This is a genomic window from Bradyrhizobium diazoefficiens (assembly GCF_016616885.1).
GTDB lineage: Bacteria > Pseudomonadota > Alphaproteobacteria > Rhizobiales > Xanthobacteraceae > Bradyrhizobium > Bradyrhizobium diazoefficiens_F.
Genome location: NZ_CP067102.1, coordinates 2,565,751 through 2,619,189, shown reverse-complemented (window position 1 = coordinate 2,619,189; position 53,439 = coordinate 2,565,751). Strand labels below are relative to the sequence as shown.

At 63.9% G+C, this 53,439-nt stretch carries 61 protein-coding genes, 1 pseudogene and 1 riboswitch (2 of these 63 cut by a window edge); of the genes and pseudogenes, 31 read left to right on the top strand and 31 right to left on the bottom strand.

The window, feature by feature from the left end:
• On the top strand, window positions 1-578 hold the final stretch of the coding sequence (locus JJC00_RS11950; RefSeq protein ID WP_200472754.1) for a class I SAM-dependent RNA methyltransferase. The gene continues 667 nt to the left of window position 1, outside the view; the window shows 578 of its 1,245 coding nt (coding positions 668-1,245); its start codon lies off the left edge, out of view; the stop codon is at window positions 576-578.
• A gap of 5 nt (window positions 579-583) precedes the next feature.
• Here JJC00_RS11950 and JJC00_RS11945 read toward each other — a convergent pair whose 3' ends face one another.
• Complete coding sequence (locus JJC00_RS11945) at window positions 584-1,162, bottom strand: hypothetical protein (protein WP_200472753.1); 579 nt, start codon at window positions 1,160-1,162, stop codon at window positions 584-586.
• Window positions 1,163-1,404: 242 nt separating this feature from the next.
• Between JJC00_RS11945 and JJC00_RS11940 the strand changes: the two genes are divergently transcribed.
• Both JJC00_RS11940 and JJC00_RS11935 read left to right on the top strand, forming a co-directional pair.
• Window positions 1,405-2,463, top strand: a complete 1,059-nt coding sequence (locus tag JJC00_RS11940) for a class I SAM-dependent methyltransferase (protein WP_200472752.1) — start codon at window positions 1,405-1,407, stop codon at window positions 2,461-2,463.
• A gap of 278 nt (window positions 2,464-2,741) precedes the next feature.
• On the top strand, window positions 2,742-3,587 hold the full coding sequence (locus tag JJC00_RS11935) for a nucleotidyltransferase domain-containing protein (RefSeq protein ID WP_200472751.1): 846 nt from the start codon (window positions 2,742-2,744) through the stop codon (window positions 3,585-3,587).
• A gap of 46 nt (window positions 3,588-3,633) precedes the next feature.
• Here JJC00_RS11935 and JJC00_RS11930 read toward each other — a convergent pair.
• Both JJC00_RS11930 and JJC00_RS11925 read right to left on the bottom strand, forming a co-directional pair.
• Window positions 3,634-4,226, bottom strand: a pseudogene (locus JJC00_RS11930) (hypothetical protein).
• A 126-nt stretch (window positions 4,227-4,352) separates the two neighbouring features.
• Window positions 4,353-5,210 carry a DUF1194 domain-containing protein gene (locus tag JJC00_RS11925; RefSeq protein ID WP_200472750.1) on the bottom strand — a complete coding sequence of 286 codons (858 nt, stop codon included), beginning with the start codon at window positions 5,208-5,210 and terminating at the stop codon, window positions 4,353-4,355.
• A 305-nt stretch (window positions 5,211-5,515) separates the two neighbouring features.
• A riboswitch (Fluoride riboswitch) is annotated at window positions 5,516-5,595 on the top strand.
• 86 nt (window positions 5,596-5,681) lie between these two features.
• On the opposite strand from JJC00_RS11925, the gene JJC00_RS11920 reads away from it, so the two are divergent.
• Genes JJC00_RS11920 through clpS form a run of 5 tightly spaced genes read left to right on the top strand, consistent with a single transcriptional unit; the run spans window position 5,682 to window position 8,431 of the window.
• A complete protein-coding gene (locus JJC00_RS11920; protein WP_200472749.1) occupies window positions 5,682-6,890 on the top strand; it encodes an MFS transporter in 1,209 nt (402 codons plus the stop codon).
• 19 nt (window positions 6,891-6,909) lie between these two features.
• Complete coding sequence (gene crcB / locus JJC00_RS11915; RefSeq protein WP_200472748.1) at window positions 6,910-7,299, top strand: fluoride efflux transporter CrcB; 390 nt, start codon at window positions 6,910-6,912, stop codon at window positions 7,297-7,299.
• Window positions 7,300-7,305: 6 nt separating this feature from the next.
• Entirely contained in the window at window positions 7,306-7,731 is a 426-nt protein-coding gene (locus JJC00_RS11910; protein WP_200472747.1) for a CrcB family protein, read from the top strand.
• Between the two features lie 2 nt (window positions 7,732-7,733).
• Window positions 7,734-8,075 (top strand): DUF190 domain-containing protein, encoded by a 342-nt coding sequence (locus JJC00_RS11905; RefSeq protein WP_200472746.1) that lies wholly within the window; start codon window positions 7,734-7,736, stop codon window positions 8,073-8,075.
• Between the two features lie 44 nt (window positions 8,076-8,119).
• Window positions 8,120-8,431 carry an ATP-dependent Clp protease adapter ClpS gene (gene clpS, locus JJC00_RS11900; protein WP_200472745.1) on the top strand — a complete coding sequence of 104 codons (312 nt, stop codon included), beginning with the start codon at window positions 8,120-8,122 and terminating at the stop codon, window positions 8,429-8,431.
• Window positions 8,432-8,581: 150 nt separating this feature from the next.
• Here the strand turns inward: clpS and JJC00_RS11895 are convergent, their stop codons facing one another.
• From JJC00_RS11895 to fabI, 4 genes are all read right to left on the bottom strand, one after another.
• Window positions 8,582-9,772: an adenylate/guanylate cyclase domain-containing protein gene (locus tag JJC00_RS11895; RefSeq protein ID WP_200472744.1), complete on the bottom strand. Its 1,191-nt coding sequence runs from the start codon at window positions 9,770-9,772 to the stop codon at window positions 8,582-8,584.
• Between the two features lie 84 nt (window positions 9,773-9,856).
• Window positions 9,857-10,945, bottom strand: a complete 1,089-nt coding sequence (gene aroC / locus JJC00_RS11890; RefSeq protein ID WP_200472743.1) for a chorismate synthase — start codon at window positions 10,943-10,945, stop codon at window positions 9,857-9,859.
• 124 nt (window positions 10,946-11,069) lie between these two features.
• Entirely contained in the window at window positions 11,070-11,669 is a 600-nt protein-coding gene (locus JJC00_RS11885; protein ID WP_200472742.1) for a histidine phosphatase family protein, read from the bottom strand.
• Between the two features lie 12 nt (window positions 11,670-11,681).
• A complete protein-coding gene (fabI, locus tag JJC00_RS11880) occupies window positions 11,682-12,503 on the bottom strand; it encodes an enoyl-ACP reductase FabI (protein WP_200472741.1) in 822 nt (273 codons plus the stop codon).
• A gap of 171 nt (window positions 12,504-12,674) precedes the next feature.
• On the opposite strand from fabI, the gene JJC00_RS11875 reads away from it, so the two are divergent.
• The gene (locus JJC00_RS11875) at window positions 12,675-13,163 is read left to right on the top strand and encodes an RNA polymerase sigma factor (RefSeq protein WP_200472740.1); all 489 of its coding nucleotides are present in this window, start codon (window positions 12,675-12,677) and stop codon (window positions 13,161-13,163) included.
• A gap of 106 nt (window positions 13,164-13,269) precedes the next feature.
• Window positions 13,270-14,040, top strand: coding sequence for an anti-sigma factor family protein (locus JJC00_RS11870; RefSeq protein WP_200472739.1), 771 nt, complete (start codon window positions 13,270-13,272; stop codon window positions 14,038-14,040).
• Window positions 14,041-14,396: 356 nt separating this feature from the next.
• On the opposite strand, the gene JJC00_RS11865 is transcribed toward JJC00_RS11870, so the two are convergent.
• On the bottom strand, window positions 14,397-15,368 hold the full coding sequence (locus JJC00_RS11865) for a DnaJ C-terminal domain-containing protein (protein WP_200472738.1): 972 nt from the start codon (window positions 15,366-15,368) through the stop codon (window positions 14,397-14,399).
• Window positions 15,369-15,494: 126 nt separating this feature from the next.
• On the bottom strand, window positions 15,495-15,902 hold the full coding sequence (locus tag JJC00_RS11860; protein ID WP_200472737.1) for an RT0821/Lpp0805 family surface protein: 408 nt from the start codon (window positions 15,900-15,902) through the stop codon (window positions 15,495-15,497).
• Between the two features lie 113 nt (window positions 15,903-16,015).
• On the opposite strand from JJC00_RS11860, the gene pdxH reads away from it, so the two are divergent.
• From pdxH to JJC00_RS11845, 3 genes are read left to right on the top strand one after another with little or no spacing between them, the layout of a single operon-like run.
• Window positions 16,016-16,657, top strand: a complete 642-nt coding sequence (gene pdxH, locus JJC00_RS11855) for a pyridoxamine 5'-phosphate oxidase (protein WP_200472736.1) — start codon at window positions 16,016-16,018, stop codon at window positions 16,655-16,657.
• Between the two features lie 38 nt (window positions 16,658-16,695).
• Window positions 16,696-17,448, top strand: a complete 753-nt coding sequence (locus JJC00_RS11850) for an SDR family NAD(P)-dependent oxidoreductase (RefSeq protein WP_200472735.1) — start codon at window positions 16,696-16,698, stop codon at window positions 17,446-17,448.
• 12 nt (window positions 17,449-17,460) lie between these two features.
• On the top strand, window positions 17,461-18,234 hold the full coding sequence (locus JJC00_RS11845) for a class I SAM-dependent methyltransferase (protein WP_200472734.1): 774 nt from the start codon (window positions 17,461-17,463) through the stop codon (window positions 18,232-18,234).
• Window positions 18,235-18,317: 83 nt separating this feature from the next.
• On the opposite strand, the gene JJC00_RS11840 is transcribed toward JJC00_RS11845, so the two are convergent.
• Window positions 18,318-18,548, bottom strand: coding sequence for a hypothetical protein (locus JJC00_RS11840; protein ID WP_200472733.1), 231 nt, complete (start codon window positions 18,546-18,548; stop codon window positions 18,318-18,320).
• 206 nt (window positions 18,549-18,754) lie between these two features.
• Window positions 18,755-19,732: a magnesium transporter CorA family protein gene (locus JJC00_RS11835; RefSeq protein ID WP_200472732.1), complete on the bottom strand. Its 978-nt coding sequence runs from the start codon at window positions 19,730-19,732 to the stop codon at window positions 18,755-18,757.
• A 337-nt stretch (window positions 19,733-20,069) separates the two neighbouring features.
• Here JJC00_RS11835 and JJC00_RS11830 point away from each other — a divergent pair, with 337 nt between their 5' ends.
• Window positions 20,070-20,753: a L,D-transpeptidase gene (locus JJC00_RS11830; RefSeq protein ID WP_200472731.1), complete on the top strand. Its 684-nt coding sequence runs from the start codon at window positions 20,070-20,072 to the stop codon at window positions 20,751-20,753.
• A gap of 55 nt (window positions 20,754-20,808) precedes the next feature.
• Here the strand turns inward: JJC00_RS11830 and JJC00_RS11825 are convergent, their stop codons facing one another.
• A complete protein-coding gene (locus tag JJC00_RS11825) occupies window positions 20,809-21,912 on the bottom strand; it encodes an extensin family protein (protein ID WP_200472730.1) in 1,104 nt (367 codons plus the stop codon).
• A gap of 65 nt (window positions 21,913-21,977) precedes the next feature.
• Here JJC00_RS11825 and JJC00_RS11820 point away from each other — a divergent pair, with 65 nt between their 5' ends.
• Together JJC00_RS11820 and JJC00_RS11815 are read left to right on the top strand one after the other, a co-directional pair.
• On the top strand, window positions 21,978-23,606 hold the full coding sequence (locus JJC00_RS11820; protein ID WP_200472729.1) for a fatty-acid--CoA ligase: 1,629 nt from the start codon (window positions 21,978-21,980) through the stop codon (window positions 23,604-23,606).
• 166 nt (window positions 23,607-23,772) lie between these two features.
• The gene (locus JJC00_RS11815) at window positions 23,773-24,627 is read left to right on the top strand and encodes a DUF1499 domain-containing protein (RefSeq protein WP_200472728.1); all 855 of its coding nucleotides are present in this window, start codon (window positions 23,773-23,775) and stop codon (window positions 24,625-24,627) included.
• 70 nt (window positions 24,628-24,697) lie between these two features.
• Here the strand turns inward: JJC00_RS11815 and JJC00_RS11810 are convergent, their stop codons facing one another.
• The 3 genes from JJC00_RS11810 to ribB all read right to left on the bottom strand — a co-directional run bounded on the left by JJC00_RS11810 (window position 24,698) and on the right by ribB (window position 28,208).
• A complete protein-coding gene (locus tag JJC00_RS11810; protein ID WP_200472727.1) occupies window positions 24,698-25,615 on the bottom strand; it encodes an MBL fold metallo-hydrolase in 918 nt (305 codons plus the stop codon).
• Window positions 25,616-25,779: 164 nt separating this feature from the next.
• The gene (locus tag JJC00_RS11805; protein WP_200472726.1) at window positions 25,780-26,994 is read right to left on the bottom strand and encodes an acyl-CoA dehydrogenase; all 1,215 of its coding nucleotides are present in this window, start codon (window positions 26,992-26,994) and stop codon (window positions 25,780-25,782) included.
• A 137-nt stretch (window positions 26,995-27,131) separates the two neighbouring features.
• Window positions 27,132-28,208, bottom strand: a complete 1,077-nt coding sequence (ribB, locus tag JJC00_RS11800) for a 3,4-dihydroxy-2-butanone-4-phosphate synthase (protein ID WP_200472725.1) — start codon at window positions 28,206-28,208, stop codon at window positions 27,132-27,134.
• A gap of 484 nt (window positions 28,209-28,692) precedes the next feature.
• Between ribB and JJC00_RS11795 the strand changes: the two genes are divergently transcribed.
• Together JJC00_RS11795 and JJC00_RS11790 are read left to right on the top strand one after the other, a co-directional pair.
• Window positions 28,693-29,199, top strand: a complete 507-nt coding sequence (locus JJC00_RS11795; protein WP_246774179.1) for a DUF3124 domain-containing protein — start codon at window positions 28,693-28,695, stop codon at window positions 29,197-29,199.
• A 274-nt stretch (window positions 29,200-29,473) separates the two neighbouring features.
• Window positions 29,474-30,706: a PLP-dependent aminotransferase family protein gene (locus tag JJC00_RS11790; protein ID WP_200472723.1), complete on the top strand. Its 1,233-nt coding sequence runs from the start codon at window positions 29,474-29,476 to the stop codon at window positions 30,704-30,706.
• A gap of 107 nt (window positions 30,707-30,813) precedes the next feature.
• On the opposite strand, the gene JJC00_RS11785 is transcribed toward JJC00_RS11790, so the two are convergent.
• Window positions 30,814-31,086, bottom strand: coding sequence for a helix-turn-helix domain-containing protein (locus tag JJC00_RS11785; RefSeq protein ID WP_200472722.1), 273 nt, complete (start codon window positions 31,084-31,086; stop codon window positions 30,814-30,816).
• A gap of 157 nt (window positions 31,087-31,243) precedes the next feature.
• Between JJC00_RS11785 and JJC00_RS11780 the strand changes: the two genes are divergently transcribed.
• Together JJC00_RS11780 and JJC00_RS11775 are read left to right on the top strand one after the other, a co-directional pair.
• Window positions 31,244-31,696, top strand: coding sequence for a hypothetical protein (locus tag JJC00_RS11780; RefSeq protein WP_200474084.1), 453 nt, complete (start codon window positions 31,244-31,246; stop codon window positions 31,694-31,696).
• 105 nt (window positions 31,697-31,801) lie between these two features.
• Window positions 31,802-32,023 (top strand): hypothetical protein, encoded by a 222-nt coding sequence (locus tag JJC00_RS11775; RefSeq protein WP_200472721.1) that lies wholly within the window; start codon window positions 31,802-31,804, stop codon window positions 32,021-32,023.
• A gap of 69 nt (window positions 32,024-32,092) precedes the next feature.
• On the opposite strand, the gene JJC00_RS11770 is transcribed toward JJC00_RS11775, so the two are convergent.
• From JJC00_RS11770 to JJC00_RS11750, 5 genes are all read right to left on the bottom strand, one after another.
• A complete protein-coding gene (locus JJC00_RS11770; RefSeq protein WP_200472720.1) occupies window positions 32,093-32,911 on the bottom strand; it encodes an aldo/keto reductase in 819 nt (272 codons plus the stop codon).
• A 500-nt stretch (window positions 32,912-33,411) separates the two neighbouring features.
• Window positions 33,412-34,977: an alkaline phosphatase D family protein gene (locus JJC00_RS11765; RefSeq protein ID WP_200472719.1), complete on the bottom strand. Its 1,566-nt coding sequence runs from the start codon at window positions 34,975-34,977 to the stop codon at window positions 33,412-33,414.
• Between the two features lie 118 nt (window positions 34,978-35,095).
• Complete coding sequence (locus JJC00_RS11760) at window positions 35,096-35,515, bottom strand: hypothetical protein (protein WP_200472718.1); 420 nt, start codon at window positions 35,513-35,515, stop codon at window positions 35,096-35,098.
• Between the two features lie 108 nt (window positions 35,516-35,623).
• On the bottom strand, window positions 35,624-36,625 hold the full coding sequence (locus tag JJC00_RS11755) for an NAD(P)H-dependent flavin oxidoreductase (protein WP_200472717.1): 1,002 nt from the start codon (window positions 36,623-36,625) through the stop codon (window positions 35,624-35,626).
• 58 nt (window positions 36,626-36,683) lie between these two features.
• A complete protein-coding gene (locus tag JJC00_RS11750) occupies window positions 36,684-37,421 on the bottom strand; it encodes an SDR family oxidoreductase (protein ID WP_200472716.1) in 738 nt (245 codons plus the stop codon).
• A 156-nt stretch (window positions 37,422-37,577) separates the two neighbouring features.
• Between JJC00_RS11750 and JJC00_RS11745 the strand changes: the two genes are divergently transcribed.
• Window positions 37,578-38,045, top strand: coding sequence for a winged helix-turn-helix transcriptional regulator (locus JJC00_RS11745; RefSeq protein WP_200472715.1), 468 nt, complete (start codon window positions 37,578-37,580; stop codon window positions 38,043-38,045).
• On the opposite strand, the gene JJC00_RS11740 is transcribed toward JJC00_RS11745, so the two are convergent.
• From JJC00_RS11740 to JJC00_RS11725, 4 genes are all read right to left on the bottom strand, one after another.
• On the bottom strand, window positions 38,042-39,661 hold the full coding sequence (locus tag JJC00_RS11740; protein WP_200472714.1) for a DHA2 family efflux MFS transporter permease subunit: 1,620 nt from the start codon (window positions 39,659-39,661) through the stop codon (window positions 38,042-38,044). The two genes, JJC00_RS11745 and JJC00_RS11740, sit on opposite strands and share 4 nt — an antisense overlap.
• Window positions 39,658-40,812, bottom strand: a complete 1,155-nt coding sequence (locus JJC00_RS11735) for an HlyD family secretion protein (protein WP_200472713.1) — start codon at window positions 40,810-40,812, stop codon at window positions 39,658-39,660. Before JJC00_RS11735 ends, JJC00_RS11740 begins: the two co-directional genes overlap by 4 nt.
• Window positions 40,813-40,997: 185 nt before the next feature.
• Window positions 40,998-41,156 carry a hypothetical protein gene (locus JJC00_RS11730; protein ID WP_200472712.1) on the bottom strand — a complete coding sequence of 53 codons (159 nt, stop codon included), beginning with the start codon at window positions 41,154-41,156 and terminating at the stop codon, window positions 40,998-41,000.
• 24 nt (window positions 41,157-41,180) lie between these two features.
• On the bottom strand, window positions 41,181-41,555 hold the full coding sequence (locus tag JJC00_RS11725) for a PRC-barrel domain-containing protein (protein ID WP_200472711.1): 375 nt from the start codon (window positions 41,553-41,555) through the stop codon (window positions 41,181-41,183).
• Between the two features lie 138 nt (window positions 41,556-41,693).
• On the opposite strand from JJC00_RS11725, the gene JJC00_RS11720 reads away from it, so the two are divergent.
• The 7 genes from JJC00_RS11720 (at window position 41,694) to JJC00_RS11690 (ending at window position 46,831) form a co-directional block, all read left to right on the top strand.
• Window positions 41,694-43,481 carry a thiamine pyrophosphate-requiring protein gene (locus JJC00_RS11720; protein ID WP_200472710.1) on the top strand — a complete coding sequence of 596 codons (1,788 nt, stop codon included), beginning with the start codon at window positions 41,694-41,696 and terminating at the stop codon, window positions 43,479-43,481.
• Between the two features lie 8 nt (window positions 43,482-43,489).
• Window positions 43,490-43,717: a hypothetical protein gene (locus tag JJC00_RS11715; protein ID WP_200472709.1), complete on the top strand. Its 228-nt coding sequence runs from the start codon at window positions 43,490-43,492 to the stop codon at window positions 43,715-43,717.
• A gap of 81 nt (window positions 43,718-43,798) precedes the next feature.
• Window positions 43,799-44,350 carry a DUF4142 domain-containing protein gene (locus tag JJC00_RS11710; protein WP_200472708.1) on the top strand — a complete coding sequence of 184 codons (552 nt, stop codon included), beginning with the start codon at window positions 43,799-43,801 and terminating at the stop codon, window positions 44,348-44,350.
• A gap of 137 nt (window positions 44,351-44,487) precedes the next feature.
• Entirely contained in the window at window positions 44,488-45,378 is an 891-nt protein-coding gene (locus JJC00_RS11705; protein WP_200472707.1) for an SDR family oxidoreductase, read from the top strand.
• 69 nt (window positions 45,379-45,447) lie between these two features.
• Window positions 45,448-46,032: a phosphatase PAP2 family protein gene (locus JJC00_RS11700; RefSeq protein ID WP_200472706.1), complete on the top strand. Its 585-nt coding sequence runs from the start codon at window positions 45,448-45,450 to the stop codon at window positions 46,030-46,032.
• Complete coding sequence (locus JJC00_RS11695; protein WP_200472705.1) at window positions 46,029-46,376, top strand: DUF3147 family protein; 348 nt, start codon at window positions 46,029-46,031, stop codon at window positions 46,374-46,376. The genes JJC00_RS11700 and JJC00_RS11695 overlap by 4 nt, the downstream gene beginning before the upstream one ends.
• A complete protein-coding gene (locus tag JJC00_RS11690; protein WP_200472704.1) occupies window positions 46,376-46,831 on the top strand; it encodes a hypothetical protein in 456 nt (151 codons plus the stop codon). The genes JJC00_RS11695 and JJC00_RS11690 overlap by 1 nt, the downstream gene beginning before the upstream one ends.
• A gap of 16 nt (window positions 46,832-46,847) precedes the next feature.
• On the opposite strand, the gene JJC00_RS11685 is transcribed toward JJC00_RS11690, so the two are convergent.
• Both JJC00_RS11685 and JJC00_RS11680 read right to left on the bottom strand, forming a co-directional pair.
• Window positions 46,848-47,042, bottom strand: a complete 195-nt coding sequence (locus tag JJC00_RS11685) for a hypothetical protein (protein ID WP_200472703.1) — start codon at window positions 47,040-47,042, stop codon at window positions 46,848-46,850.
• Complete coding sequence (locus JJC00_RS11680) at window positions 47,026-47,184, bottom strand: hypothetical protein (RefSeq protein ID WP_200472702.1); 159 nt, start codon at window positions 47,182-47,184, stop codon at window positions 47,026-47,028. Before JJC00_RS11680 ends, JJC00_RS11685 begins: the two co-directional genes overlap by 17 nt.
• 174 nt (window positions 47,185-47,358) lie before the next feature.
• On the opposite strand from JJC00_RS11680, the gene JJC00_RS11675 reads away from it, so the two are divergent.
• Complete coding sequence (locus JJC00_RS11675) at window positions 47,359-47,601, top strand: hypothetical protein (protein WP_200472701.1); 243 nt, start codon at window positions 47,359-47,361, stop codon at window positions 47,599-47,601.
• Window positions 47,602-47,740: 139 nt separating this feature from the next.
• Here JJC00_RS11675 and JJC00_RS11670 read toward each other — a convergent pair whose 3' ends face one another.
• From JJC00_RS11670 to JJC00_RS11665, 3 genes are all read right to left on the bottom strand, one after another.
• Complete coding sequence (locus tag JJC00_RS11670; protein ID WP_200472700.1) at window positions 47,741-47,947, bottom strand: hypothetical protein; 207 nt, start codon at window positions 47,945-47,947, stop codon at window positions 47,741-47,743.
• An 84-nt stretch (window positions 47,948-48,031) separates the two neighbouring features.
• Window positions 48,032-48,163 carry a hypothetical protein gene (locus JJC00_RS38590; protein WP_271606962.1) on the bottom strand — a complete coding sequence of 44 codons (132 nt, stop codon included), beginning with the start codon at window positions 48,161-48,163 and terminating at the stop codon, window positions 48,032-48,034.
• 122 nt (window positions 48,164-48,285) lie between these two features.
• Window positions 48,286-48,480 carry a hypothetical protein gene (locus JJC00_RS11665; RefSeq protein ID WP_200472699.1) on the bottom strand — a complete coding sequence of 65 codons (195 nt, stop codon included), beginning with the start codon at window positions 48,478-48,480 and terminating at the stop codon, window positions 48,286-48,288.
• Between the two features lie 96 nt (window positions 48,481-48,576).
• Here JJC00_RS11665 and JJC00_RS11660 point away from each other — a divergent pair, with 96 nt between their 5' ends.
• Window positions 48,577-49,089 carry a DUF4142 domain-containing protein gene (locus JJC00_RS11660; RefSeq protein ID WP_200474083.1) on the top strand — a complete coding sequence of 171 codons (513 nt, stop codon included), beginning with the start codon at window positions 48,577-48,579 and terminating at the stop codon, window positions 49,087-49,089.
• Window positions 49,090-49,094: 5 nt separating this feature from the next.
• Here the strand turns inward: JJC00_RS11660 and JJC00_RS11655 are convergent, their stop codons facing one another.
• Window positions 49,095-49,391, bottom strand: coding sequence for a hypothetical protein (locus JJC00_RS11655; protein WP_200472698.1), 297 nt, complete (start codon window positions 49,389-49,391; stop codon window positions 49,095-49,097).
• A 305-nt stretch (window positions 49,392-49,696) separates the two neighbouring features.
• On the opposite strand from JJC00_RS11655, the gene JJC00_RS11650 reads away from it, so the two are divergent.
• On the top strand, window positions 49,697-53,439 hold the 5' portion of the coding sequence (locus tag JJC00_RS11650; RefSeq protein WP_200472697.1) for a HAMP domain-containing protein. The gene runs 2,551 nt beyond the window's last position; only the first 3,743 of its 6,294 coding nucleotides appear in the window; it begins with the start codon at window positions 49,697-49,699; its stop codon lies off the right edge, out of view.

Genomic DNA, 53,439 nt, shown 5'->3' with positions numbered 1-53,439 from the left:
GGCATGGCGAGCTGGTGCTGCAACGTCTGCCGCCAACGATCAGGATGGGCCGTGCTGAAGTGGCGCTGCCGCCGGGCTCGTTCCTGCAGGCAACGGTAGCGGGGGAAGAGACCCTCGCTGCACTCGTTGCCGAGCGCGTCGGCAAGGCCAAGGAGGTTCTCGATCTCTTCTGCGGCGTCGGCCCGTTTGCCCTCAGGCTCGCCGAGAAGGCGCGCGTCACGGCTTACGACAACGACGCCGGCGCCATCGCCGCGCTGGCGAAAGCCGCGCGCACGTCGGGGCTGAAGCCGATCAAGGCCGAGCCGCGTGACCTGTTCCGCCGTCCGCTGGTGCCGCCGGAGCTGCGCGATTTCGACGCCGTGGTGTTCGATCCGCCGCGCCAGGGGGCACAGGCGCAGGCGCTGAAACTCGCGGCGAGCAAGGTGCCGGTCGTGGTTGCAGTCTCATGCAACGTTGCCACCTTCGCGCGCGACGCGCGGCTGTTGATCGACGGCGGCTACAAGATCGAGAGTGTCGTGCCGGTGGACCAGTTTCGCCACACGCCGCATGTCGAACTGGTGGCTAAGTTTACGCGATGAAGTCTTCAGCGCCGTAGCTGGCCGAGCGCCGGCGACTCGCCGGGCAGCATGTCCGATCTGATATCGCTGTCCATGCGGCCCGAATCTCGCTGGGTGAACCCGGCCCCGAAGGACAGGCTGAGGTTCGACGTCGGCTTGAACTCGACACCGGCAAATCCGCCATAGCCGGGCGCAGCGCCGGAGGTCAGCGGCGCAACCGAACTGCCGATGCCGTTGCCATATTTCAGCGTGTCGAAGCCGGCAAAGAACGTGACGGGCGTGCCGCCCGTGGTCTTCATGTTGTAGCCGAACTGCGTGCTATCGTAGGACAGCGCGCTGAAATTGCCGGTCACACCTGTCTGGCCCAGGCCGCTCCAATTGAGGTTGCCGCGTTGGCTTCCGACAAAGAAGCCGTTCGCAAAAGTGGTGCGCCCGCTCGCATCGACACTCGAAGAGTTGCCGTAGGTATCGCTGCCGCCAAAGCCGAAAGGCCCGCCCGGTATAAAATACTGTAGCGGCGCAACCTGCGCGTGAACCGGCGTTCCACCGAGGCCAAGCACGGCGAAGAGAACTGCGAATCCGCAAGAAGCTGTGAGGCGTGACATTCAGGCTACCGTCCAAAACGTCTCGAATTATACCCTCCGGGCAACGCGAATGCCAGCAAGGCGACGCCTCGCGAGTTCCCGATCACGCCTGCCTGACGCTTTGAACCTCCTCCGTGGCGGATTGACCCATTGAGAGGACGCGCAAGTTCAGGCCATGGCTTTGACCGCGAAGCCTGGCGCGGTCCCGCAGCGCGCAATTGCGCAGACCCTTGAAAATGCCCAACGCTCGTATGGAGGCTGTCATGGAGGTCAATTCCGACAGGTTGAATGCCTTTATGGGCAAGATGATCACCGAAGTTGGGGCCGCGATGAACGCATCACTGGTCCTGCTGGGCGACAAGCTCGGCCTCTACCGCGCCCTCGCCGCCAAAGGGCCGATGAACCCCGCCGAGCTCGCGAGCGCCACCGGAACGAAGGAGCGATACGTTCGCGAGTGGCTGGCGAGCCAGGCGGCGTCCGGCTACGTCGAATACGATTCCGCGTCGGGCAAATTCTCGATGCTGCCGGAACAGGCGATGGCACTGGCCGACGAGGACAGCCCGGTGTTCCTCGGTGCGGTCGGCAATGTCATTGCCGCGGCGTTTCTCGACGAGCCGAAGATTACGGACGCATTCAAGAGCGGCAAGGGGGTCGGCTGGAACCGGCGCAGCGAGTGCCTGTTCTGCGGCACCGCCCGCTTCTTCCGCACCGGTTACATGCATCATCTGGTGCAGGAGTGGCTGCCCGCGCTCGACGGTGTCGTGGACAAGCTGAAGCGCGGCGCCAAGGTTGCCGATATCGGCTGCGGGCACGGCGTCTCGACGCGACTGATGGCGGAGGCCTTTCCCAATTCGCGTTTCTACGGCTTCGACTATCACGAGGGCTCGATCGAGGCGGCGCGCAAGGCGGCCGCCGAGGCCAAGCTCGGCGATCGGGTGAATTTCGCGGTCCACTCGGCCAAGACCTATCCGGCCGAGGGCTACGATCTCGTCTGCTTCTTCGATTGCCTGCACGACATGGGCGATCCCGTCGGCGCCATCAGCCACGTGCGTCAAACCATGGCGAAGGACGGTACCTGCATGCTGGTCGAGCCGTTCGCGGGCGACCGCCTCGAAGATAATCTCAACCCGGTCGGGCGCGTCTATTACGCGGCGTCGACCATGATCTGCACGCCGGCCTCGCTCGATCAGGAGGTGGGCCTTGCACTCGGCGCGCAAGCCGGCGAGGCAAGGCTGCGCAAGGTCGCGAGCGAAGGCGGATTGTCACGCTTCCGCCGCGCCGCCGAGACACCCTTCAACCTGATCCTGGAGGCGCGGATCTGATTTTGATCGCGACGGGCGCGGCCGACCACGTCAAGCGCCGCGTCCATCCCCATCCCGAAAGTGACGAAGACGGTTGCGGCGCCAACCATCATCGGGGGCCCGCCGGTCATGCGGTTCTCCCATCTGGCAAGCGAGATCGTTCGGCGGCATCATAGATATCATCGGCCTGATCGGCTATTAAGACCTGGTCTTGATGACATTGGTCGCGAAGCAGGCGGAAGCACCGGACGAGGGCGTGGCGCCGCTGCCGCCGCTTGTAAAGACAGCAGACACCGTTCATGCCGCACGATCCTTTGCTCACGCGCTTGACGTCCGCTCTTGCCGCGGTGCCGGGCATCGCAGCCATCGTGCTCGGCGGCTCGCGTGCGCGGAGCAGCGCGCATCAGGCGTCCGACTACGATATCGGTCTCTATTTCACGGCGGCGATCCCGCTGGATACGGAACGATTGCTGGCAGCCGTGAAAGCGATCGCCGACAGCCCCGCAGCCACTTCGGTGACGCCAATCGGCGAATGGGGGCCGTGGATCGTCGGCGGTGCGTGGCTCGCGGTCGACGGACACAAGGTCGATCTGCTTTACCGCAATGCCGACGCCGTCGAAGCGGTGATGGACTCCTGCCGCGCCGGCATCGTCACCATGGACTACCAGCCCGGCCATCCGCACGGCTTCTGCTCTGCGATCTGGATGGGCGAGATTGCCTACTGCCAGCCGCTGCACGATCCGCAGGCCCTGATCGCCCAGCTGAAATCGATCGCACAGCCCTATCCGCGGCCACTGCGCGATGCCTTGATCCGGCGCTTTCGGTGGGAGGTGTCATTCGGCATCGACAACGCCGAGCTTGCCGTCGCGCGCGGCGAGCAGACCCACGTCGGCGGGTGCATCTACCGATCGCTTGCCTGCGTCGCACAGGTCCTGTTCGCGCTGAACGAGCGCTATCTCATCAATGAAAAGGGGGCGCTGCTGGAAGCGGCGCACCTGCCGCTGACGATTCCGCATCTGGCCGAACAGGCAAAGGAGGTCTGGCGGCTGATTGGCGAAGACGCCCTTGCGCCCGCCTGCGACGTGTCGCGAGAAATCGATCGGCAATTGCAGACGCTGACGCAGTCGAGCGGGAAGCAGCCGTGAGCGGCTACGCCGTTCTGTCCACCGAGGACGACGAGTCGGCCGGCGGTTATTTCGTCACCGGCACCATGAAGGACTTGTTGCCGACCTGGTAGATGATCTTGCCGTTCTGGCCGTCGTCGGTCGCGATCTGCGACTGCCCGAACATGATGACGTTCTTGTAGACAATGCCGGTGCCCTGGCGGGTGATGCCGTCGGTGGTGACGCTGACCTGCGCTTCATTGCCGTTGACGGCGAGCACGCGAAAGCTTGCGCTCTTGCCGTTGTCGCTGGACTAGCCGCCCCAGCTTCCCATCAGACGGCTGTCGGAGGCCGGCGGCGCCTGCTTCTCGAGGGTTGCGGTCTGCTTGCCGGCGCCGCCCGCGGAGAACAACGGCACTAGGTTCTTGCCGTCCTTCGTGCCGACCGTCACCGAGCCGAAGGTGATGAGCGAGCCGCTGATCTGGGCAAAACCACGCTCGGTGTGCCCGTTGTGGGTGTACTCGACCTGGGCACGGCTGCCGCGAATGTTCACGACCTTGAAGCCGACGGGCTGGTTGTTGCCCGCCCAATTGCCCTTCCATTCACCGAGCAGAGCGCATGGTGATACATCCGCTCATTGGCGGGCGAAATCTGGCTGGTGCTCTGCGTGACGATGGCCATGAATCTGCTCGGAAGCAGTGTCTGAAATATTCAGAAACAATTGGATTAGGACCACGCCACACTTAACGAGCGGTTAATTTCAACCACCCGACACGATGAGGCAAACGGCCTCATCGCGATCGACCTTCAGCGGCCCCAGCGATCCGACCAGATCTTCTCGCCGATCATGCAGTTCACGCGCGGCTCTTTCTCCTTGTCCGCAGCGTGCACCACCGGACGGTCGGGCGTGCGGCCGGCGACTTCCATCAGCAGCTTGGTCCGGATCGCTTCCTTGAACTTGTCGCGATCCTTGATCGCGATGACGAAGGAGCCGGGACCGCCGACGACGCAGTCTTCGTAGTAGTAATCGAGATTGTCGATATCCATGGTCGAATAGGACGGCTCCTTGACCATGATCGGCAGGCCGTTGATGACGACGCCTTTCTCGAGTGCGGCGTCGCGCGCCACGGTGACCGGGCCGCCATTGTTGTTGGGGCCGTCGCCGGAGATGTCGATGACGCGGCGAATCCCGCGATAGGGATCCTCATCGAACAGCGGCATCGCAAATCCGATCGCGCCGGAGATCGAGGTGCGTGAGGCGCGCCGGATCGGCGTCTTCAAGATCTCGGCGGCGACCGCGTCCGCCGTCTCCGGTCCGTCGATGAGGCGCCACGGGATGATGATCTTCTGATCGGAGGATGCAGCCCATTCGAAATAGGTCACCGCGATCCTGCCATTGGGGCCGACCTTCAGCGCCTGCAAAAACTCCTTGGACTGGATCGCCAGCGCATAACCCTCGCGCTGGACCGCGAGCTCATCCATGTCCATGGAATAGGAGACGTCAACCGCGAGGATCAGCTCGACATCGACCGATTGCGCATCACCGTCGGCCGCCTGTCGCTGCGGTTGATGTAATTTTGGCCCTGGTGCCGCGACGCCCGCGACATCCCCTCCAGCAAGCACGCCGGCCACCAGCACAGCCCCGATCGAGAACAGCAATCGCATCGCAGTCTCCCGTCGTATGACGCGATGGTGACATGCAAACGCCTTGCCGCAAAGCGCGAAGATCGCTTGTGCTTCACATTCAGGTTAGAGATTTGCGAGCTTGCGCAAGAATGCCGCTGCGTCGCCATGGTCGTGCCGCAGGAAGACGCGTGACAACATACAAGTCATTCCGGGGCTCGCGAAGCGAGAACCCGGAATCTCGAGATTCTCAGGAGCGCAATTGCGCACCGGAGCTCGATGCTGCGCATCGCCCCGGAATGACGGGGGACATCTCTTGTTCCACGCCATTTCCATGCTAGGCTGACTGCACAGACGGGGATGGAGTCCCCCGAACAACCGCCCGGCGGTCGCATGACCGTAGTGGGCTGATGACTGCTGCTCGAGGCGAGGCAATCAGTCTCTGCCTTTGGCGGGAGCATGGACAAGCCCGCCGGTGGCGGGTTTTTTGTTGCCTGAAACGAAGGTCAGGACGTGACGACGACCACACCGACTGTTTCGCGCACCAGGCTACCCAGGGGAATCTGGGTGCTCGGCTTCGTCTCGATGCTGATGGACATCTCCTCCGAGATGATCCACGCGCTGCTGCCCGTCTATCTCGTCACCGTGCTCGGCGCCTCCACGCTCACCGTCGGCTTTATCGAAGGCGTCGCGGAGGCGACCGCCTCGATCACGAAGATCTTCTCCGGCGCATTGTCGGACTGGCTCGGCCGGCGCAAGCTGCTCGCCGCCCTCGGCTATGGCCTGGCCGCCCTGACCAAGCCGCTGTTCCCACTCGCCCCCAGCGTCGGCTGGCTGGTCGCGGCGCGCTTCATCGACCGCGTCGGCAAGGGCATTCGCGGCGCGCCCCGCGATGCGCTGATCGCCGACATCTCGCCCATCGGCCTGCGCGGCGCGAGCTTCGGCCTGCGGCAGTCGCTCGACACGGTCGGCGCTTTCGTCGGCCCGCTCGCCGCAATCGGCCTGATGTGGTGGACGGCGGACCATTTTGCCACCGTGTTCTGGGTAGCCGTGGTGCCGGCGTTCTTGTCCTTCGGACTGATCGCATTTGCGGTCAAAGAGCCGGAGCCGGATGCTAGCCGCGAGCCCGCGAAGAACCCACTCAACACCGCCGCCATGCGGCAGCTTGGACCCGTGTACTGGCGCGTCGTCGCGGTCGGCATCATCTTCACGCTCGCCCGCTTCAGCGAGGCCTTCCTCATCCTGCGCGCGCAGAACATCGGCCTCAACGCGATGTGGGTGCCGGCGGTGCTGGTGCTGATGAACATCACTTATGCGCTCTCGGCCTATCCCGCAGGCGTGCTGTCGGACCGGATCAACCGGACCGCCCTGCTCGCGCTTGGCCTGGTCTTCCTCGCCGGCGCCGACCTCGTGCTCGCGCTGCTGCCTAGTCTGTCCGGCCTCGCGCTCGGCATCGTGCTGTGGGGCCTGCACATGGGATTGACTCAAGGCTTGCTCTCAGCGCTCGTCGCCGATACTGCACCACCAAACTTGCGCGGCACCGCCTTCGGCTATTTCAACCTGTTCACGGGCCTTGCGCTGCTGGCCGCAAGCGTGATCGCCGGCGCGCTATGGGATGCCTATGGGCCGGCGGTCACGTTCCTTGCCGGGCTCGGCTTCGCGCTGGTCGCGCTCGTGGGGCTGCTCGCTGTCAGGAATGGTCTGACAACGGAGAACAAGTGAGGACGGGAGGCTATTCATCGTGCTGAGCGGAGTGATCGCAATCGTGGTCGGCAGCGTGCTGGGCGGCTGCGCCCGCTATTTCGTCTCCGGCGTGATCGCGCGGCGGCTGGGCGAGACCTTTCCCTGGGGCACCATGACAATCAACGTCACCGGCGCCTTCCTGATCGGCATCTTCAGCGCGCTCGCGACCCATTCCGGCTCGGTGCTTGCCGCGCCCAATCCGTGGCTATTCGCGGTGACGGGCTTCCTCGGCTGCTACACCACAGTGTCCTCGTTCAGCCTGCAAACGCTGACACTCGCCCGTAACGGTGAGCCGGTGCACGCACTCGGCAATGTCGTGTTCTCGGTCGGACTGTGCCTCGCGGCTGTGAGCTGCGGCTTCCTCCTTGCGGACAGCCTGGGAGGCTAGAGGCAGATGAATTCCTCCTCTGCCGACCGCTGGCGTACGGCGATGCTCTATGCCTGGGTTTCTGCCGGCAGCGTTGTCGGCGGGCTGACCCGCTATCTGGCCGGACTCACCCTCGACACCGGCCCCGGCTTTCCCTTCGCGACGCTGTTCATCAACGCGACGGGCTCGCTCATCATCGGCTTCTACGCGACGCTGACCGGCCCCGACGGCCGCATGCTGGCGCGGCCTGAGCACCGGCAGTTCGTCATGACCGGCTTCTGCGGCGGCTACACCACCTTCTCGACATTCAGCCTGGAGACTTTCCGTCTGTTTCACGGCGGCATGAAATACACGGCACTCGCCTATGTCGCGGCGTCCGTCGGCTGCTGGTTGGTGTCGGTATGGGCTGGGCATATGATGGCGAGCCGCTACAACCGCTTGACCAGGAGTTGACCATGCAGATCCCCAATCAGGCTGTTTTACTCCGCATCTTCATTGGCGAGAGCGACCATTTCGACGGCAAGCCGCTCTATGAAGCGATCGTGATGACGGCGCGCGAGCGCCACCTTGCGGGTGCCACCGTGCTGCGCGGGCCGATGGGGTTCGGCAAGTCGAGCCGGCTGCACACCTCGAAAATCCTGCGGCTTTCGGAAGACCTGCCGCTGTTGATCGAGATCGTCGACAGCGAGGACAACATCAACGCATTCCTGCCCATCCTGGACGGCATGATGTCGAGCGGCCTGATCACCTTGGAGAAGGTGCAGGTCCTCCAATATGGTACGAAAGCCGCGAGCTGATCGCTCCGGCTGGGAACCCGAGCCCGCCGTGTCCAGGAGGCGGAATGAACGACACTGTCACCACGCCGAAAACCAGGACCAGGACCAGGACCAAGGTCGAGCGGCCAAAGCTGCACAAGGTCATCCTGATCAACGACGACTACACGCCGCGTGAGTTCGTCACGATGATCCTCAAGGCCGAATTCCGCATGACCGAGGATCAGGCCTACAAGGTCATGATCACCGCGCACAAGCTCGGCGCCTGCGTCGTCGCCGTCTTCACCAAGGACGTCGCGGAGACCAAGGCCACCCGCGCCACCGACGCCGGCCGCGCCAAGGGCTATCCGCTGCTGTTCACGACCGAGCCGGAGGAGTAGGACGCACCGCCTCAAGCTCATCCCTGAGCCGCGCCATGAGGATCTCGTCGTGATAGGTGCCGTCGACCGGGATCGACGGCGGCACGGAAGGCGTCGGTGTCAGCGATCTCGATCTGACGGAATTGGACGGTCGTGGGCGGCCCGCCTGCTTCACGCCATCACCACCGGCGTCTCCTCGGCGAGCCCGTACACACGCTGCGCCTTGGAAAATCCCGCGATCGGAAAATCACCGAGATCGCGCCAGTCGTGCTGGCAGACATCGGCAAAGCCTTCTGACGCCACGACGGTGCGTCCCAGCCGGCCCGCGATCTTTTCCATCCGCGCCGCGAGATTGACGGCCGGCCCGATGCAGGTGAAGTCGAGCCGGTTGCCGCCGCCGATATTGCCGTAGAGGATGTTGCCGACATGCAGCGCGACGCCGAAGCGGAAGCGCTCGACGACATCGCCGACCGGAAAGGCGAGCGCCTCGACGCTCGCGCGGGATTCGCGTGCGGCCTCCAGCACGCGCGTGCAGACATGGGCGGCATCGCCGACATATTCGTCGATCGGAAACACCGCCAGCAGTCCGTCGCCCATGAATTTTAGCACCTCGCCGCCGTGGCCGCGGATCGCCGTGACCTGGCAGTCGAAATAATGGTTGAGAATCTCGACCACCGTCTCGGCCGGCAACCGGTCCGACAACGCGGTGAAGCCCCGCAGATCCGACAGCCAGATCGCAGCCTGCATGGTGTCGTTATGACCACGACGGATCTGGCCGCCGAGAATGCGTGCGCCGGCGCGGTTGCCGACATAGGTGTCGAGCAGCATCTCGGCTGTACGGCGCAGGGTGACGATCTCGCTGACCCGCGCTAGCGGCGCCATGATCATTCGGATCGTCGCGATGTCGTCATCGCTGAAGCCGCCGGGATGCCGCGTGACCCAGCTCGTGGCATGGATCGAGCCATCGAGAAACGGCATCGGCACCGCGATGTAGTCGGTCACGCCTTCGGCACGCATATCGTCGAGAAACGGAAACCGCCTGCTGTCGGGATCGTCCATGCGGCCCCGTACCTCGATTCCCTGCTCGAACACGATGCGAAGCGGGCTCTTGGCGAACTCGGGCGTCTCGAGAATCTCGAAATCGACGGTGCCGATTTCAACTTCCTGCCCTTGCCGCCAAATGAAGTTGCGGCCGAAGATTTCCGGATGCAGCGTGCGGATGAAGATGCCGAACCGCGACAGCGGCAGGCCGGCATCGACCAAGCGCTCGCAGACGGCGGCGATCATGTCGGCTGAAGTCCCCGAAGACCTCGCGCCGTCAATCAACCAGTTCAGGACGCGCTGAAGCCCGGAGCTTTCCATGCCCGCATTTGCCGACGAAGTTGTGGAATCGTCAAGCTGCGCGGTGGGCTAGTGGCGCCACACAAAAGCTTCAAGCACGGCGCTCTACCGCCCCACCTGTCCGCGATCCCGGATGAAATGATCCGCCAGCACGCAAGCCATCATGGCCTCGCCGACCGGGACGGCGCGGATGCCAACACAGGGGTCGTGGCGGCCCTTGGTGAAGATCTCGGTATCGGCGCCCTGGCGATCGACCGTGAGACGTGGCTGCAGGATCGACGAAGTCGGCTTCACCGCGAAACGTACCACTACCGGCTGTCCCGTGGAGATGCCGCCCAGAACGCCGCCGGCATGGTTGGACAGGAAGCGCGTGCCGTCATTGCCGGTGCGCATCTCGTCAGCGTTTTCTTCGCCGGTGAGCTCGGCAGCGCCGAAGCCGGCACCGACCTCGACGCCCTTCACCGCGTTGATGGTCATCATCGCGCCCGCCAGATCGGAATCGAGTTTTGCGTAGATCGGCGCGCCCAAACCAGCCGGCACGCCTTCGGCGACGATTTCGAGCACCGCGCCGATCGAGGAGCCGCTCTTGCGGATGCCGTCGAGATAGGTCTCGAAGAACGCAGCCTTGTCCTTGTCCGGACAGAAGAACGGATTCTTGGCGATCTCGTCCCAGTCCCACTTCTCGCGGTCGATCTTGTGCGGGCCCATCTGCACCAGCGCGCCACGCACCTTCACATCGGGCAGCACCTTTCGCGCAATCGCACCGGCGGCGACGCGCATTGCGGTCTCGCGTGCGGAGGAGCGGCCACCGCCGCGATAGTCGCGCAGACCGTACTTCGCTTCATAGGTGAAGTCGGCGTGACCGGGGCGAAACTTGTCCTTGATTTCCGAATAGTCCTTCGAGCGCTGGTCGGTATTCTCGATCAGGAGCCCAATCGGGGTGCCCGTGGTGACCTGCACGCCGGTCTCCGGATGCGCCATCACGCCGGACAGGATCTTGACCTGGTCCGGCTCCTGGCGCTGGGTCGTGAAGCGCGACTGGCCCGGCTTGCGGCGATCGAGGTCCTGCTGGATGTCGGCCTCGGTCAGCGGGATCATCGGCGGGCAGCCGTCGACCACGCAGCCAATCGCCACTCCGTGGCTCTCGCCAAAGGTGGTGACGCGGAACATGTGGCCGAAGGTGTTGAAGGACATCAGTCTCTAGCTCGTAAGGTCAGGTGCTGACCTGTGGTAGCGCCCGGAAACACCGCATTCAACCCTGTTCCCGTCGTTCCGGGACGATGCGGGAGCATCGAACCCGGAATGACGGTGGGTTGTCCTAACTATACTTGTCCAGCCGGCCGTCGCGGAACACGTAGACGGCGCCCTGCTCGATATAGAGATCGGCGGCACTGGCCGGCGTCTCCAGGCCGAGCGAAACCATCAGGGCCCGGCAGGTGCCGCCGTGGGCGACCGCGACGGTGTCGGTCCGAAGCTCGTCATACCAGGCGCGCACGCGGACCTGCACATCGGCGTAGGTTTCCCCGCCCGCAGGCCCCACCGTCCATTTGTCGGCGAGGCGCCTGGCATAGATGTCGGGATCTGTCGCCTCGCTCTCGGCTAGCGTCAGCCCTTCCCAGCTGCCGTAGCCGATCTCGCGCAGGCGATCGTCCAGCGCATAATCCGTAACAGGCAATTCGAGCTTGCCGCGCGCCAGTTCCATGGTCTGGCGCGCACGGCCGAGCGGGCTCGACACATAAGGCAGCGCCGCCTTGTCCTTGCCATCCCGCTGGAGGAGGTCGCCCAGGATGAGGCCTGCCTGCACGGCCTGACTGCGGCCGCGCGCGTTCAGCGGAATGTCCTTGATGCCTTGGAGCCTGCCGAGCGCATTCCACTCGGTTTCGCCGTGGCGAAGATAATAGATCGTGGGCACGGGCATTCCGCGTAGCGATTAGTCCTTCGGCACCGTACCGGATGCCTCGGGCCGGCTCATGCCCAGCACGTTGTATCCGGAATCGACGTGATGGATTTCGCCGGTGACGCCGCGCGACATGTCCGACAAGAAATAGACCGCGCTGTCGCCGACCTCCTCGATCGTCACGTTGCGCCGCAGCGGTGCGTTGACCTCGTTGTATTTCAGCAGCAGGCGGGAATCCGAGATGCCGGCGAAGGCAAGCGTCTTGATCGGCCCTGCAGAAATCGCATTGACGCGGATCGCCTTCTCGCCGAGGTCGGCGGCGAGATATCGCACGCTCGCTTCGAGTGCGGCCTTCGCCACGCCCATCACGTTGTAACGTGGCATCCACTTCTCGGCGCCGTAATAGCTGAGCGTGAGGATCGAGCCGCCGGCGGTCATCAGCTTCTCGGCGCGCTGCGCGAGCGCGGTGAGCGAATAGCAGGAGATCAGCATCGATTTGGAGAAGTTTTCCGGCGTGGTGTCGACGTAGCGGCCGTCGAGCTGTTCGCCATAAGCGATCGCGTGCACGACAAAGTCGATCTTGCCCCACTTTTCCTTGAGGCCTTCGAAGGCCGCATCGATCGTCGCGGCGTCGGTGACGTCGCAATGGCCGAGCACAAGTGCACCGACTTCGGCAGCCAGTGGCTCGACGCGCTTCTTCAACGCATCGCCCTGATAGGTGAAGGCGAGTTCGGCGCCGGCCGCCCGGCATGCCTTGGCGATGCCCCAGGCGATCGAGCGGTTGTTGGCAACCCCGAGAATGACCCCGCGCTTGCCTTGCATCAGTCCCTGCATCAGACCTGAATTCTGCGCCATTTGCTAACGTCCTGTGGCTCTCGTTAAGGTCTGGAGGTACACCAGCCCTCCCCTGCGGTACAGCCCTATTACGTGGCGTTAACGCTGTTTCCAGCGCCGGAATAGCCGTTCCGTTCGGGTGTTATGATCGCTATAGGCGCTCGCGCCTGATGTGAAGGACGTCCAGACGGCATGAGCGCGTTTCGCCAGAGCGTGGAAGCCATGATCCCGGCGTTGCGCCGCTACGCCCGCGCGCTCACGCGCGATGCGGATGCGGCCGACGATCTGGTGCAGGACACGCTGGTGCGTGCGTTGCGTTCGGAGCGATTGTTTCTCGGAGGCGATGTCAAGAGCTGGCTCTACACGATCCTGACCAACCTCAACAAGAACCGGCGGCGGTCGCTCGCAAGGCGGCCGCAATTCATGCAGCTGACGGAGAACAACCCGGATGCCAGCGGGACGGAGGCCGAAGGACGCGACATCGAACGGGCGCTCTCGACGCTCGTCGAGGAGCAACGCTCGGTGCTGCTGCTGGTGATGCTGGAGGGCATGAGCTACCGCGAGGTCGCCGACATCCAGGGCGTGCCGATCGGCACCGTCATGTCCCGCCTGGCGCGCGCCCGCGCACACGTTAAGGCGTCGCTGGAGGGTGAGCGCCCGACGCTCAGGCGGGTGAAATGATGGCAGGATTGATGCATCGCGCAGGCCGCGTCCGCTGCACGGAGAGAGAAGCAGCGCAGTTGAACCGCGTAAGATTTTTTGGGCCGCAGAGCCAGAGACGACCGATATGAACGACCGCGATATTCCCGTGACCGAAGACGAGCTGCATGCCTTTGTCGACGGCGAGCTGCCGCCCGAGCGCCGCGCCGACGTCGAGGCCTGGCTTGCCGCACATCTTGATGATGCCGAGCGGGTGCAGTCCTGGCGTGCCATGGCCGAGATGCTACACGCCCGCTACGACAGCGTTGCCCAGGAGCCGGTGCCGGCCCGGCTGGAGCTCGAACGGCTGGAGCGCCGTCCGCGGCAATGGCTTTATGGTGCGGTTGCGGCTGCGCTGGTCGCCTTCGTTGCCGGCGGCGCGGCCGGCTGGGTGGCGCATGGCGCCGCCAACGCACCCACGACCTTCCAGAGCTTTACGACGGATGCGCTCGACGCCCACCGCCTCTATGTCGTCGAGGTCCGCCATCCGGTCGAGGTCGGCGGCAACGAGCGCGACCACCTCCAGGCCTGGCTGACCCGGCGCTGCGGCTGGACCGTGTTCGCCCCCAATCTGGAGGCGAGCGGGCTGAAGCTGGTCGGCGGCCGGCTGCTGCCGGGGCCGAACGGGCCGGCGTCCTTCCTGATGTATGAGGGCGCCTCGGGCGAGCGCTACACGATCTACACCGCCAAGACCGAGAGCGGCGCAACACAGATGCGCTACGCCAAAGAAGGCAAGGACGGGGCACTGTTCTGGGCCGACCGCGGCGTCGGCTACGTCGTCAGCGGCGGCAGCGACCGCGATCGGCTGACCAAGGTGGCGCAGGCGGTCTATGACCAGGCCGAGAAAAACGGCGGTTGAACAACCCGTCATGGCCCAAGCTTCCCATGGGCATCCTTCAAACCGCGCCGTGCCTCGATTCCGTCATTGAAAATTTGGAATCAGAACATGTATGCGTCTCATTATCGCACCGGGTGTTCACGCGAATATGAGCGGCGTTCGATCCGCCGATCGACGCGGGCGGCCTCGATTGGGGTTTTTGGTACCGCGCTGGTCCCCCTCTCGAGGCCGCACCTCTCTATCGGCTGCCCCGCCGGACATCCGACACGTCGAGCATTCGAGCCGAAAAGCGCTACCACGCCTCGGGCATATGACGAGCATCATCCGTTGGAAGATGCCCTAGACCTTTAGGAGAATCCCTTCAGTTCGAACTCGCCCTACCCAAGCCCGCTACGTGGATTGTAGGGGTGTTGGTCCCGCCACTTCTCCATCAATGCTTCAAGCTCGGCGTCGTTCCCGTCCGGTAGCATAATCCTGATGGTGACGAAGAGATCCCCGGTTCCTCCAGATCTCGGCAAGCCCTTACCTTTGAGGCGGAAGGTCCGGCCACTGGAGGTGTTTTTCGGAACCGACAATTCCACTGCGTTACCGAGCGTGGGCACACGGACCTTGCCGCCGAGCACAGCCTCGTAGAGGGTAATTGGCAGGTCGATCCTGAGATCAGCACCCTCGATCTTGAAGAAGGGATGCGGCGCGATGCTGATGGTGATCAGGAGATCTCCGGGCGGATGGCCCTGGGCGCTCTCGCCCTGGCCCCGCAGCCGGATCTGCTGGCCCTCGACGACGCCAGCCGGAATCTTGACGTTGAGTTCCTTGCCATTCGGCAGCCGGACGCGCTTCTCGCCACCCTGGACCGATTCTTCCAGCGCGACGGACATAGCGACGTTGACGTCGAGATCGAGCCCGATCCCGCCGGTGTCGAATTCGAACTGGGCCCCGCCGCCGGCCCCGGGGCGCGCACCGCGCATCCCGCCGCCGAACATGCTGTTGAGGATGTCCTCGAAAGCGCCGGCGCCCTGGCCGGGGCCTGCCCCGCCGCCTCGGAACGTATAGCTCTCGAAGCCGCCGGGACCTGCGCCTGGCCGCCCGCGCGGTCCGCCGCCGCCCGGAAAACCCTGGAAGCGCGGCTTGCCCTCGGCGTCGATCTCGCCGCGGTCGAACTGCTTGCGCTTGTCCTCGTCGCCGATGATCTCGTTGGCCGAATTGATCTCGGAGAAGCGCTCGGCGGCCTTGGGATCACCCTTGTTGCTGTCGGGATGATGCTTCTTGGCCAGCTTGCGATAGGCGCTCTTGATCGCGGCAGCGTTGGCGCTCCGCGGCACCCCCAAGACCTCATAGGGGTCGCGCATCCGTCACGTCTCCTGTTGGGAAATCCAATCCCGGGAAATCCAAATGTTCAAAAGGGCTCCCCGCCCCACCTGAGCCTCATGTGGGGGGCGAGTGGTATTTTTGCAACTAGTCGACCAGCCTGATTCCTAGCTCCGCCACGGCTTTAGCGTATGAATCTCCCAACGGCCACGGCTGCTTTGGCAGCCGGCGCCCTGGAGCCAGCTTTCGGTCGTCCCGTTGACATAGCTCGCCAGGAAATCGCGGCACTTGCGGCCATCCTCGGCGGCGTAGGATTGCGCGATCGGCGTCACCGAGCCGCGCGCGCCGGTTTCCGGATTCTCCCAGTGCTGGCTGGCATCCTTGTCGCCCTTGCTCAACACGTCGGAGGCGGCGTTGCGGGCGAAGGCGAGATCGGTCTCGGTTGGGGGCGCGTCCTTCGCCGGCCGCACGATCGAACCGGTGAGGTCGTTGTCGTCGGCCTTGGCATAGGCGTTGGTGTCAGTGCGGGACAGACTGCATCCGCCGGCGCCGAGCCCGATCAAAATCATCGTCATGGCAAGGCCCGACGGCCGCATCACCGATAGGCCAACCCGTCCCCATGCCCTATATAGGGCGGGAGCAGACAACAGCGCGCTTTGGGCCGCGGGACGCAATTCGGATTCCAGACATGACCGACACGACCTCGATGAAACACCAGACACCCTTAACATCCGGTGATTTCACCGCCGCCGACGAGCCTTTTGCGCTGTTCGAGGCCTGGCTGAACGAGGCGATCAAGAGCGAGCCGAACGATCCCAACGCCATGGCGCTCGCAACCGTCGATCCCGACGGCCTGCCCGACGTGCGCATGGTGCTGATGAAGGGCTTCGATACCGAAGGTTTTGTCTTCTACAGCCACATCGCCAGCCAAAAGGGCCGCGAACTCGCCGCAAATCCTAAGGCGGCTTTACTTTTTCACTGGAAGTCGCTGCGCCGTCAGGTCCGTATCCGCGGCAACGTGACGCCGGTGACCGACGCCGAGGCCGACGCCTATTTCGCGACGCGACCGAAGCAGGCGCAGATCGGCGCCTGGGCGAGCAAGCAATCGCAAGAACTCGAGAGCCGCTTCGCCTTCGAGCAGGCCATCGCAAAGGTCGCCGCCAAACATGTCATCGGCGAAGTGCCGCGGCCGCCGGGCTGGAGCGGCTGGCGCATCGCGCCTACGCGCATCGAGTTCTGGCACGACCGCCCATTCCGCCTGCACGACCGCATCGAATTTCGTCGTGACGCGGCCGGCCAGCCATGGTCCAAGACGCGGATGTATCCTTGAGCCTTGTCTCGAATCCTGGGCCGACCTGAAAGATGTCCATGCCGCATTCGTCAAATGCGCCGCGCCGCACGCTGCTCCTGACCGGAGCGAGCCGCGGTATCGGCCACGCCACCGTGATCCGCTTCTCGTCGGCGGGCTGGCGGGTCATCACCTGCTCGCGGCATCCCTTCCCGGAGGATTGCCCGTGGGATGCGGGTCCCGAGGATCACATCCAGGTCGACCTCGGCAATCCCCAGGACACCACGCGCGCGATCTCCGACATCCGCGACCGCCTCGAAGGCGGCATGCTGCACGCGCTGGTCAACAACGCCGCGATCTCGCCGAAAGGTCCCGGCGGCTCCAGGCTCGGCTCGGTCGACACCGACCTCGACACCTGGACGCATGTCTTCCACGTCAACTTCTTCGCGCCGATCATGATCGCGCGCGGCTTGATCGAGGAATTGAAGGCCGCCAAGGGTTCTGTCGTGAACGTCACCTCGATCGCGGGCTCGCGCGTGCATCCCTTCGCAGGCGCCGCCTATGCGACCTCCAAGGCCGCGCTCGCATCGCTGACGCGCGAGATGGCCTCCGACTTCGGCCGGGTCGGCGTGCGCGTCAACGCGATCGCACCGGGCGAGATCGACACCTCGATCCTGTCGCCGGGGACAGAGAAGATCGTCGAGCAGCAGATCCCGATGCATCGCCTCGGTACGCCGGACGAGGTCGCCAAGATCATCTACGTGCTGTGCACGGACACCAGCTCTTACGTCAACGGCGCCGAGATCCACATCAACGGCGGCCAGCACGTCTAGGCCAGGTGACGCATGGGCCGGTTTGCAAGCACGGCTTCGCTCTACGAACATTTGCGCCCGCCCTACCCGCGGGAATTTTTCCGCGCCGTCACACACAAGGTCGGCCTCACCAAAGAGAGCAGCCTGATCGATCTCGGCACCGGACCCGGCCTGCTGGCGCTCGGCTTCGGCCCTTATGTCGGCCGTGTCGTCGGTGTCGACCCGGAGCCTGCGATGCTTGACGCCGCCCGGCTCGCCGCTTCGGGCGCGGGGCGACATCTCACGCTGATCGAAGGCAAGGCAGAGACGCTCCCCTTCGACATTGGTACGTTCGACATCGTCACGATCGGCCGAGCGCTGCACTGGATGGATCGCGACGCGACGCTTGCGCGGCTCGAGGAACTGGTCGCCTGCGACGGCACCATTCTGATCTGCGCTTCGTTCTCCGTCACCGACGGCCGCAACCCATGGCTTGACGGCTACAACGAGATCCGCCGCCGCTGGTCACCCGCGAAGCTCTGGGAGGAGGCCGGCAAAGGCACGCGGACCCATCGCGACTTGCGAGCGTTCTTCCACGGTAGCGCCTTTGCACCCACCGAGCTCGTCACGGTCGAGACCAGCTACACGGTCAGCATGCAGGACCTGGCGCAACGCACCCTCACCTACTCGTCGTCCTCGCCGGAAGCGTTGGGCGGCGACAACGTCGAGGCGATGTTGCGGGACGTCGAGAGCCATCTGGCATCGTTCAGCCGCGACGGCTTGATCGCCGAGACCATCGTCTCGACGGCGCAGATCGTGAAGCGCTAGATGATTTGCCGCGAAAGGCGGAAAGCTAGGCGATCCAGACAACGCCGCCGCAAGGCTGGATCGCCCGCCCTTCCTTCCACTCCTCAATCGACTCGAACCCGACGCGACCGTCGCAATCTCAAAGCTGCAGCATTTGGAGCGGCAGCGTCGAATGCAGTCGAGCAGTCGTCATCGTTCTCGCCGTCGAGCAGCGGAGCACCACAGTGCCGGCACATGCGCGCCGACAACGACGGCGCCTTGCCGCTCGCCACGGCCTGACGATAGCTGGTCAGATCAATGACGTTGCGGGGCGTCGTTATGTGTTTTTCAACCATGGCTGTTCCTCGCGGCTAACCCATTGCTTATCGCAGACAAGTTTCGCGCAAACGTTCAGCCCACTGCTCAAATTTTACCGGAGGAATTGGGGCACAGCATACGCATCACCGCGTCGCCGCAATGACGCTCTATTCTGCGACACCATCAGCCCTGTCTCAGCGACCCGCGTAAGGTCTCGGTCACTATTTTCAGAGCGCAGGCCGGCTCAGAGCCACTTCTTCAATTTGAAGATCCAGTACGGGACGATCGCTGCGATCACCATCAACACCAGCGCAAAGGGATAACCGTGCGCCCATTCGAGTTCCGGCATCGATTTGAAGTTCATGCCGTAGATCGAGGCGATCAGGGTCGGCGGCATCAGGACAACAGCCATGACCGAAAACAGCTTGATGATGTTGTTCTGCTCGAGATTGACGACGCCGAGCATGGCATCCAGCACGAAGGTGATCTTGCTGGAGAGATAGGAGGCGTGGTCGGTCAGCGAGGCGACGTCGCGCTGCATGGTCTTGAGCTGCTCGCGCATGTCCTTTGACCATTTCACGCCCTCCACCACCGCGGACAGGAACGTGACGACGCGGCCGATCGAGACCAGGCTCTCGCGAACCTTGGAGGTCAAATCCCCCTTGCGGCCGATCGAGATCAGGATCTGGGAGTATTGCTTGGCGTGGCCGTGGCGCTCGCTCTCGGGCTCGAAGATGTCGTGGGAGACCTGGTCGATCTCGGCGCCGCAGCGCTCCAGGATGTCGGCGCAGCGGTCGATCACCGCGTCCAGCAGTTCCATCAGCACCATCTCGCCGGTGATAGCCGGGGTGCAGGTGCGGGCGAGCTTGGCTTCGACCAGGGCGAACGGCTTGGGCTGGTCGTAGCGCACCGTGACCAGACGGTGGTCGCCGAGGATGAAGGTCACCGCCGTGGTCCGGGGCATGTCGGTGTCGGAGTGGCACATCAGCGTCGCGGTCATGTAGCGCGCGCTGTTCTCGATATAGAGGCGGCTGGAGATCTCGATCTCCTGCATGTCCTCCCGGGTCGGGATCGCGATCCCCGACAGCCGCTCCACGGCCTTGTCCTCGGCCGCGGTCGGGTTGAACAGGTCAATCCACACTGCGTGCTCCGGCACCGCAGCGAGATCGTTGACAACGGCCTTCTTCAGGGAGGAGTCGGTTGGAACGAACACAGAAAACATGAACAACTCCAGGAAGGGGCCTGCGATAGAATGACAGCCCTTAGCGCGATTCTGACAAGTTCATGATGACAAGCACATTAACGGACCATTTGCATTTGTGGCGACTGCATGGCCCAACTGTGGCATGGAATCGACAGTTCGGCGTTCTCTGCCCCAAAACCAGCCCAAAGCCGCAAAATTTGCGGCAAAAAAGCCACAGGTTGGGTCTCGCAGTGCGGGAAAAGTCCCTAAACGCTGGAATTGTGGCAGATTTCAACGATAATGAAATCAACGGAGTCGAAGGCCTTGGGCGCTACGCTCAGGACCTGCGCGGTATTGTTTTGATTGGAACCAAACCATGTCGTCGCTGAAAGTTATGTTGGGAATTTTGGCTGCCGGCTTCATGCTGTCGGGCTGCATGCAGGCCACGCATTTCGAAGCCACCAACACCCAGAATTTCAAGCCGAAGGACAAGGAACTTCTGGCCAAGGTCCGGTACGAGAATACGCCGGTGGCAGAGCCGTTCCGTCGCGCCATCGTCGACTATCACCGCAAGGAGTCGCCCGGCTCGATCGTGGTCGATTCCGACAACCACTACCTCTACTACGTGATGGATGGCGGCAAGGCGATCCGCTACGGCATCACCGTCGGCGAAGAGGCGATGGCCTGGTCCGGCATCGCCAAGGTCGGCAGCATGACCGAATGGCCGGCCTGGCACCCGACCCCTGGCGAGATCTCGCGCCTTGGCGTTCCGACCTACGTCGCCCCCGGTCCGGACAATCCGATGGGCTCGCGCGCGATGTACTTGTATTCCGGCGGCAAGGACACGCTGTTCCGCATTCACGGCACCAACCAGCCGGAATATATCGGCGCTTCGATCTCGTCGGGCTGCATCCGCTTGACCAACGAGGACGCAATCGACCTCTACAGCCGCGTCAAGGTCGGCACCATCGTCGTGGTGCTTGAGCCGAAGCACGGCGACTCGCCCTACAATTCGCGCCTCGCGCTCCAGGGCGGCGGTTCCGGTACCGGTTCTTACTAAACGGGCCAGATCCTACGGAACAAGCCTTGCCTGAGGCTTTTGAAAAGCGCCGATCTCACCGGCGCTTTTTTGTTGCCGGCTTGCTCTTGCGGGAGTCGGCTGCCGGCTTGTCCGGCGGCGCGGCAGGTTTCGCGCTCTCCTGCTCGTCAGCCCCATCCTTCGTTCCATCCTTCGCTCCCTCCTTGGCGCCTTCCGACTTGGCCGCGACCTCGCGGGGCGGGGCCTCCTCGGGGCGCTCGGCCGGCAGCAGGGGCGCGACCTGGGGCAAGGGGTCCCAGACGTTCCACTGGCAGATCCGGTAGTCGTTGCGCCGCTGCGCCAGATCGAGGTGGATGTGGTCCTCGTGGTACCAGTCCGAGCCCGGACCGAGCACCGTGGAAAAGCGCGAACAGACCGAATGCAGCACGCGCTCGCGCACGTCGCGCGACAGCGTGCGGTCGGTCAGGCCGATCGACTGCCCGTTGGCAAGCTTGAGCGAGCGCACGTCGAGCGCGTTGGCCTTGCCGTGTTCGGACAGCATCGCGCCGACAATGCGATTGCGGCCGCGGCACTCAAAACTGTCGAAATTGTCGAGGTCGGTGATGGTCGAGCCGAGGCTCGCAGCCAGCGGCACCATGTCGGTGCGCACCCAATCGGCGATCGCTGACGCCATGGTGCAGCGAAGGATCGCCGCCGGCTTGACTGCGACCTTGCGCTTGTCCGGCAGCACGATGGCCTCCAGCCGCACCAGATCCTCGCCGCTGCAGGCGCCGGGACCGTGGATATCGGGAATGGATGGCGCGACCGCGATCTCCTCGGTCAGTGCGATACGGCAGGCCGATAGCTGCTTCTCGGGAGGCGGCGTAGCCTCGGCCGGCTTGTTCGCGGCAGGCTTATCCGGGGAAGGATTGCCGTCGGCCTCCGGCGCGGCCTCGTCCGTTGCTTTGGGGGCGTCCTCGGGGCGAGGCTTTGGTAGCGGTATTCTGGCGGCATGAACGCTCCGGCGCGGCCGTGGTGTACCAAGCCCAAAGATATCGAGCGGCGCAGCATAGCTTCGCGCCTCCGCCCGATCCGCGAGCACAAGCGTTAGCCCGAGCGCAGCGGTAACCAGTGCCGCGCGGGCGGACATATTGCCGCGACAAGACCATTTGCGGCGAAAGTCCGGCAGGCTAAAACTCATGACAATTCTTTGGCCCTGCGCTGAGAGCGATAACGCGCCCAGCGACTTCTCGGAGGAACGTCTGAATGCTCGGCTTGATGCAAGATTGGCCCCTGCTCTGCCACCGGATCATCGAACACGCCGCCAAGATTCATGGCAAGCAGGAGGTCGTGACGCGATCGGTCGAGGGACCGATCCATCGCACCACCTACGCCGAAATCCACAAGCGCGCGCTCAAGGTCTCGCAGATGCTGGAGCGCGATGGCATCAAGCTCGGCGACCGCGTCGCCACGATCGCCTGGAACACTTGGCGCCATCTCGAGGTCTGGTACGGCATCATGGGCATCGGCGCCATCTGCCATACCGTCAATCCCCGGCTTTTCCCCGAGCAGATCGCCTGGATCATCAACCATGCGCAAGACCGCATCGTGATGGTCGACCTCACCTTCGTTCCCGTGCTGGAAAAGCTCGCCGACAAGCTGCCGAGCGTCGAACGATACGTCATCCTCACCGACAAGGCGCATATGCCCGAGACCACGCTGAAGAACGTCATGGCCTATGAGGACTGGATCGCCGAGGCCGACGGCAAATTCAAATGGAAGGACTTTGACGAGAACACAGCGGCCGCGATGTGCTACACGTCAGGCACGACCGGCGACCCGAAGGGCGTGTTGTATTCGCATCGCTCCAACGTGCTGCACGCGCTGATGGCCAACAATGTCGACGCGCTCGGCACCAGTGCCTCCGAGACGATGCTGCCGGTGGTTCCGCTGTTCCATGCCAACAGCTGGGGTATCGCCTTCTCCGCGCCATCGCAGGGCACCAAGCTGGTGATGCCCGGGCCGAAGCTCGACGGCGCCTCGGTCTACGAACTGCTCTCGACCGAGAAGGTGACGCATACGGCCGGCGTACCGACGGTGTGGCTGATGCTGCTTCAGCACATGACCGCCAATAATCTGAAGCTGCCGGACCTGAAGATGGTGATCTGCGGCGGCTCGGCGATGCCGCGCTCAATGATCAAGGCCTTCCTCGACATGGGCTCGAACGTCCGCCACGCCTGGGGCATGACCGAGATGAGCCCGATCGGCAGCGTCTCGGCGCTGAAGCCGCCGTTCCAGAACGCGACCGGCGATGCGCGGCTCGACGTGCTGCAGATGCAGGGCTATGCGCCCTTTGCGGTCGAAATGAAGATCACAGACGATGCCGGCAAGGAGCTGCCCTGGGACGGCAAGACCTTTGGCCGCCTCAAAGTCTCCGGCCCCGCCGTCGCCAAGGCCTATTTCCATCTCGATGCCAACATCCTCGACGAGAACGGCTTCTTCGACACCGGCGACGTCGCGACTATCGACGAGGGCGGCTATATGCGGATCACCGACCGCTCCAAGGACGTGATCAAATCTGGCGGCGAGTGGATCTCTTCGATCGACCTCGAAAACCTCGCGGTCGGCCACCCGGCCGTGGCGGAGGCCGCCGTGATCGGCGTCTTCCACCCCAAATGGGACGAGCGGCCACTGCTGATCGTGCAGCTCAAGCAGGGCCAGCAGGCCACGCGCGACGACATCCTGAAATACATGGACGGCAAGATCGCCAAATGGTGGATGCCCGACGACGTCGCCTTCGTCGACGGCATCCCGCATACCGCGACCGGCAAGATCCTGAAGACCGCGCTGCGCGACCAGTTCAAGGAGTATCGCTTCCCGAACGCGGCGGCGTAACTGCCTCGCAAATCGCTCGGGGGCGATGCCAACCGCATCGCCCCCGGAATGATCGGCAGTAACAACCCGGACTCCCTTGAATTTGCCCCCGGGCCGTGGTCTCAACGGCTCATCGTCGCGCCAAATCGGCCGGCACCGCACCCGAGACCCCGGCAGAGCTCACCCGATGGCCCGCAGGTTTTCCGCTCCCTATCAGTCGGAGCCCGTGTCCAGCCTCGCGACCTGGGCGCGCAATCTGGCCGTGTTCGCCGTAGTGGCGGTGGTGGTGTCGATCATTATCGTCCGCTTCGACTTCCTGGAGATGAAGCCGGCGCTGGCCACCTTCTTCGGCGGGCTCGCGATATCAGCGCTTTCCATCCTGTTTGGCCTCGCCGGCTTTGCAGCGATCTGGCAGAACGGCTCACGCGGCATGGCGCGCATCCTGCTCGCCTTCCTGATCGACGGGGCGATCCTCGCCTATCCCGCTTATCAAGCCCTGTTGTACCGCAAGCTGCCGCCGATCCACGACATCACCACCGACCCGATCGACCCGCCGCGCTTCGATGCGCTGTCGCGCCTGCGCACCGGCGACGGCACCAACACTGCCGTCTATGCCGGTCTCTATTCGGCCGAGCAGCAGCGCCAGTTCTATCCCGACATCGAGCCGATCGAGCTCGAGATCCCCGTCGACCGCGCCTATGCGATCGCGCGCCAGCTCGTCATCAAGCGCAAATGGACCGTCATCGACGACCGCGAGCCGCAGCCACCGCGCCGCATGGGCCGCATCGAGGCGGTGGCGCGCACGCCGATCATGGGCTTTCGCGAGGACATCTCGATCAGGGTCGTGCCTGACGGCGACGATTCCCGCGTCGATATCCGCTCCGCCTCGCGCTACTTCGAGAGCGACCTCGGCAGCAACGCTGCACGCGTGACGAAATTCATCGACGACCTCAATACCGCAGCCGACGCGGACGCGTTGAAGCCGGTGAAGAAGACCCCGGTCGCGCCACCGAAGGCGCCGGCGAAGACAGTCAAGAAGTAGCGAATAGGGAGTAGCGAATAGCGAGTGGAAGCCACCTTCCCTATTCGCTACTCCCTATTCGCCATTCGCCTCACACCATCCGGTACGTCCCGCCGATCACGGGATCGCCGTCCGTCGCGACAACGCCGCGTGCGACCAGGTCCTCCAGATGCGCCAACACGGAATAGCCGGCGGCCGTCGTCAGACGCGGATCGATACCGATGTAGATCGCGCGCACCATGGTCGGGATATCCGTCTCGCCCTTGGCGAGGCGGTGCAGGATCGAGGCCTCGCGCGCCTTGCGGTGGCGGATCAGGAAACGCACGAAGCGCTGACCGTCGGGTATCTCCGGACCATGGCCGGAGAAATACAGATCCTCCTCGCGCGCGACGAGCCGGTCGAGCGACTCCATGTAGTCGATCATCGAGCCATCGGGCGGTGCCACGATCGACGTCGACCAGCCCATGACGTGATCGCCGACGAAGTTGAACTTTCGCTCGGGCCAGGCAAAGGCGAGATGGTTGGCGGTGTGACCGGGCGTGGCCACGGCCTCGAGCCGCCACCCGGCGCCTTCGACGACGTCACCATGGGCGATCCGCACATCGGGCGCAAAGTCGCGGTCGGCGCCTGATTCCGGATTGTGCTTCTCGCTCTCGAAGCGCGGGCGCGAGGCGCGGTGCGGCCCTTCGGCATAAACCGGCGCGCCGGTCGCCTGCTTGATCCGCGGCGTGTTTGGCGAATGGTCGCGATGGGTGTGGGTGACGAAGATATGGCTCACTGTCTCGCCGCGCACGGCGTCGAGAAGTGCTGCCGCATGAGCCTCATCGTCGGGACCGGGATCGATGATCGCGACGCTGCCGGTACCTACGATGTAGCTGACGGTGCCGGTGAAGGTGAACGGGCTCGGATTGTTACAGAGCACCCGCCGCACGCCGGGGCGGACTTCCTCGACGACACCAGCTTTCAGCTGAAAGTTGCGGTTGAACGGGACGTCGTCGTTGTCGGACATGGCACTTCCCTGCGCACTGCTACCCCAACCCTCGCCGTCATACCCCGCGAAAGCGGGGTATCCAGTACGCCGTGGCGGCGATGGCGAAGGCGAGGTCTCTGGAATACTGGATTGCCCGCCCCAGTGCGCAATTGCGCACAAGGCGGGCGATGACAGCTGAACCCTCAGAAAAACGCCTGAATGCCCGTGATCGCGCGGCCCAGGATCAGGGCGTGGACGTCGTGGGTGCCCTCGTAGGTGTTGACTGTCTCGAGGTTATGGACGTGGCGCATCACGTGGTACTCGGCCGAGATGCCGTTGCCGCCGTGCATGTCGCGGGCGACGCGGGCGATGTCGAGGGCCTTGCCGCAATTGTTGCGCTTCATGAGCGAGATCATCTCGGGGGCGAACTTGCCCTCGTCCATCAGGCGGCCGACCCGCAACGAGCCCTGGAGGCCAAGCGCGATCTCGGTCTCCATGTCGGCGAGCTTCTTCTGCACGAGCTGGGTCGCGGCCAGCGGCTTGCCGAACTGCTTGCGGTCGAGCGTGTACTGGCGGGCGCGGTGCATGCAGTCCTCGGCGGCGCCGAGCGCGCCCCAGGAGATGCCGTAACGAGCACGGTTGAGGCAACCGAACGGGCCTTTGAGGCCGGACACGTTGGGGAGTAGCGCGTCTTCCGGAACCACGACGCCGTCCATCACGACCTCGCCGGTGATCGAGGCGCGAAGCGAGAGCTTGCCACCGATCTTCGGCGCGGAGAGGCCCTTCATGCCCTTCTCCAGCACGAAGCCGCGGATCTGGTTGTCATGCTCGGCCGACTTGGCCCAGACCACGAATACGTCGGCGATCGGCGCGTTCGAGATCCACATCTTGCTGCCGGTCAGGCGATAGCCGTCCGAGACCTTCTCGGCGCGGGTCTTCATGCCGGCCGGGTCGGAGCCGGCATCGGGCTCGGTCAGGCCGAAGCAGCCGACCCACTCGCCGCTGGCGAGCTTCGGCAGATATTTCTTGCGCTGGTTCTCGTCGCCATAGGCGTAGATCGGGTACATCACCAGCGAGGACTGCACCGAGTTCATCGAACGATAGCCGGAATCGACCCGCTCGATCTCGCGCGCGACGAGGCCATAAGCCACGTAGCTCGCGTTGGCGCAGCCATATTCCTCCGGCAGCGTGATGCCGATCAGGCCGAGCTCGCCCATCTCGTTGAAGATCTCGCGGTCGGTTTTCTCTTCCAGATAGGCCTTGGTGACGCGCGGCATCAGCTTGTCCTGGGCGTAGGCGCGCGCCGTGTCGCGCACCATGCGCTCGTCTTCGGTCAGCTGCTCATCGAGCAGGAACGGATCGTCCCACTGGAAGGAAGCCGCAGCCGGCTTGTCCTTGGTCTGAGGGCGCACGCTCATGAAACGTCCTTTCGGTCTGGTTCCGTCTAAAAATTGCCCGACAAATTAATGCGCCGCGGCAACAAGTGCAATTGCGTTGCAGATGTACGGGTCTGCGTGAATCCCGGGCATGCATCGCGCGTCCTGGAATGACAGCGCTAGCTTTCGAGCTGCTCGTTGGCGACGATCTCGATGCCGAAGCCCGAGAGGCCCTTGTAGTCATGCACCGACGAGGTGAGATGGCGGATCGAGGTGACGCCGAGATCGCGCAAGATCTGCGCGCCGACACCGACTTCGCGCCACTGGCGGTTGCGGTCGGCTTCCGTCGCGCTCTCATCAGGCAGCGGGGCGACAGGGACACCGGCCGCGCCGTCGCGCAGATAGACCAGCACGCCGCGGCCGGACTTCTTGAAGTGCTCGAGCACGGCCGCCATGCGCTTGTGGCCGGTAAAGGTGTCCTTGACGATGTTCGGCTTGTGGAAGCGCGTCAGCACGTTCTTGCCGTCGCCGACGCCATTGTAGACGAAAGCGACGTGGGCGATCGAATCGAACGGCGAGCGGTAGGCATAGCCCTGGAGCGGCCCGATCGGACTTTCTGTGGTGAAGGTCGAGACCCGCTCGATCAGCTTTTCGCGCGCCTGGCGATAAGCGATCATGTCGGCGATGGTGACGTGCTTCAACTTGTGCTTGGCGGCGAATTGCGCGACCTGCTCGCCCTTCATCACGCTGCCGTCGTCGTTCATCAATTCGCTGATGACGCCGACCGGCGGCAGGCCCGAGAGCTTGCAGAGATCGACCGCGGCCTCGGTGTGGCCCGACCGCAGGAGCACGCCGCCGTCCTTGGCGATCAGCGGGAAGATGTGGCCCGGCCGGGCGAAGTCGTTGGCGCCGACATTGGGATTGGACAGCGCACGGCAGCAGGAGGCGCGTTCCTCGGCCGAGATGCCGGTGCCGCCGTCGGGCTTGTAGTCGATCGAGACCGTGAAGGCTGTGGTGTGGGCGGAATCGTTGTGGGCGACCATCGGATCGAGCCGCAGCCGCCGCGCGTCCTCGGTGGTAACAGGCGCGCAGACGATGCCGGAGGTGTGGCGGATGATGAAGGCCATCTTTTCCGCCGTGCAGAATGAGGCGGCGACGATCAGATCGCCCTCGCCTTCGCGATCTTCGTCGTCGGTCACGACGACGAGTTCACCCAGGGCAAAGGCCTGCAAGACTTCCTGAACGGTATCGGGCATTTCCCAATCTCTATTGGTTATGGGCCGGAGGCTTAACGGACGCCTTAGCCGGACGCCTTAGCCGGACTTGGGCCCAAGCGCTAGTGTCCTGGATGCAACCGCATTTGCCCGCAGGCCGCTCCCCGGACGGGCTTTCCGACTTGCGCCGAAGATACCAGCGATATAGGCGCCAATCTCTCAGGCGGAAGGCAGCTCGAGACCGATCATGCATCTGGCCCCGCTCGGAGAGGACGTTGGTTGATTCCTGCGACCTGACCGCAGTCCCGCGTCGAATGGACCTATGCAGACGCCGGCGATAAGGTAAGGCCAGGATCCGCGGTTGCGGGGTGGGCGAGCAGGTCCCAACATCCCGCCAAACAGAATACAGAGGGTGATCTCGCGAATGAGTCCATACGTGCCAGATTGGTCCGTTTTGCCGCCCCGTGGAGACCGGTTGCGATGCGGCAAGCGAGCAGCTCATCACGTACGGAGCTTGCTCTGGCTGATGGTCCTGCTAGGTCCGCTCGGGTCCGCTCTGCCGGCAGTCGCGCAGCCCAACGTGAACCTTGAACAGACCTTCGCCGATTCGCTCACGGCGCTGCCGAAGGAGGAAGTCGCCGTCTCCGGCGGCTTCTACGTGCCGGCTTATTCCAGCGTCGCAATGAGCCGGGGCAAGCTGCGGGTCGATTTTTCGGTGACGCTGAGCGTCCACAACGCTTCTGAAAGCCAGCCGCTGGTGGTGCGGCGCATCGCCTATTTCGACACTGCGGGAAAGCAAGTCGAGAGCTATCTGAAGGCACCGGTCGCCGTGAAGCCGCTCGCCACCATCTCGATCTTCATTCCGACCGACGATGTGCGCGGCGGGACCGGCGCCAATTTCATCGTCGACTGGGCCGCCACAGGCGAGATCGCCGAGCCGGTTGTCGAGGCCTTGATGGTTGGCGGCGTCGCCAATGCGCATTACGCTTTCATCAGCCAGGGACGTCCGACCAGGAGTGTCAGCAAGAAATAGCGCAGGTCGAAGCGGCCCGGATCGAGGACGTCGATCAGCCGCTGCTTTGAGCGAGCGCTGTCGCGACCGCAGATCGAAAAGGCGAAAACAACCCCATGCACAGTAGCCCGCACCAGCAAAATCAATGGCTTGTTGGTACGCGCGATAGGACTGCGGATTTTACGAATTTTGTTTGACGCGTCGGGCAAAACACTGGCATGATGACATCATCGAAATCGCGGTGCCCGGTCGGTACCAAGCCGGCCGCTCAACAAGAATAACGAGGAACCCTCCCATGACGTCCAGCTTCGATTTCGCGCCCCTGTTTCCCGCAGGGCTGCCGGCCCCTTCTGCGCGCTGGACGGGTCTCGCCAAATACAACTTTGTCGGCGGCAACAACGATTCCGAGCAGGTGCCGGTCGACGAGCTGATCGAGGCCGCCAATCAGGCCTTGCGACGCGAGGGCCGCTCGCTTGCCACCTACGGCCTGGCGCACGGCCCGCAGGGTTACCTCCCCCTGCGCGAATTCCTGGTGACAAAACTGAAGCGCGATGCCGGCATCAGCTGCACGGTCGACGATCTCATGATCGTCTCCGGCTCGCTCCAGGCACTCGACCTCGTCAACAACACGCTGCTGGCGCGCGGCGACACCGTGATCGTCGAGCAGGAGACGTATCAGGGATCCCTGCAGCGGCTGATGCGGCTGGGCGTCAACACCATCGGCATTCCGCTCGACGACGACGGCATGCGCATGGATGCGCTGGCCTCGACGCTTGCCGATCTGAAGGGCCGCGGCACCCGGCCGAAATACATCTACACCATTCCGACCGTGCAGAATCCGACCGGCAGCATCATGCCGGAGACACGCCGCGTCGAGTTGCTGCGGCTTTCGGCCGAATATGGCGTGCCCGTCTTCGAGGACGATTGCTATGCCGACCTGGTCTGGTCGGGGCAACGGCCGCCCGCGATCCACGCCTTGAGCAAAAATGGCGGCGTGATCCATATCGGCTCGTTCTCGAAATCGATCGCGCCGGCGCTACGCGTCGGCTTCATCGTGGCGCCCTGGGATGTGATGTCGCGGATGCTGGCGCTGAAGACGGATGCCGGCTCCGGCGCGCTGGAGCAGATGGTGCTCGGCACCTATTGCAAGCCGCATTTCGCGAGCCACGTGCCGGCGCTGACCAAGACGCTGCGCACCAAGCTCGACACGCTGATGGAGGCCCTCAACGAGCAGTTCGGGACCGCGGCCGAATTCGAGGAGCCCAAGGGCGGCATCTTCCTGTGGGTGAAGCTGCCCGACCAGGTCGATACGCTGAAGCTCTATCAGGCTGCGCTCGCCGCCGGCGTCTCGATCAATCCCGGACCGGAATGGTCGACCAACAAGGGCCACTCAGGCTCGCGCCTGCGCTTGTGTTTTGCGAGCCCCTCGCATCAGCAGATCCGCGAAGGCGTCGCCGTGCTGGCCGAGGTCTGCCGCAAGGAGTTCGGCGTGCCCTCTCGCAGCGCCAATGTGGAGAAGCGGGCGTGACGCTTATTGTTAAAGCATGATCTCCGCGCAAACGCGTTCCGCGTTTGTCGCGAGGGAAAACCGCTTCACACTTTGCGCTAACGCGGCCCTTCGGGTCCGGATCATGCTTAGGCCACCGGGGGCTGGCTGCGGTGGATCGCGGAGGCCAGCCGCAGCAACAGGACGATCGAGACGTTGCCCTTGCCGGCCTCGATCTGGGCGATGTAGCGCTCTGAAATCCCGGAGCGGCGGGCGAGTTCCCGGCGCGACAGCTCGCAACGCGTGCGCGAGGACCTCAGGCGCTCGCCCAGCTCGGCCAGGAACGCGGTCTCGGAATAAGGCGGCAGCGCACAGCTTCCCGGCAGCACCTCGCCCGCGAAATCCATCACTTGATTCAGCATCGCTCTCACCACGTTCGCCTTCGGGAGCGCCATCTTACCCCCGACGCGCGCGGCCTCATTGACGCGGATCAAATTCGCGCGCGATTGGGGACGAGCGTGGACGACCGCGCGCCGGATGGTACACTTTGGAATTGTTCGAGGCGGGGCTTTTCGGGACATGAGGCGTTGTTTGAGCCGCTGGATGACAGCAGCGGTGCTTTGGATTGTGTTCGCGTCGCTCGCGCGTGCTGAGACGCTTGCGGAGACGGTCGAACAATGGGGCTTGCTCGGCTCATGGGCGGTCGATTGCGCAGCCCGGCCCGACCGTAACAAGGGCGCACTGCTGACTTACGAAATCCGGAAGGACGGCCGGGTGGTGTACCGGCGCAATTTCGGCGACGCCAAGGACGAGAATGAGGTGGTGTCCGCCACGGTCAACGCCGAAGGTCTGCTCAATGTGATGGTGTACTTCCCGTCGCTGCAGCAGACGCGCGAGTTCGGATTGCTGCTCTCAGAGCAAGGCAGCCTGCGCGCAATCTACAATCGCAGCGAGCGCGGCGAATACACGATCAGGGACGGCAAATACGTCAAGACCGGCGCGCCGACACCTCCGCAGCAGCGCTGCGACTAGCGATCGTTCTGATCCTGAATATCCATTCAGAATTCTCTTCCCGTTCCTCCGGAACGTTCGCGCGTATGTGCCGTTCTCAGTTGCATTACGTTGGAGGAGGACATCATGAAGACGCTTGGTTATGTCGTTGCCGCTCTGGGTGCGCTCGCAGTTGCGGCGCCGACGCTGGCAAGTGCTGACACTGTGGTGATCAGGCACGGTCATCACGGCCCGTACGCCGCCCGCGCCGAATTCCGCGAGCATCGCGACTATGGCTGGCATCGTGGCTGGCACCATCACGACCGTGTCGTCGTGGTCAAGCGCAGTCATCGTCATATGGACTACTAATGCGCAACGCAAACTGGAAATGGCCCCTCACAGGGCCATTTCTTTGCATTCGAAAGTGGACTGCCGAGACTAATCCCAAGCCGGCGCGAAGCCCGGATTGACGCAACGCCTGTCCTTCGGCAGCGCTGCGATCTTCTCGCGGTCGGCATCATCCAACTTGATCTTCAGCGAGTCCAGATTGGCCTGCTGGCTCTCGCGGCGTGATGCCTTCGGGATCGCGGCGACACCATCCTGGTCGAGCAGCCATTTCAATGCCACTTGCGCGGCGCTCGCGTTGTGCCTGGCGCCGATTTCCGCCAACATCGGGTCCGAGGCAATACGCCCCTGCGCCAGCGGGCAATACGCGACGAGCGGAATCGACTTGGCGTTGAGATAGGCCAACACTTTCGATTGATCCAGCATCGCGTGATATTCGATCTGGTTGCAGGCGATCGGCGCCTTGACATCCTCGACCGCGATCTTGAGCAACGCCGTGGTGAAATTGGCAACGCCGATCGCCCGCGTGCGCCCCTCTTCCTTCAGCTTCATCAGGGTCTCGAACACCGCGCCCCAGTTCGCCGACTTCGACGGCCAGTGCACGAGATAGAGATCGACGTGGTCGAGCCTCAGTTTCTTCAGGCTGGCATCGAAGGCGCGGCGGATCGCGTCCGGCGCCAGATTTTCGTGCCAGACCTTTGTCGTGACGTGCAGCTCACCACGCGGCACGGAGCCCGCCGCCAGCGCGGCGCCGATAGCCTCCTCGTTGGCATACATTTCGGCGGTATCGATATGGCGATAGCCGATCGACAGCGCGCTCTCGACCGCGGCGCGGCAGGCATCGCCCTGCATGCGGAAGGTGCCGAGGCCAAGCTTGGGCATGCTGATGCCCTGTGTTTTCACATTGTCCATTGAACAGGCTCCTGAGGTATTTCAGCCCGCCGGATGCCAGCGGCGATGCCGCGCGAGCAGACTCTTCGGTGATGGAAAAGAGGTGGCGGGAGTGGCCAGCATAGCGCCGGAGGCGCGGAGCGGCCAATCAAGATTGGGTTAGGTGACCCCTCTCTCCCGCTTGCGGGAAGGCTATCGCATTTGAACGTTTTTGCTGCGGCCATCCTTCGAGACGCCCGCTTTGGGCGGGCTCCTCAGGATGAGGGCGGAGTATGCGGCGCCAGATTCAGCGGAGACCAATGCCGATTAGCCTCATCCTGAGGAGACCGCGGAGCGGTCGTCTCGAAGGACGAGGCGCGCGCTCAGGCGACCACCAAGAATCATATACGATGGCCCCTGGAGGGCGCTTGCGGGAGAGGGTGCAGCCGCAACGGGACAATCCCCCAGAGGAGAGAGCCCTCACCCGGTGCTTCGCGCCGACCTCTCCCGCAAGCGGGAGAGGTGAACCAGTTGCGCGTCCCTCACGAATGCTGCGCAACCATAGCCGGGCGCGCCTGCGGCTGGGGCACGATGTCGACGGACCAGAGGTCGCGGTTGTCGACGTCCTTCAAGGTCACGGTCATCACGCCACCGGCGCCATCGATGTCGACGCGGCCGAAGAACTGTAGGCCGAAGCACGGCGCGAGGTTCTCGCCCTGGGCTTCGCTACACCCGTTCCGGTACATCGCCACGGGGCCAAACGTGTTGTCGAGCTCGCCCGGGCCCCAGGTGCCGGCATGCAGGGGGCCGGAGACGAACTCCCAGAACGGCTCGAAATCGCTGAACTGCGCCTTGTTCGGGTCATAGTAGTGCGCGGCCGTGTAATGCATGTCGGCGGTGAGCCAGACGATGTTGCGGACGCCCGCGCGCTTGATCGATGCGAGCAGATCGGCGATCTCGTGCTCACGTCTGTCCGGCGGACCGTCGCCGAGCGCGACGGCATCGAGGCTGATCAGGCCGATCGGCAGGTCGGCCGCGATCACCTTCCAGGTCGCGCGCGAAGCGGCGAGCTCCCGCTTCAGCCAGGCGAGCTGCTCGGCGCCCAGAATCCAGCCGCGATGATCGTTGCCCTTGTTCCAGGTCTCGTCGCGGTAGCTGCGCATGTCGATCATGAAGACGTCGAGCAGCGGGCCGTAGGCGATCTTGCGATAGACCCGTCCCTGCCGCGCGCCGATGTCCCGGATCGGCATGAAGTCGAAGAAGGCGCGGCGGGCACGCGCGACCAGGCGCGGCGTGCCGTCGTCCTCATGGCCGGCATCGTCATAGCTGCCGGTCGGCGACCAGTCGTTGGTGACCTCATGATCGTCCCATTGCGCGAACATCGGCACTTGCGCGTGGAAGGCGCGAAAATTCTCGTCGAGATGGTTGTATTTGTAGTTGCCGCGAAACTGCGCCAGCGTGTGCGCGACTTGCGCTTTCTCCTCGGTCACGACGTTGCGCCAGGTCTCGCCGTTTGGCAGCTTCTGTTCGGACGGGATCGTGCAGTCGGCATAGATATGGTCGCCGGAGTGGATGAAGAAATCCGGTCGGTTGTCGAGCATGGTGCGATAGCTGCGATAGCCGCCGCGCGAGATGTCGATGCCCCACCCCTGCCCCGCGACATCGCCGGACCACAGGAACGAGATCGATTTCCCCTCGGCCGGCGCGGTGCGGAAATGTCCGACGCGGTTTTCGCCGGCGATGCCGGTCGCGATGTCGTCGAAGCGCACGCGATAGAAGATGTCCTGCCCGGGCGGCAAATCGTCGAGCTGCAGCTTTGCGGTGAAGTCTGCGTCGGGCAGTGCGTCACGCGACGCCGAGGCAATGATCGTTTTGAAGCTCTCGACGGTCGAGCATTCTACCTGCATCCGCGCAGGCCGGTCGGCGCGCGCCCAGATCACGGCCGAGCCATCGGACACGTCGCCCGACTGGATCCCGCCCGCGATCTGCGGGCGATCGGCCGCGCGGCTGATACAGGGTTTTGCGAGCGAGGCGATGGCGAGAGAGGACGTGGAGCGGACCAGAAACTGCCGCCGGGTCCATGCGCGCGAGGCGCGGAGCGTTGCCATTCAGGAGACCTTCGTCGAATCGCGACGGAAGGTGCCTGCGCTCCTTGACTCCCGGCTTACGGTTTCTTGACTTCACGCCTACGGTTTTGCGACGCGGAGGTGACGGTCTCGGACTGGGTCAGTGCTTCCAGTTACAGATGCCGCCGGAACGGCACGGCCAGGTCTGGATGCGGGTGTCCATCGCCTGGGCGTTCAGCGGATTGCCGTGACGATGTGCGAGCTTGGTGCGGGCTGCGCCACGCGGCTGCGCACTCTTCGTGTGAGCGACCTTCGGCTCCGGCGCGCGCACGCGTTCGACCGCGACCTTCTTCGGCACATCGATGAGCTCGGCGCGGGCATGCGCCTCATTGCCGCCCTTCGCCTCCAGAGCGACCGGCGCGAATTGCGTCTCGGGTCCGAGCCGCTTCGGTGACAGCACCGCCTTGGAGAGATCGAGACCGAGATATTCGTCAGGCTTGTAGTCGTCAGCGTATGCGATGCCGCCCCATGCGAGCACGAGGGCAACAACAACTGCAAAACGAACGCTTTTCAGGACCACGGACGCCTCCTGAAATTGATTAGTTAAGGAGTAATTTACTCCTATCTAGGAGGCGTCGCGCGCATTTCCAGCCGTCAAATGCGGCCGTGGTTAAGAAGTTCGACAGTGTCAGGCGACCTTTCGCGTCGCACCCGTCCCATCCAGGAACCCCATCAGCCGGCTGCGGATGATTTGTTCCGCCTCGGTCATGGTGCGGTCGACGAGTTCCTTGCAGGTGGGGATGTCGTGGATGAGCCCTGCGACCATGCCACAGCTCCAGGCGCCGGCATCCATCTGCCCGTCCAGCATGATCTTGGGATAGACACCCGCGACCTGGTCGTGAATGTCGTCGATCGTGAGCTTGGCGCCCTTCTCGCGCTCGATCTCGAGCAGGCGGTCGACATTTGCGTTCTTCAGGACGCGTTCGGTGTTGCGCAGGGCCCGCATGATCAGGCGGGTGTCGAGCTCGGTCGCCGCGACCAGCGCGTTCTTCACGTTCTGATGCACAGGAGCTTCCTTGGTCGCGATGAAGCGCGTGCCCATGTTCATGCCCGCCGCACCCAGCGACAGGGCCGCGACGAGGCTGCGCCCATCGGCCATGCCGCCGGAGGCCACGAACGGGATCTTCAATTCCTCCGCCGCGCGCGGCAGCAGGATCATGTTGGGAATGTCGTCCTCGCCGGGATGACCGCCGCACTCAAACCCGTCCACGCTGACGGCGTCGCAGCCGATGCGCTCGGCCTTCAGCGAATGGCGCACCGAGGTGCATTTGTGGATCACCTTGATGCCGGCCGCCTTCAGCGCCGGCATGTATGCTTCCGGGCTGCGACCCGCGGTCTCCACCGCTTTGATGCCGCCCTCGACGATGGCGGCAATGTATTCCGGATAAGGCGGCGCCGAGAAGGCCGGCAGGAAGGTGAGGTTCACGCCGAACGGCTTGTCGGTCATGTCACGGCAACGCGCGATCTCCTTGGCGAGCAGCTCCGGTGTTTTCTGCGTGAGACCGGTGATGATGCCGAGCCCGCCGGCATTGGAGACGGCGGCGGCAAGCTCCGCAAAGCCGACGAAATGCATGCCGCCCTGGACGATGGGGTGCTCGATGCCGAACAGTTCGGTGATCGCGGTCTTCACTTACATATCCTCCCGGATTTTTGCTTGGAATCAGTCTAGCCGGACTGTTGCGCCGCGGTCACCATTTCTCGCCGAACGGGCGGATCTCCATCTCGAAAGTCCAGGCGCTCTTCGGCTGCTGATAAAGCTGCCAATAGGAATCGGCGACAGCCGAAGGCGGCATCAGCAGATCGGGATTGTCGAGCGCATTCGGCCCGAGCGCGTCGAGCCGGCGCTGCCGTACCCATTCGGTGTCGACGCCGGAATCGATGATGAGATGCGCGACGTGGATGTTCTTCGGCCCGAGCTCGCGTGCCATCGCCTGCGCCACTGCGCGCAGTCCGAACTTGGCACTGGCAAAGGCGGCAAAGCCGCTGCCGCCGCGCAAGGACGCCGTCGCGCCGGTGAAGAAAATCTTGCCGCCACCGCGCGACAGCATCAGCCGCGCCGCCTCGCGCCCGGCGAGGAAACCGGAATAGCAGGCCATCTCCCAGACCTTGCGAAACACCCGCTCGGTGGTGTCGAGGATCGGGAAATTGACGTTGGCGCCGACATTGAAGATGCAGACTTCCAGCGGTGCGTGCTTGTCGGCATCGTCGAGGAACGAGATGACCTCCTCCTCCTTCCGCGCGTCGAGCGAGCGCGCATGGATCTCGCCGCCGGCCGCTTCGATGTCCTTCACCAGCGACGCGAGCTTGTCGCCGTTGCGGCGGCCCGCATAGATCGAAAAGCCTTCGGCGGCGAATTTCTTGGCGATCTCGGAGCCGATGAAATCGCCGGCCCCGATCACGGCGGCTGTCGCGTTTCGCTTGGGCAAGGTCGCCTCCTCCGATGAGAGCATATGTTGGAACGAACGCTATAGTTCTAAAATAGAACTGTCAAATTGAGAGAAGGAATGCTACGCTACATGACGAATTGTGCTGTTCATTCAAGTTAGTTCCTTTTTCTGACTGACTAAGCCGGAGACCGAACCATGAAGTGGGATACGCTGGATGAGGAGCCCTGCTCGCTGTCCCGCGCCGTCGCCGTGGTCGGCGACCGCTGGACGCTCTTGATCCTGCGCGAATGTTTTCTGCGCGTGCGCCGCTTCGAGGCGTTCCAGTCCTCGCTCCAGATCACGCGGCATCTGCTCTCGGAGCGGCTGAAGAAGCTGGTGCGCTTTGGCATCTTGCGCCGCGTCCCCTATTCCGAAGCGCCGAAGCGCTACGAATACATCCTCACGCAGAAGGGGCTCGACCTCTATCCGATCATCATGGCGATGGTGCATTGGGGCGATACCCACATGGGCGACGAGCGCGGCCGCCCACTGCTGCACGAGCACAAGACGTGCGGCAAGCTGTTCGATCCGGTGATGGTGTGCTCGGAATGCGGCGAGCCGCTGCATGCGAAACAGGTGCATGTGCACGCGGGCCCGGGACGGCAAGGAGCCGACGCTGCCTAGTGCCCCCGCGCCGGCGCGCCGAGATCGATTGAGCGGAGCGTGGCGGCGATCGGGATCAGCAGCGCGGCGATGATGGCGAGCGACCAGAACACGTCGATATAGGCGAGGAAATCGACCTGCTGCTGCAAGGTTTTCCCCACCCAGGCGACCGCCTGCGACGCCGCATCGCTGGCATTCGAGCCTTGGGCCTGGAAATAGCGCGTCATCGTGTCGATGGTCTGCTGGTAGCCGAGGTCGGAGGGTGCGGCATGCTCAATGAGGCGACTTTGATGGAATTGCTGACGCTGGGCCAGCAGCGTCTGCGCCACCGCCACGCCGATCGAGCCGCCGATATTGCGCGCGACATTGATCAGCGCGGACGCCTGGTTGGTCTTCTCGGGCGGCACGCCGTCATAGGACGCCGTCGTCACCGGCAGGAACAGGAAGGGAAGGCCGATCGCGAGATAGATGCGCGCCAGCGCAGCATAGCCGTAGGAGATATCCCCCGTCAGTCCCGTCATATGCCACATCGACAGCGCGGCGACCGCGGCGCCGAACATGATCAGATATTTTGGCTGCACCACGCTGACCAACCGTCCCGCCACTGGCATCAACATCATGGTCGCGATGCCGCCGGGGGACAGCGCCAACCCCGCCAGCATCGCGGTGTAGCCCACTTCGGTCTGCAACAGCTGTGGCAAGAGCTGCGTGGTCGAGATCAGCACCGCAAAGGTGCCAAGCATCACCACAGCGCAGGCACCGAATTGCCGCGTACCGAGCAGGCGGATATCGACGATGGGATCATCGCGCGACAGTTCCCATGGGATCAGCGCAAGCAGGCAGAATGCCGCGAGCAGCGCAAACGACAGGATCATGTTGGATCCGAACCAGTCGTTGCGCTGGCCTTCATCGAGCACGAATTCGAGCGCGCCGAGCCCGACAGCAATCAGGATGAATCCGACATAGTCGACGCGAAGCCCCTTGCTCAATAGCTCCGCCCTCTCCTCCTCGGCACTCGAAGGCTCCTTGACCAGCGTGCCGACCAGCAACAGCGAGAGCAGCCCCATCGGCACGTTGATCAGGAACACCCAGTGCCAGGAATAGGTATCGGTGATCCAGCCACCCAGGGTCGGGCCGACCACGGGGGCGACCACCACGGCCACACCGTAGATGGCGAACGCTTGACCACGCTTCTGCGGCGGGAAGGAGTCGGCGAGAATGGCCTGCTCGCTGGTCGCCATGCCACCACCGCCGAGACCTTGCAGGATGCGGAACAGGACCAACGATTGCAAATTCCAGGCAAGGCCGCAGAGCAGCGAAGCGATCGTGAAGGTCGCCACGCACATCATGTAAAAGCGCTTGCGGCCGAGCACCGTCGAGAGCCAGCCCGAGATCGACAGCACGACGGCGTTGGCGACGAGATAGCTGGTGATGACGTAGGTGCTCTCGTCGAGGCCGACGGCGAGCCCGCCGGCGATATGGCGCAGCGCGACATTGGCGATGGTGGTGTCGAGTACCTCCATGAAGGTCGCGATCGAGACCACGAAGGCGATGAGGTAAGGATTATGCCCGCCGGCTGCCGAGCGCTCCGGCGACCAGCCTCCGGCAGATGCGCCGCCTTGCGCGACGTCGGTCATCGTACTTTGGTCCAGGGCACGACCGACATCCCGGGACCAACAGGCAGATCAGCCGGCCAGTTGTCGACCACGATCTTCACCGGCACGCGCTGCACCACCTTGACGTAGTTGCCCGTGGCATTCTCCGCCGGCAGCAGGCTGAAGGCGGTGCCGGAGCCCGGCTGCACGGAATCGACGTGGCCGGTCAGCTTGCGTCCGGGATAGGCATCGATGCGAATCTCGACCGGCTGGCCCGGCCGCATGTCGTTCAGTTGCGTTTCCTTGTAGTTGGCGACGATCCAGACATCGTCGGGCACGAACATCATCAAGCTCTGCCCCGCGGTCACGAACGTGCCCTTGGCGCCCGAGAGCTTGACGACGCGGCCGGACTGCGCGGCGATGACACTGGTATATTGCAAATTCAGCTTCGCTTGATCGAGCTGCGCCTGCGACTGCTCCAGTTGCGCCTTGGCACCCTCGAGCTGGGCCTGCAGTGTCTTGATGCCGACCTGCGCGGCTATCACCGCGGTCTTGGCGCGCTCGGTGTTGGCCTGCTGGGCCTGAAGATCGGAGCGCGTCTGCTGCTGGCGCTGCACGGTGCCGGCGCCCTTCTCGACCAGATTTTCCGCGCGATTGAACTCTTCCTGCGAGAATTGAAGCTGGGCCTGCGCCTGGTCGAGCTGCGCCTGGGCCTGCTTGATCTGCTCCTGCTGGGAGTCGATCTGCGCCTCGACATTGGCGATGTTGGCCTTGGAGACCTCGACCTGCGCCGCAGCCTGATCGACGGCGATGCGATAGTCGCGCTCGTCGATCCTGGCGAGGAGATCGCCGGCGTTGACGTGCTGGTTATCCGTGACCGGGACATCCGTCGCGTAGCCGCCGACTTTCGGGGCCACGGAAAAGCTGCGCGCCGCGACGAAGGCGTCGTCGGTGGATTCGTAGTGGCGGACTTCGAGCCAATAGAGCAGACCGCCGGCCAACGCCGCGATCAGCGCAATGGCACCGACGGTTGCGAGCAGCCAGTGCTCGGCGAGCCGCTCGCGTAGCGACGGCGCCGGCTTCTTCGGCTGGTCCTTGGCCTCGCCGGTCTGATCAGGAGAAGTCTTTGGAGCTTCTTTCGCCCTCTGCGGTTGTTCCGCAGACGGCTCACGCTCCCGTGTCTGAGCATCCACGGTGAACACCTTTCTCGGCACGAAATCGGCAGCAGGTGTAGCCAGAGCCGGCACCCGCGCTGCGAGCCCAACCGCAGCGCCAAAACATGGTTCCGGGTTCTGAGAGCACCACTGCTATTCGTGATTGCATTGCCCAAAAAAGAAGCGCGGCACTTGACCTGCCGCGCTCGTGTCAATCGGCGCACCTAGTGCGTCTTGGTCTCGTGCCACCTCTCCAGATCAGGCTTCTTGTCGCCGGACTTCTGCTCCTTCTCCGGATTGCCCTTCCAGGGCTTGTCCGTCTGGGCATGCGATCCCCAGTCATTCTGGTGCCGGGGATCGTTGTCAGGCTTTTCCTGGCTCATCGGATCTCCCTCTCGATCGGGCGATCAAGCGAAGGGAACGCCGTAATAGGCGTTGATGCTGCGGGTAGCGGCGTCATCACCCCAGTTCCAATCGCTGCGCTCGCTATATTTCGGCGCGCCTTCGAGCGCCTTGGCAGTGATCCCGGTGACATAGCCACCAAGCTCGGTGTCGTATTTCAGCGACTGCCAGGGCAAGGGATAGTGATCGTTGCCGAGCCCCAAAAATCCGCCGAAGCCAAGCACGGCGTAAGATACCTTGCCGCTGACCTTGTCGATCATCACACGTTCGATCGAACCAATCCGGTTGCGATCGGAACCGTAGACCGATGTTCCCTCCACCTTGTCACTGCCGATCAGCCGGCCCATCTCGCTGCGGTCCAGTTCTCCCTGATTCAACATCTCAATTCTCCACTCAGCCAATGTGTAGAACAACTTGTGTGAAGGGGTGATCGTTCCAGAAGGTGCCTGCTCCAAACAGGAACATCGCCGGGAACGCGCTGTTCTTGATGTTTCAGTGCAAGGAAACCGGGAGCCGCAATGACCCAGACCATCTCCGACTTCATCGTTCGGCGTCTGCATCAATGGGGTGTACGCCACATCTTCGGTTATCCAGGCGACGGCATCAACGGCGTGTTCGGCGCTATGAACCGGGCGGAAGCCAAGATCGGCTTCGTGCAGGCCAGGCACGAGGAGATGGCGGCGTTCATGGCAAGCGCTTATGCGAAGTTTTCCGGCGAGCTTGGCGTCTGTATCGCGACCTCCGGGCCCGGCGCCTCACATCTGATCACCGGCCTCTATGATGCGCTGCTGGATCACCAGCCCGTGCTGGCGATCGTCGGCCAGCAGGCGCGAAACGCGCTCGGCGGGAGCTATCAGCAGGAACTCGATCTCGTCTCAATGTTCAAGGACGTCGCGGGCGCGTATGTCGCGCAGGCGTCCTCGCCCGCTCAAGTGCGACACCTGATCGATCGCGCAGTGCGCATCGCGCTCGCACGCCGTGCTCCCACCGCGATCATCCTGCCCAATGATCTCCAAGAGGAGCCCCACGAAGCGCCGCCCCGCGCGCACGGCACCCTGCATTCCGGTGTCGGCTACAGTGCCCCACGCGTGATGCCGCGCGAGACCGAGCTCGATCGTGCCGCGGAGGTGCTCAACGCCGGCAAGAAGGTCGCCATGCTCATCGGCGCCGGCGCGCTGCAGGCCACGGACGAAGTGATCAGCGTTGCCGATCGCCTGTCGGCCGGCTGCGCCAAGGCGCTGCTCGGCAAGGCGGCACTCCCGGACGATCTGCCATGGGTGACGGGCTCGATCGGCCTGCTCGGCACCGAGCCCAGCTACAACATGATGATGGAATGCGACACGCTGCTGATGGTCGGCTCCGCGTTCCCTTACGCAGAATTCCTTCCGAAGGAAGCCGCCGCGCGCGGCGTGCAGATCGACATTGATGCCGGCATGACGTCGATCCGCTTCCCCATGGAGGTCAGCCTCGTCGGCGACGCCGCGGAGACATTGCGGAGCTTGCTGCCACGGCTCGCGCCCAGGAGCGACGGCGCCTGGCGCAAGGGCATCGAGGATGACGTAGCGAAATGGTGGAAGACGCTGGACGACCGTGCGCATCAGCCCGCCGCGCCCATCAATCCCCAGCTCGTCGCCTGGGAGCTGTCGCCGCGCCTGCCCGAGCGCGCCATCATCACCAGCGATTCCGGCTCCTGTGCCAACTGGTTCGCGCGCGATCTCAAGATCCGGCGCGGCATGACGGCCTCGCTATCCGGCGGCCTCGCATCGATGGGCGCGGCGGTCCCTTACGCGCTCGCGGCGAAATACGCCCATCCGGACCGGCCGGTGATCGCGCTGGTCGGCGACGGCGCCATGCAGATGAACAACATGGCCGAGCTGATCACCGCCGCGAAATACTGGCGATCCTGGCGCGATCCGCGCTTTGTGGTCTGCGTCTTCAACAACGAAGATCTCAACCAGGTTACCTGGGAGCAGCGCATCATCAATGGCGATCCCAAATTCGAGGCCTCGCAGCGTATCCCCGACGTGCCCTATTCGCGTTTCGCCGAGATGATCGGCCTCACCGGCATCTTCGTCGATAGCCCGCAATTGCTCGGCTCGGCCTGGGAGCAGGCGCTGGCAAGCGAGATGCCTGTCGTGCTGGAGGTGAAGACCGATCCCGAAGTGCCGCCATTGCCGCCGCACATCACCCTGCAGCAGGCAAAGAACTTTTCGCTCGCTTTGATGAAGGGCGATCCTGACGAGACCGGGGTGATCAAGGGAGCGGCCCGGCAAGTGCTGGAAAAGATCCTGCCTGGAAACGAATGAGGTCAACCATGGGCGATTTTCGTGACATTCAGCACGGCGTCAACGATCCCGTCGACGGCGTCGACGTGAAGCGCCAGATCAATACCAACCAGACGCCGCATGAGCGGGCGCAGCGTCATGCCGATGTGCGCGCCGAGCCATCAGCCTCGCCGTCCGAGCCATTCCTGCCCGAACGGCTGCGGCGGAAGCCGACTGATCCGGTCAATCCCCGCACTGGCCGCAATCCAACGGATTAGGAACCTTGGTTCTGAGGCCGTGTTGGTCGCCGCAAAGACCCGCGCGGCAAAGGCCGTGTGGCCAATCAGAGGGACCTGACCATGAAACGTACCGTCATCGCCATCGCCTGCGTGCTTCTCGCAGGCCCAGCGCTTGCCCAGTCGCTCGGTGAGAAAACCGGCGTCAACTCGGCGCTCGGCGTCGCACCGACCACCGCCGATTTCGTCAAGGAGGTCGCCGTCAGCGACATGTTCGAGATCGAGTCGAGCAAGCTTGCCGAGCAGAAGGGCAACGCGCAGGAGAAGAGCTTCGCGCAGCAGATGGTGACCGACCACACCAAGACCAGCAGCGAGCTGAAGGCCCTCGTCGGCAATGGCAAGGTGCAGGCCACGCTGCCGACGGCGCTCGACAGCTCGCACCAGAGCAAGCTCGACAAGCTCAAGAATGCCTCCGGCAAGGACTTCAGCTCGGACTACAACTCCTATCAGGTCAGCGCGCACGAAGACGCGATCTCGCTGTTCGATCGCTATGCCAAGGGCGGCGACAATGCCGCGCTGAAGGATTGGACCGACAAGACGCTGCCAGCACTCAGGCATCATCTCGATATGGCCAAGGAGCTTGGCCGGGCGCCGAGTGTCGGACAGTCGAAATAGACATTTTGCGGGGATGCCGGCCTTACCGGCGTCCCCTCGCCCTGGACAGAGTATCCCGCCAGCCCATCGTCCACGCGGCGAGCGCCATGCCCGCTGCGGCTTCGCTGGCATCCGCGACAGCGAAAGGAAGCACCGACATGGCCAAGCAGGACCTGATCGATCCCGTCACCCGCTATCCGAAGCCGCCGTTCAAGAAGCAGTCGCAGCCCTGGCCCGGCCTCGCCGGCAAGATGGAGCCGCGACCGGACCATGGCGAGGCCAGCTACAAGGGCTCCGGCCGGCTCGCCGGCCGCAAGGCGTTGATCACCGGCGGCGATTCCGGCATGGGCCGCGCAGCCGCGATCGCCTATGCGCGCGAAGGCGCCGACGTCGCCATCAACTATCTGCCGGCGGAGGAGCCCGATGCCCGGGAGGTGATCGCACTGATCAAGAAGGAGAGCCGCACGGGGCTCGCCATCCCCGGTGACCTCAAGGACGAAGCCTTCTGCAAGACCCTGGTCGAACAGGCCGTGCAAGGCCTCGGCGGCCTCGACATCATCGTCAACAACGCGGCGCGACAGCAGGCGCGCACCTCCATCCTCGACGTCTCGTCGGAGGATTTCGATGCGACCATGAAGACAAACATCTACGCGCCGTTCTGGATCATCAAGGCGGCGCTACCGCATCTCAAACCTGGATCCTGCATCATCGGCACGACATCCGAGCAGGCTTACGATCCCTCACCCGATCTCTATGACTACGCACAGACCAAGGCGGCGACCATGAACTACGTGAAGTCGCTAGCAAAGCAGCTCGCTTCCAGGGGGATTCGCGTCAACGGTGTTGCGCCGGGACCAATCTGGACGCCTCTCCAGGTCTCCGGCGGCGCCACCATGGAGAAGCTCGAAAAGTTCGGCGGCATGACGCCGCTCGGGCGGCCCGGCCAGCCCGCCGAGTTGGCCTCGATCTACGTGCAGCTCGCCGCAGCCGATGCGAGCTATGCGACCGGCCAAGTCTATGGCTCCGCGGGCGGATCGGGACAGCCGTAACGCAGGAACGATCGTCGGCGTTCGGCCTTACAAAACCGTCATGGAGAATTTTTCGCCCATCCCGGATCAATGGCGCTCGTAACAGTCAAACCCACGCGGATCGATATCGCGATCGCGAATGAGATCGCAGATCACACCAACCCGGAGCTCGAGGGGACTGCCGAAGCCCTGACCTGGGGCGCCGACGAACATGTGCTGCTCGTTCTCGCCGCTGCGGGGTGGCTCTTCGCCAGGCGGCGCCCCGCCGAAGAGCGCCGTGCGGCCAACCACATCCTCGTGGTGTCGCTGGTGACGGCGATAGTCCCCCACATCCTGAAATCCGCGTTCAACCAGATCAGGCCGGACCGGCTGACGATACGAGGGCATCGTCGCGGCATCCCGTTCTCCGGACAGGCGCGCGATGCCTTTCCGTCGGGCCACGCGGTGCACATGGGCGCGCTGGCCTCCGCGGCCGGCCTGCTGCCCCCTCCCCGGCGACGTTTCGTTCGCGTCATCGCGACAGCCCTGTCGTTGACACGCATCGCGCTGCTCGCGCATTGGGCCAGTGATGTGATCGCGGGCTTCACCCTGGGCATCGTCATCGAGCGAATCCTGAGGCCGTGGACGCTGGCAAGGCGGAGCAATAAGCCAGCGGATCGGCGGATTCGGTCATGAGTGAGTACGTCCTCCGTTTCATCGCCGGCGGCGTGATCGTGTCCGCCTTCGCGATCCTCGGCGACATGTTGCGGCCCAAGAGTTTCGGTGGCCTCCTCGGTGCCGCGCCATCGGTAGCCCTGGCGACGCTGGGGATCGCTGTCGTCCACCACGGGCCGCAATATGCGGCAGCGGAAAGCTGGACCATGATCTATGGTGCGGTGGCCCTCGCCTGCTACAGCATCGCCGTGTGCCATCTCCTGGTGAGATTTCGATTCTCGGCGCTACCTGCCACCATCATCGCTTCCGTCGTATGGCTTGCGGTTGCCTTTGCCTTGCTCGCGGGTTTCGGAGGCGCCGTGTGATGCTGGTCAAACTGTCGACGTCGGCTCTGAGACAAACGCGGTGGTACGAATACGGCGTTCGCTTCCTGCTCGGTGGCTTGGCGACGGTTTTCGCGGGCGTCATGAGTGCACGCTTTGGCGTCGCCATCGGTGGGCTCTTCCTCGCCCTCCCCGCCATCTTCTGCGCCAGCGCGACATTGATCGAAAGCCATGAACGCCGGACCAAGGAGAAGGCAGGTCTCAGCGGACGGAGACGCGGGCAGCAGGCTGCAGCTCTCGATGCCACGGGTGCCGGCCTGGGGAGCTTGGGTCTTGCCGCGTTCGCCGCCACCTTCTACGCCCTGGTCGCGGCCAGCGTGATCATTGCATTCGCGGCCGCCATCCTGGCATGGGCTGCCGTCTCGGTGTCAGCGTGGTGGTTGAGGCGGAAGCTTCGCATCACCGCCCACGTTAAGCGGACTGAACGCCAAGGGTGATCAACGCCAAGGGTGATCAGCGAGAAGCCGCAGCATCTTCCCGTGTCATCAGGAAATCGTACATCTCGGCCGCAGTCTGCAGCTGATCGATGCGCGCCACCAGGGTGTCGCGCTGTTGGCCATCCGGCACGCGCGACAGCTCGTGCTCGAGCCGCAGCCTCTGCGCGTCGAGACGTTCCTCGAATGTGTGGGGTTCAGACCGTCTTCGCATCATCCGTCCTCGGTGGTTGTAGGCCCGGGCTGTTGGCCCAGCGCTCGACTTGCTCAATCACCTTCTGATGGCTCGGGCGCACCGGCTTCGGCGCTTCGGGTTCCTCGGAAAGCTTGCGGGGTAATCTGACCTTGTCCGTCATGACCCATCTCCCTTTCCTATAAAATGCGCTTCTCGGAGAGTCGTTTCAAGGCTTAACCTATTGTTTTTACTTTACTTTTTTACTCATTTTGGGGTTTTGCCGACTCTTGTGGAACTCGCTCCGAGTTCGGCCGTTGAGCGAACTACTCAAACTACTCAATTTATGTGATCGACCATGAATGACCTTCGCGCCGAGCGCCTTCAGGTCATGCTCTCGCCGGAAGAGCTGGCCGCCATTGATGATTTCCGGTTCAAACATCGCATGCCGACGCGCGCCGCGGCGGTTCGCGAACTTCTCAAGTTCGGACTGGCCGTCGCAGACGTTGATGCTGCAGCTGGCGTGAAGTCGAGCAGCTTCGGGGTGTTCGGCCGCGGGCCGGATGGGCACACACAGGGCGCCCCCGGGAACGAAGACTGATCACAACCATCGCAAAGCAAACGACCCCGGCACAGTGGGGTGCCAGGGCCGTCCTTGGAGATTGCTTCCGGACCACCGGGGGCATGACAACCGGAAGCAATCAGTCGACTCATCGCGCAGGGATTCGTTCCTCGCTCGGTCAGCCGCTCGGTGCGGCGCCGGAATCATCCGGCGTCATGCCGGAGCCGGGCGTCTTGCTGTCGTCATTGAGCTTGGGATCGCGCGTCGCCTCACGTGACGGCGAACTCTTTTGGTCTGTCTTGTGCACGGTTTGCGCGCGCCGCTTGTCGCGTGGCTGATCCTCCGCGCGCTTGTCCTTGACGATGCCGTGGTCGGAATGTGCCATGATGTCCTCTCGCGTGTTCCGATGCCTCGAAGCGCTTACGCTCCGGTGCGTCGAATGTTCCGAACGTGCGAAAGGTGTGCGACGCTAGCTATGCGCCGCATGCACCGCGACCGATGCGTTTTCCTGATGCACCTGCCGGACCGTCGTCACCGTCGCGAACGCGACCGAAACGCCGAAGGCGAGAATGAGTGAGAGAAGTGCCAGACGTGGAGCCATCGCAAAACCTCCTTCTGGAATTGGAAAATCAAACGCGATCGACTATTCCCGTATGATTGTTGATTGGTCCCGCTGATACCGTGAGCGGTCTCACACACGTGGACTCACGAAAGCGAGAGCCGTCAGGCACTCTGGCTGTGCAGGGCGCCGACCTTAACGGGTGGGATCTCTCCATCGAGCCAGTCCTGCTCTTTCGCCAAGGCCATCCAGGCATCCGCCATGCGCGAATAGCGATTATAGGCGGGTTGCCCTTCCGAACGCTCGGCCAATTGCAGGCAGTTCTCGGCGTTGCCCCTGAAGATGTCGGACTGTTTCATGGGAAAGACGTGGGCACGGAACACGCGTTCCGCAACCGTCCTTACGGGATCGTAACGTCGGGCGGAACTTCGCAGGTTACAAGTCATTGGATAGTCATGCAGATATTGGTCGCGATCGTCCTGGCCTCCATCAGCACCGCAGCTCTTGCCGACAGCACGGGCGAGCAGATGCGCGGCGACCGTGCGCCTGACGCGACGGATGTGATCAGCGGCCTCTACGCCTTCAGCCGCTTCCAGCAGGGCCTGCTGGAGAGCACCGATTTGAAAGGCAATGCAGAGGTCAAGAACCTCGCCGCGTTTCGTGCCGAAGAGTCGGCCAAGCGCGACAAGGCGCTGAAGGAGATTCAGCTTGCCATCGGCACCGAGCCGCGCGTGAGCAAGATAGCGTCGGCGAGCATCAGCCTCGCCAAACCCGATGATACGGACGGGCCGGCCTATGTCAGAAGTTTCTATGCAACCCAGATTCCCGAATACGAATCCACGATCACCCTGCTTGAGCGCTATCTGAGGACGCCTGACAATCCGGCGCTAGCCACTTTCGCGCGCGAGCACCTGCCGGTGCTGCGCGCGCAGTTGAAGGACGCCGAGCGCACCATGGCCGACAAGTAGCAGCCCTACTTGTCCTCCGGATGATGCTGCTGGTTCATCGGCCGCACGGTGCGATCGCTGTCGGGCATCTTGTCCCGGCCCGCATCGCCATTGGCATCCTTGCCACCCGAGGTCGAGGTGCCGCTGCCGCTGGGGTTCGACTTGGTGGCGGTCCCCCTGGTCTGCGAGCCCGCGTGCGGGGTGGCGGAGCTTGCGGCGGGATCGCCGGTCACGGCCCCACGCCCGCTTGGCGCACCGGCCTGGGCCAGAGCCGATCCGGCGGCGAATAATGCGACGACAAAGACGGCCAATCCGGCTTTCATTTGCGCTCTCCCTGTCTTTGCCAGCTAACCTCGGCGCCCATCCCGGCGTTCCTAGGCCGATGGCCGGGAGTTTCTGAACGGGATGGTCATGGGCGGATGGTCATGGGCCACCCCATAAAACCGGAGTTTACTGAAACCGAATGGAACCCTTGGCGATCCTCGCCGTTAGTTTTGCCGGGCTAAGCACGGCAGGTTCCAATTCGTCGCGTCGCAACCTTGGCGCTTGATTTCGAATTTGGCTGACGCTCTATTTTGACCAGTCGCGTCGCGCCTAAGATTCGGCCGACGCCTGCGGGGGAATCAGTATGAGCGACCTCGATCCCGGAACAGCATCACGCTCCGGTCGTCGCGTCCCAAAACCCAAGCCCAACGGTACATCGGAGCCGGATTCCCGGCCGGAATTGCTGCTGGCGCTGCAGGCGATGCGCAGCGGCGATTTTTCGGTGCGGATGAGCGGCGACTATCTCGGCATCGACGGCAAGATTGCCGATACTTTTAACGAAATCATCGCCGCCAATCAGCGCATGGCGCAGCAGCTCGAGCTGGTCGGCCAGGTGGTGGGACGCGAGGGCAAGACCCGCCAGCGCGTGAAGTTCGGCCTCGCCTCCGGCTCCTGGGCCGATATGGAAGGCTCCGTCAATACGCTGATCGACGACCTGCTGTGGCCGACGCGCGAGGTAACCCGCGCGGTCGCAGCCGTGGCGCAGGGCGACTTGCTCGATACCGTCAAGCTCGACGTCGAGGGCCGCCCGCTGCGCGGCGAATTCCTGCAATCGGCGACCATCGTCAACACGATGATCAAGCAGCTCGGCGTGTTCACCTCCGAGGTGACGCGCGTCGCGCGCGAGGTCGGCACTGAAGGCAAGCTCGGCGGCCAGGCCCAGGTGCCTGAGGTGACCGGCGTCTGGAAGGACCTGACCGAGAGCGTCAACTCGATGGCGAACAACCTGACCAACCAGGTTCGCAACATCGCCGAGGTGACAATCGCGGTGGCCAACGGCGACTTGTCCAAGAAGATCACGGTCGACGTCCGCGGCGAGATTCTTCAGCTCAAGGAAGCCATCAACACGATGGTGGACCAGCTCCGCTCCTTTGCCTCCGAAGTGACGCGCGTCGCCCGCGAGGTCGGCACCGACGGCAAGCTCGGCGGCCAGGCCATCGTGCCCGGCGTCGCCGGCACCTGGAAGGATCTCACCGACTCCGTCAACGCGATGTGCGGCAACCTGACAGCACAGGTTCGCAACATCGCCAACGTGACCACCGCCGTGGCGCGCGGCGACTTGTCCCGCAAGATCACAGTGGACGTGCGCGGCGAAATTCTGGAGCTGAAGGACACCATCAACACGATGGTGGACCAGCTGAACTCGTTCGCCTCCGAAGTGACGCGCGTGGCGCGCGAGGTCGGCACCGAAGGCAAGCTCGGCGGCCAGGCCCAGGTGCCCGGCGTCGCCGGCACCTGGAAAGACCTCACCGACAACGTCAACTTCATGGCGTCGAACCTGACCGCGCAGGTCCGCAACATCGCCGACGTCGCCACTGCCATCGCGGGCGGAGACCTCTCCAAGAAGATCACCGTGAACGTGTCGGGCGAAATCCTTCAGCTGAAGGAAACGCTCAACACCATGGTCGATCAGCTCAACGCCTTCGCCGGCGAAGTCACGCGTGTCGCCCGCGAGGTCGGCACCGAAGGGCGGCTTGGCGGTCAGGCCAACGTGCTCGGCGTCGCCGGCACCTGGAAGGATTTGACGGAAAGCGTCAACTCGATGGCGTCGAACCTGACCGCGCAGGTTCGCAACATCGCTGAGGTGACGACGGCGGTCGCCGGCGGCGACTTGTCGAAGAAGATCACCGTGGACGTCCGCGGCGAGATCCTGGAGCTGAAGGACACCATCAACACCATGGTGGACCAGCTCAACGCCTTCGCCGGCGAAGTCACGCGCGTCGCCCGCGAGGTCGGCACCGAAGGCAAGCTCGGCGGCCAGGCCCAGGTGCGCGGCGTCGCCGGCACCTGGAAGGATTTAACCGACTCGGTCAACTCGATGGCCTCGAACCTGACCGGCCAGGTCCGTAACATCGCCGAGGTCGCGACCGCGGTCGCCAAGGGCGACCTGTCGAAGAAGATCACCGTGAACGTGTCGGGCGAAATCCTTCAGCTGAAGGAAACGCTCAACACCATGGTCGACCAGCTCAACGCCTTCGCCGGCGAGGTCACCCGCGTGGCGCGCGAGGTCGGCACCGAAGGCAAGCTCGGCGGCCAGGCGCAGGTGACGGGCGTCGCCGGTACCTGGAAGGACCTCACGGACAACGTGAACTCGATGGCAGGCAACCTCACCGCCCAGGTCCGCAACATCGCCGAGGTCGCGACCGCGATCGCCGGCGGCGACCTCTCGCGCAAGATCACGGTGGATGTCCGCGGCGAGATCCTTCAGCTCAAGGATACGCTGAACACGATGGTCGACCAGCTCAACCGCTTTGCGGGTGAGGTGACGCGCGTGGCGCGCGAGGTCGGCACCGAAGGCCGCCTCGGCGGTCAGGCCAACGTGCCCGGCGTCGCCGGCACCTGGAAGGACTTGACCGACAGCGTCAACTCGATGGCCGGCAACCTCACCGCCCAGGTCCGCAACATCGCCGAAGTGACCACGGCGGTCGCGCGCGGCGACTTGTCCCGCAAGATCACCGTGGACGTGAAGGGCGAAATCCTCGAGCTCAAGAACACCATCAACACCATGGTGGACCAGCTCAACGGCTTTGCCGGCGAAGTCACGCGCGTCGCCCGCGAGGTCGGCACCGAAGGCAAGCTCGGCGGCCAGGCCGAAGTGCCCGGCGTTGCCGGCACCTGGAAGGACCTCACCGACAACGTCAACTTCATGGCCTCGAACCTGACGGCCCAGGTCCGCAACATCGCCGAGGTCGCGACCGCTATCGCCGGCGGCGACCTGTCCAAGAAGATCACGGTGGACGTGCGCGGCGAGATCCTGCTGCTCAAAGACACCCTGAATACGATGGTCGAGCAGCTGCGCTCCTTCGCCGCCGAAGTGACGCGTGTGGCGCGCGAGGTCGGCACCGAAGGCCGGCTTGGCGGTCAGGCCGTCGTGCCCGGCGTCGGCGGCACTTGGAAGGACCTCACCGACAACGTCAACCTGCTCGCCGCGAACCTCACCACGCAAGTCCGCAACATCGCCGAAGTGACCACAGCCGTGGCGCGCGGCGACTTGTCCCGCAAGATCACCGTGGATGTGAAGGGCGAAATCCTCGAGCTCAAGAACACCATCAACACCATGGTGGACCAGCTCAATGCATTCGCCGGCGAAGTCACCCGCGTGGCGCGCGAAGTCGGCACCGAGGGCGAGCTCGGCGGTCAGGCCCAGGTGCCCGGCGTGGCCGGCACCTGGAAGGACCTCACCGACACCGTCAACTTCATGGCGGCGAACCTGACCGAACAGGTCCGCGGCATCGTCAAGGTGGTGACCGCTGTTGCGAACGGTGATTTGAAGCAAAATCTCACCGTGAAATCGAAGGGCGAGGTGGCGGCGCTCGCCGATACTATCAACAACATGACCGAGACGCTCGCGACCTTCGCCGACCAGGTGACGTCAGTGGCGCGCGAGGTCGGCGTCGAGGGACGGCTGGGTGGTCAGGCCGACGTGCCCGGTGCGGCCGGCACCTGGAAGGACCTCACCGGCAACGTCAACCTGCTCGCGGCCAACCTCACCTCGCAGGTCCGCGCGATCGCGGAGGTCGCGACCGCCGTGACCAAGGGCGATTTGACGCGATCGATCCAGGTCGATGCCCGCGGCGAAGTGGCCGAGCTGAAAGACAACATCAACACGATGATCACGAACCTCCGTCTGACGACGGACGTGAACACCGAGCAGGACTGGCTGAAGACCAACCTCGCCAAATTCACCAACATGCTTCAGGGCCAGCGCGATCTCACGACCGTCGGCCGGCTGCTGCTGACCGAGCTGTCGCCGCTGGTCAACGCGCATACCGGCGTGATCTACCAGGTCGAGAACGAGGACAATCCGCAGCTGCTGCTGCTTGCCTC

What these genes read in the sequence shown, in the direction of transcription:
- JJC00_RS11815 (WP_200472728.1), top strand. Translation starts at nt 23,773, where the DNA reads ATGGCCCGCAGGTTTTCCGCTCCCTATCAGTCGGAGCCCGTGTCCAGC.
- JJC00_RS11870 (WP_200472739.1), top strand. Translation starts at nt 13,270, where the DNA reads ATGAACGACCGCGATATTCCCGTGACCGAAGACGAGCTGCATGCCTTT.
- JJC00_RS11885 (WP_200472742.1), bottom strand. Translation starts at nt 11,669, where the DNA reads ATGCCCGTGCCCACGATCTATTATCTTCGCCACGGCGAAACCGAGTGG.
- JJC00_RS11695 (WP_200472705.1), top strand. Translation starts at nt 46,029, where the DNA reads ATGAGTGAGTACGTCCTCCGTTTCATCGCCGGCGGCGTGATCGTGTCC.
- JJC00_RS11785 (WP_200472722.1), bottom strand. Translation starts at nt 31,086, where the DNA reads ATGCTGAATCAAGTGATGGATTTCGCGGGCGAGGTGCTGCCGGGAAGC.
- JJC00_RS11845 (WP_200472734.1), top strand. Translation starts at nt 17,461, where the DNA reads ATGGGCCGGTTTGCAAGCACGGCTTCGCTCTACGAACATTTGCGCCCG.
- JJC00_RS11725 (WP_200472711.1), bottom strand. Translation starts at nt 41,555, where the DNA reads ATGTTGAATCAGGGAGAACTGGACCGCAGCGAGATGGGCCGGCTGATC.
- JJC00_RS11775 (WP_200472721.1), top strand. Translation starts at nt 31,802, where the DNA reads ATGAAGACGCTTGGTTATGTCGTTGCCGCTCTGGGTGCGCTCGCAGTT.
- JJC00_RS11910 (WP_200472747.1), top strand. Translation starts at nt 7,306, where the DNA reads ATGAATTCCTCCTCTGCCGACCGCTGGCGTACGGCGATGCTCTATGCC.
- JJC00_RS11745 (WP_200472715.1), top strand. Translation starts at nt 37,578, where the DNA reads ATGAAGTGGGATACGCTGGATGAGGAGCCCTGCTCGCTGTCCCGCGCC.
- JJC00_RS11790 (WP_200472723.1), top strand. Translation starts at nt 29,474, where the DNA reads ATGACGTCCAGCTTCGATTTCGCGCCCCTGTTTCCCGCAGGGCTGCCG.
- JJC00_RS11810 (WP_200472727.1), bottom strand. Translation starts at nt 25,615, where the DNA reads ATGTCCGACAACGACGACGTCCCGTTCAACCGCAACTTTCAGCTGAAA.
- JJC00_RS11875 (WP_200472740.1), top strand. Translation starts at nt 12,675, where the DNA reads ATGAGCGCGTTTCGCCAGAGCGTGGAAGCCATGATCCCGGCGTTGCGC.
- fabI (WP_200472741.1), bottom strand. Translation starts at nt 12,503, where the DNA reads ATGGCGCAGAATTCAGGTCTGATGCAGGGACTGATGCAAGGCAAGCGC.
- JJC00_RS11655 (WP_200472698.1), bottom strand. Translation starts at nt 49,391, where the DNA reads ATGAAAGCCGGATTGGCCGTCTTTGTCGTCGCATTATTCGCCGCCGGA.
- JJC00_RS11865 (WP_200472738.1), bottom strand. Translation starts at nt 15,368, where the DNA reads ATGCGCGACCCCTATGAGGTCTTGGGGGTGCCGCGGAGCGCCAACGCT.
- JJC00_RS11700 (WP_200472706.1), top strand. Translation starts at nt 45,448, where the DNA reads ATGGCGCTCGTAACAGTCAAACCCACGCGGATCGATATCGCGATCGCG.
- aroC (WP_200472743.1), bottom strand. Translation starts at nt 10,945, where the DNA reads ATGTCCTTCAACACCTTCGGCCACATGTTCCGCGTCACCACCTTTGGC.
- JJC00_RS11715 (WP_200472709.1), top strand. Translation starts at nt 43,490, where the DNA reads ATGGGCGATTTTCGTGACATTCAGCACGGCGTCAACGATCCCGTCGAC.
- JJC00_RS11690 (WP_200472704.1), top strand. Translation starts at nt 46,376, where the DNA reads ATGCTGGTCAAACTGTCGACGTCGGCTCTGAGACAAACGCGGTGGTAC.
- JJC00_RS11685 (WP_200472703.1), bottom strand. Translation starts at nt 47,042, where the DNA reads ATGCGAAGACGGTCTGAACCCCACACATTCGAGGAACGTCTCGACGCG.
- JJC00_RS11665 (WP_200472699.1), bottom strand. Translation starts at nt 48,480, where the DNA reads ATGAAACAGTCCGACATCTTCAGGGGCAACGCCGAGAACTGCCTGCAA.
- JJC00_RS11905 (WP_200472746.1), top strand. Translation starts at nt 7,734, where the DNA reads ATGCAGATCCCCAATCAGGCTGTTTTACTCCGCATCTTCATTGGCGAG.
- JJC00_RS38590 (WP_271606962.1), bottom strand. Translation starts at nt 48,163, where the DNA reads ATGGCTCCACGTCTGGCACTTCTCTCACTCATTCTCGCCTTCGGCGTT.
- JJC00_RS11720 (WP_200472710.1), top strand. Translation starts at nt 41,694, where the DNA reads ATGACCCAGACCATCTCCGACTTCATCGTTCGGCGTCTGCATCAATGG.
- JJC00_RS11795 (WP_246774179.1), top strand. Translation starts at nt 28,693, where the DNA reads ATGGTCCTGCTAGGTCCGCTCGGGTCCGCTCTGCCGGCAGTCGCGCAG.
- JJC00_RS11835 (WP_200472732.1), bottom strand. Translation starts at nt 19,732, where the DNA reads ATGTTTTCTGTGTTCGTTCCAACCGACTCCTCCCTGAAGAAGGCCGTT.
- JJC00_RS11770 (WP_200472720.1), bottom strand. Translation starts at nt 32,911, where the DNA reads ATGGACAATGTGAAAACACAGGGCATCAGCATGCCCAAGCTTGGCCTC.
- JJC00_RS11935 (WP_200472751.1), top strand. Translation starts at nt 2,742, where the DNA reads ATGCCGCACGATCCTTTGCTCACGCGCTTGACGTCCGCTCTTGCCGCG.
- JJC00_RS11825 (WP_200472730.1), bottom strand. Translation starts at nt 21,912, where the DNA reads ATGAGTTTTAGCCTGCCGGACTTTCGCCGCAAATGGTCTTGTCGCGGC.
- JJC00_RS11830 (WP_200472731.1), top strand. Translation starts at nt 20,070, where the DNA reads ATGTCGTCGCTGAAAGTTATGTTGGGAATTTTGGCTGCCGGCTTCATG.
- JJC00_RS11850 (WP_200472735.1), top strand. Translation starts at nt 16,696, where the DNA reads ATGCCGCATTCGTCAAATGCGCCGCGCCGCACGCTGCTCCTGACCGGA.
- JJC00_RS11940 (WP_200472752.1), top strand. Translation starts at nt 1,405, where the DNA reads ATGGAGGTCAATTCCGACAGGTTGAATGCCTTTATGGGCAAGATGATC.
- JJC00_RS11675 (WP_200472701.1), top strand. Translation starts at nt 47,359, where the DNA reads ATGAATGACCTTCGCGCCGAGCGCCTTCAGGTCATGCTCTCGCCGGAA.
- JJC00_RS11765 (WP_200472719.1), bottom strand. Translation starts at nt 34,977, where the DNA reads ATGGCAACGCTCCGCGCCTCGCGCGCATGGACCCGGCGGCAGTTTCTG.
- pdxH (WP_200472736.1), top strand. Translation starts at nt 16,016, where the DNA reads ATGACCGACACGACCTCGATGAAACACCAGACACCCTTAACATCCGGT.
- JJC00_RS11925 (WP_200472750.1), bottom strand. Translation starts at nt 5,210, where the DNA reads ATGCGATTGCTGTTCTCGATCGGGGCTGTGCTGGTGGCCGGCGTGCTT.
- JJC00_RS11710 (WP_200472708.1), top strand. Translation starts at nt 43,799, where the DNA reads ATGAAACGTACCGTCATCGCCATCGCCTGCGTGCTTCTCGCAGGCCCA.
- JJC00_RS11945 (WP_200472753.1), bottom strand. Translation starts at nt 1,162, where the DNA reads ATGTCACGCCTCACAGCTTCTTGCGGATTCGCAGTTCTCTTCGCCGTG.
- JJC00_RS11740 (WP_200472714.1), bottom strand. Translation starts at nt 39,661, where the DNA reads ATGACCGACGTCGCGCAAGGCGGCGCATCTGCCGGAGGCTGGTCGCCG.
- JJC00_RS11670 (WP_200472700.1), bottom strand. Translation starts at nt 47,947, where the DNA reads ATGGCACATTCCGACCACGGCATCGTCAAGGACAAGCGCGCGGAGGAT.
- JJC00_RS11805 (WP_200472726.1), bottom strand. Translation starts at nt 26,994, where the DNA reads ATGAGCGTGCGCCCTCAGACCAAGGACAAGCCGGCTGCGGCTTCCTTC.
- clpS (WP_200472745.1), top strand. Translation starts at nt 8,120, where the DNA reads ATGAACGACACTGTCACCACGCCGAAAACCAGGACCAGGACCAGGACC.
- JJC00_RS11680 (WP_200472702.1), bottom strand. Translation starts at nt 47,184, where the DNA reads ATGACGGACAAGGTCAGATTACCCCGCAAGCTTTCCGAGGAACCCGAA.
- JJC00_RS11860 (WP_200472737.1), bottom strand. Translation starts at nt 15,902, where the DNA reads ATGACGATGATTTTGATCGGGCTCGGCGCCGGCGGATGCAGTCTGTCC.
- JJC00_RS11705 (WP_200472707.1), top strand. Translation starts at nt 44,488, where the DNA reads ATGGCCAAGCAGGACCTGATCGATCCCGTCACCCGCTATCCGAAGCCG.
- JJC00_RS11780 (WP_200474084.1), top strand. Translation starts at nt 31,244, where the DNA reads ATGAGGCGTTGTTTGAGCCGCTGGATGACAGCAGCGGTGCTTTGGATT.
- JJC00_RS11730 (WP_200472712.1), bottom strand. Translation starts at nt 41,156, where the DNA reads ATGAGCCAGGAAAAGCCTGACAACGATCCCCGGCACCAGAATGACTGG.
- JJC00_RS11660 (WP_200474083.1), top strand. Translation starts at nt 48,577, where the DNA reads ATGCAGATATTGGTCGCGATCGTCCTGGCCTCCATCAGCACCGCAGCT.
- JJC00_RS11840 (WP_200472733.1), bottom strand. Translation starts at nt 18,548, where the DNA reads ATGGTTGAAAAACACATAACGACGCCCCGCAACGTCATTGATCTGACC.
- JJC00_RS11820 (WP_200472729.1), top strand. Translation starts at nt 21,978, where the DNA reads ATGCTCGGCTTGATGCAAGATTGGCCCCTGCTCTGCCACCGGATCATC.
- JJC00_RS11895 (WP_200472744.1), bottom strand. Translation starts at nt 9,772, where the DNA reads ATGGAAAGCTCCGGGCTTCAGCGCGTCCTGAACTGGTTGATTGACGGC.
- ribB (WP_200472725.1), bottom strand. Translation starts at nt 28,208, where the DNA reads ATGCCCGATACCGTTCAGGAAGTCTTGCAGGCCTTTGCCCTGGGTGAA.